52 protein-coding genes (1 of these 52 running past the window's edge) are annotated in these 57,671 nt (G+C 72.3%); 34 read left to right on the top strand and 18 right to left on the bottom strand.

What is annotated here, in order from left to right; all coding sequences use genetic code 11:
• Positions 1-757 carry the final stretch of a sigma-70 family RNA polymerase sigma factor gene (locus HJC40_RS32440; protein ID WP_250007008.1) on the top strand. It extends 1,064 nt beyond the left edge of the window, so the window shows 757 of its 1,821 coding nt (coding positions 1,065-1,821); its start codon lies beyond the left edge, outside the window; its stop codon occupies positions 755-757.
• Positions 758-767: 10 nt separating this feature from the next.
• Entirely contained in the window at positions 768-1,766 is a 999-nt protein-coding gene (fgd, locus tag HJC40_RS32435) for a glucose-6-phosphate dehydrogenase (coenzyme-F420) (protein WP_250007007.1), read from the top strand.
• 6 nt (positions 1,767-1,772) lie between these two features.
• Here the strand turns inward: fgd and HJC40_RS32430 are convergent, their stop codons facing one another.
• The gene (locus HJC40_RS32430; protein ID WP_250007006.1) at positions 1,773-3,050 is read right to left on the bottom strand and encodes a glycosyltransferase; all 1,278 of its coding nucleotides are present in this window, start codon (positions 3,048-3,050) and stop codon (positions 1,773-1,775) included.
• Positions 3,051-3,243: 193 nt separating this feature from the next.
• Here HJC40_RS32430 and HJC40_RS32425 point away from each other — a divergent pair, with 193 nt between their 5' ends.
• The 10 genes from HJC40_RS32425 to HJC40_RS32375 all read left to right on the top strand — a co-directional run bounded on the left by HJC40_RS32425 (position 3,244) and on the right by HJC40_RS32375 (position 15,308).
• Positions 3,244-3,900, top strand: coding sequence for an HAD family phosphatase (locus HJC40_RS32425; protein WP_250007005.1), 657 nt, complete (start codon positions 3,244-3,246; stop codon positions 3,898-3,900).
• Positions 3,901-3,991: 91 nt separating this feature from the next.
• A complete protein-coding gene (locus HJC40_RS32420) occupies positions 3,992-5,662 on the top strand; it encodes a sodium:solute symporter family protein (RefSeq protein ID WP_250007004.1) in 1,671 nt (556 codons plus the stop codon).
• Between the two features lie 12 nt (positions 5,663-5,674).
• A complete protein-coding gene (locus HJC40_RS32415) occupies positions 5,675-5,971 on the top strand; it encodes a hypothetical protein (protein WP_250007003.1) in 297 nt (98 codons plus the stop codon).
• An 89-nt stretch (positions 5,972-6,060) separates the two neighbouring features.
• Positions 6,061-6,306, top strand: coding sequence for a hypothetical protein (locus HJC40_RS32410; protein ID WP_250007002.1), 246 nt, complete (start codon positions 6,061-6,063; stop codon positions 6,304-6,306).
• A gap of 109 nt (positions 6,307-6,415) precedes the next feature.
• Positions 6,416-7,903, top strand: a complete 1,488-nt coding sequence (locus HJC40_RS32405; RefSeq protein ID WP_250007001.1) for an alpha/beta hydrolase — start codon at positions 6,416-6,418, stop codon at positions 7,901-7,903.
• Positions 7,904-7,928: 25 nt separating this feature from the next.
• Positions 7,929-9,134 carry an MFS transporter gene (locus HJC40_RS32400; protein WP_250006999.1) on the top strand — a complete coding sequence of 402 codons (1,206 nt, stop codon included), beginning with the start codon at positions 7,929-7,931 and terminating at the stop codon, positions 9,132-9,134.
• A 22-nt stretch (positions 9,135-9,156) separates the two neighbouring features.
• Positions 9,157-10,962 (top strand): ABC transporter ATP-binding protein, encoded by a 1,806-nt coding sequence (locus tag HJC40_RS32395; RefSeq protein ID WP_250006997.1) that lies wholly within the window; start codon positions 9,157-9,159, stop codon positions 10,960-10,962.
• Positions 10,959-12,878: an ABC transporter ATP-binding protein gene (locus HJC40_RS32390; RefSeq protein WP_284044035.1), complete on the top strand. Its 1,920-nt coding sequence runs from the start codon at positions 10,959-10,961 to the stop codon at positions 12,876-12,878. The genes HJC40_RS32395 and HJC40_RS32390 overlap by 4 nt, the downstream gene beginning before the upstream one ends.
• Positions 12,879-12,948: 70 nt before the next feature.
• Positions 12,949-14,742, top strand: coding sequence for a gamma-glutamyltransferase (ggt, locus tag HJC40_RS32380; protein ID WP_250006995.1), 1,794 nt, complete (start codon positions 12,949-12,951; stop codon positions 14,740-14,742).
• 191 nt (positions 14,743-14,933) lie between these two features.
• Positions 14,934-15,308: a carbon-nitrogen hydrolase family protein gene (locus tag HJC40_RS32375; RefSeq protein ID WP_250006993.1), complete on the top strand. Its 375-nt coding sequence runs from the start codon at positions 14,934-14,936 to the stop codon at positions 15,306-15,308.
• 9 nt (positions 15,309-15,317) lie between these two features.
• Here HJC40_RS32375 and HJC40_RS32370 read toward each other — a convergent pair whose 3' ends face one another.
• Genes HJC40_RS32370 through HJC40_RS32350 form a run of 5 tightly spaced genes read right to left on the bottom strand, consistent with a single transcriptional unit; the run spans position 15,318 to position 17,854 of the window.
• The gene (locus HJC40_RS32370) at positions 15,318-15,770 is read right to left on the bottom strand and encodes a GNAT family N-acetyltransferase (protein WP_374273252.1); all 453 of its coding nucleotides are present in this window, start codon (positions 15,768-15,770) and stop codon (positions 15,318-15,320) included.
• Positions 15,767-16,039, bottom strand: a complete 273-nt coding sequence (locus HJC40_RS32365) for a GrpB family protein (RefSeq protein WP_250006991.1) — start codon at positions 16,037-16,039, stop codon at positions 15,767-15,769. The genes HJC40_RS32370 and HJC40_RS32365 overlap by 4 nt, the downstream gene beginning before the upstream one ends.
• Positions 16,032-16,544, bottom strand: a complete 513-nt coding sequence (locus HJC40_RS32360; RefSeq protein ID WP_250006989.1) for a pyridoxamine 5'-phosphate oxidase family protein — start codon at positions 16,542-16,544, stop codon at positions 16,032-16,034. The genes HJC40_RS32365 and HJC40_RS32360 overlap by 8 nt, the downstream gene beginning before the upstream one ends.
• Entirely contained in the window at positions 16,544-17,095 is a 552-nt protein-coding gene (locus tag HJC40_RS32355) for a uridine kinase (protein WP_250006987.1), read from the bottom strand. The genes HJC40_RS32360 and HJC40_RS32355 overlap by 1 nt, the downstream gene beginning before the upstream one ends.
• Positions 17,096-17,149: 54 nt before the next feature.
• A complete protein-coding gene (locus tag HJC40_RS32350) occupies positions 17,150-17,854 on the bottom strand; it encodes an MOSC domain-containing protein (protein WP_250006985.1) in 705 nt (234 codons plus the stop codon).
• A gap of 349 nt (positions 17,855-18,203) precedes the next feature.
• Here HJC40_RS32350 and HJC40_RS32345 point away from each other — a divergent pair, with 349 nt between their 5' ends.
• From HJC40_RS32345 to HJC40_RS32290, 12 genes are all read left to right on the top strand, one after another.
• Positions 18,204-18,809 (top strand): hypothetical protein, encoded by a 606-nt coding sequence (locus HJC40_RS32345; protein WP_250007274.1) that lies wholly within the window; start codon positions 18,204-18,206, stop codon positions 18,807-18,809.
• Positions 18,810-19,064: 255 nt separating this feature from the next.
• Complete coding sequence (gene aroA, locus HJC40_RS32340; protein WP_250006983.1) at positions 19,065-20,318, top strand: 3-phosphoshikimate 1-carboxyvinyltransferase; 1,254 nt, start codon at positions 19,065-19,067, stop codon at positions 20,316-20,318.
• A 79-nt stretch (positions 20,319-20,397) separates the two neighbouring features.
• Positions 20,398-20,844, top strand: coding sequence for an SRPBCC family protein (locus HJC40_RS32335; protein WP_250006981.1), 447 nt, complete (start codon positions 20,398-20,400; stop codon positions 20,842-20,844).
• On the top strand, positions 20,841-21,185 hold the full coding sequence (locus HJC40_RS32330; RefSeq protein WP_250006979.1) for a metalloregulator ArsR/SmtB family transcription factor: 345 nt from the start codon (positions 20,841-20,843) through the stop codon (positions 21,183-21,185). The genes HJC40_RS32335 and HJC40_RS32330 overlap by 4 nt, the downstream gene beginning before the upstream one ends.
• 229 nt (positions 21,186-21,414) lie before the next feature.
• Positions 21,415-22,464 carry a hypothetical protein gene (locus HJC40_RS32325; protein ID WP_250006978.1) on the top strand — a complete coding sequence of 350 codons (1,050 nt, stop codon included), beginning with the start codon at positions 21,415-21,417 and terminating at the stop codon, positions 22,462-22,464.
• 135 nt (positions 22,465-22,599) lie between these two features.
• Positions 22,600-22,980: a hypothetical protein gene (locus tag HJC40_RS32320; RefSeq protein WP_250006977.1), complete on the top strand. Its 381-nt coding sequence runs from the start codon at positions 22,600-22,602 to the stop codon at positions 22,978-22,980.
• Positions 22,981-23,035: 55 nt separating this feature from the next.
• Positions 23,036-23,740, top strand: coding sequence for a tRNA (guanosine(46)-N7)-methyltransferase TrmB (trmB, locus tag HJC40_RS32315; protein ID WP_250007272.1), 705 nt, complete (start codon positions 23,036-23,038; stop codon positions 23,738-23,740).
• 29 nt (positions 23,741-23,769) lie between these two features.
• Positions 23,770-25,785 carry an ATP-binding protein gene (locus tag HJC40_RS32310; protein ID WP_250006976.1) on the top strand — a complete coding sequence of 672 codons (2,016 nt, stop codon included), beginning with the start codon at positions 23,770-23,772 and terminating at the stop codon, positions 25,783-25,785.
• A gap of 69 nt (positions 25,786-25,854) precedes the next feature.
• Positions 25,855-27,261 carry a selenium-binding family protein gene (locus HJC40_RS32305; protein WP_250006975.1) on the top strand — a complete coding sequence of 469 codons (1,407 nt, stop codon included), beginning with the start codon at positions 25,855-25,857 and terminating at the stop codon, positions 27,259-27,261.
• Complete coding sequence (locus tag HJC40_RS32300) at positions 27,258-27,908, top strand: hypothetical protein (RefSeq protein WP_250006974.1); 651 nt, start codon at positions 27,258-27,260, stop codon at positions 27,906-27,908. The genes HJC40_RS32305 and HJC40_RS32300 overlap by 4 nt, the downstream gene beginning before the upstream one ends.
• Before the next feature lie 108 nt (positions 27,909-28,016).
• Entirely contained in the window at positions 28,017-28,658 is a 642-nt protein-coding gene (locus HJC40_RS32295; protein ID WP_250006973.1) for an alpha/beta fold hydrolase, read from the top strand.
• Positions 28,659-28,679: 21 nt separating this feature from the next.
• Entirely contained in the window at positions 28,680-29,420 is a 741-nt protein-coding gene (locus tag HJC40_RS32290) for an alpha/beta hydrolase family protein (protein ID WP_250006972.1), read from the top strand.
• On the opposite strand, the gene HJC40_RS32285 is transcribed toward HJC40_RS32290, so the two are convergent.
• Both HJC40_RS32285 and HJC40_RS32280 read right to left on the bottom strand, forming a co-directional pair.
• Complete coding sequence (locus tag HJC40_RS32285) at positions 29,417-30,328, bottom strand: PAC2 family protein (protein ID WP_250006971.1); 912 nt, start codon at positions 30,326-30,328, stop codon at positions 29,417-29,419. The two genes, HJC40_RS32290 and HJC40_RS32285, sit on opposite strands and share 4 nt — an antisense overlap.
• A 59-nt stretch (positions 30,329-30,387) precedes the next feature.
• Entirely contained in the window at positions 30,388-32,706 is a 2,319-nt protein-coding gene (locus HJC40_RS32280) for a bifunctional diguanylate cyclase/phosphodiesterase (protein WP_250006969.1), read from the bottom strand.
• Between the two features lie 140 nt (positions 32,707-32,846).
• On the opposite strand from HJC40_RS32280, the gene HJC40_RS32275 reads away from it, so the two are divergent.
• The 3 genes from HJC40_RS32275 to HJC40_RS46340 are packed head-to-tail and all read left to right on the top strand — an operon-like array spanning position 32,847 to position 34,646.
• Complete coding sequence (locus HJC40_RS32275) at positions 32,847-33,566, top strand: EcsC family protein (protein ID WP_374273245.1); 720 nt, start codon at positions 32,847-32,849, stop codon at positions 33,564-33,566.
• Positions 33,567-33,576: 10 nt separating this feature from the next.
• Positions 33,577-34,005, top strand: a complete 429-nt coding sequence (locus HJC40_RS32270) for a TIGR03618 family F420-dependent PPOX class oxidoreductase (RefSeq protein ID WP_250006967.1) — start codon at positions 33,577-33,579, stop codon at positions 34,003-34,005.
• Between the two features lie 59 nt (positions 34,006-34,064).
• The gene (locus tag HJC40_RS46340; RefSeq protein ID WP_250006965.1) at positions 34,065-34,646 is read left to right on the top strand and encodes a fibronectin type III domain-containing protein; all 582 of its coding nucleotides are present in this window, start codon (positions 34,065-34,067) and stop codon (positions 34,644-34,646) included.
• Here HJC40_RS46340 and HJC40_RS32260 read toward each other — a convergent pair.
• The 9 genes from HJC40_RS32260 to HJC40_RS32220 form a co-directional block, all read right to left on the bottom strand.
• Entirely contained in the window at positions 34,633-35,454 is an 822-nt protein-coding gene (locus HJC40_RS32260) for an NAD-dependent epimerase/dehydratase family protein (protein WP_250006963.1), read from the bottom strand. The two genes, HJC40_RS46340 and HJC40_RS32260, sit on opposite strands and share 14 nt — an antisense overlap.
• A gap of 8 nt (positions 35,455-35,462) precedes the next feature.
• The gene (locus HJC40_RS32255; RefSeq protein WP_250006961.1) at positions 35,463-36,581 is read right to left on the bottom strand and encodes a cytochrome P450; all 1,119 of its coding nucleotides are present in this window, start codon (positions 36,579-36,581) and stop codon (positions 35,463-35,465) included.
• Positions 36,578-37,993, bottom strand: coding sequence for a class I adenylate-forming enzyme family protein (locus tag HJC40_RS32250; protein WP_250006959.1), 1,416 nt, complete (start codon positions 37,991-37,993; stop codon positions 36,578-36,580). The genes HJC40_RS32255 and HJC40_RS32250 overlap by 4 nt, the downstream gene beginning before the upstream one ends.
• On the bottom strand, positions 37,993-38,727 hold the full coding sequence (locus tag HJC40_RS32245) for a glycosyltransferase family A protein (RefSeq protein WP_250006957.1): 735 nt from the start codon (positions 38,725-38,727) through the stop codon (positions 37,993-37,995). The genes HJC40_RS32250 and HJC40_RS32245 overlap by 1 nt, the downstream gene beginning before the upstream one ends.
• Entirely contained in the window at positions 38,724-39,713 is a 990-nt protein-coding gene (locus HJC40_RS32240; protein WP_250006955.1) for a 3-oxoacyl-ACP synthase III family protein, read from the bottom strand. Before HJC40_RS32240 ends, HJC40_RS32245 begins: the two co-directional genes overlap by 4 nt.
• Positions 39,714-39,783: 70 nt before the next feature.
• A complete protein-coding gene (locus tag HJC40_RS32235) occupies positions 39,784-41,262 on the bottom strand; it encodes a cation:proton antiporter (RefSeq protein ID WP_250006953.1) in 1,479 nt (492 codons plus the stop codon).
• A 4-nt stretch (positions 41,263-41,266) separates the two neighbouring features.
• Positions 41,267-41,494, bottom strand: a complete 228-nt coding sequence (locus HJC40_RS32230; RefSeq protein ID WP_250006952.1) for a potassium transporter TrkA — start codon at positions 41,492-41,494, stop codon at positions 41,267-41,269.
• An 11-nt stretch (positions 41,495-41,505) separates the two neighbouring features.
• Positions 41,506-42,747 (bottom strand): glycosyltransferase family 4 protein, encoded by a 1,242-nt coding sequence (locus tag HJC40_RS32225; protein WP_250007268.1) that lies wholly within the window; start codon positions 42,745-42,747, stop codon positions 41,506-41,508.
• Positions 42,748-42,765: 18 nt separating this feature from the next.
• Positions 42,766-44,610, bottom strand: a complete 1,845-nt coding sequence (locus HJC40_RS32220; protein ID WP_250006950.1) for an amylo-alpha-1,6-glucosidase — start codon at positions 44,608-44,610, stop codon at positions 42,766-42,768.
• A gap of 281 nt (positions 44,611-44,891) precedes the next feature.
• On the opposite strand from HJC40_RS32220, the gene glgX reads away from it, so the two are divergent.
• From glgX to treZ, 3 genes are read left to right on the top strand one after another with little or no spacing between them, the layout of a single operon-like run.
• On the top strand, positions 44,892-47,003 hold the full coding sequence (glgX, locus tag HJC40_RS32215; RefSeq protein WP_250006948.1) for a glycogen debranching protein GlgX: 2,112 nt from the start codon (positions 44,892-44,894) through the stop codon (positions 47,001-47,003).
• Positions 47,004-49,274, top strand: a complete 2,271-nt coding sequence (gene treY / locus HJC40_RS32210; RefSeq protein ID WP_250006947.1) for a malto-oligosyltrehalose synthase — start codon at positions 47,004-47,006, stop codon at positions 49,272-49,274. It begins immediately after the preceding gene.
• The gene (treZ, locus tag HJC40_RS32205) at positions 49,271-51,004 is read left to right on the top strand and encodes a malto-oligosyltrehalose trehalohydrolase (protein WP_250006945.1); all 1,734 of its coding nucleotides are present in this window, start codon (positions 49,271-49,273) and stop codon (positions 51,002-51,004) included. The genes treY and treZ overlap by 4 nt, the downstream gene beginning before the upstream one ends.
• Positions 51,005-51,508: 504 nt before the next feature.
• Here the strand turns inward: treZ and HJC40_RS32200 are convergent.
• On the bottom strand, positions 51,509-52,207 hold the full coding sequence (locus tag HJC40_RS32200) for a hypothetical protein (protein WP_250006943.1): 699 nt from the start codon (positions 52,205-52,207) through the stop codon (positions 51,509-51,511).
• A gap of 79 nt (positions 52,208-52,286) precedes the next feature.
• On the opposite strand from HJC40_RS32200, the gene HJC40_RS32195 reads away from it, so the two are divergent.
• The 4 genes from HJC40_RS32195 (at position 52,287) to HJC40_RS32180 (ending at position 57,663) form a co-directional block, all read left to right on the top strand.
• Complete coding sequence (locus HJC40_RS32195) at positions 52,287-53,408, top strand: transporter substrate-binding domain-containing protein (RefSeq protein ID WP_250006941.1); 1,122 nt, start codon at positions 52,287-52,289, stop codon at positions 53,406-53,408.
• Positions 53,405-54,430, top strand: a complete 1,026-nt coding sequence (locus HJC40_RS32190) for a hypothetical protein (protein ID WP_250006939.1) — start codon at positions 53,405-53,407, stop codon at positions 54,428-54,430. Before HJC40_RS32195 ends, HJC40_RS32190 begins: the two co-directional genes overlap by 4 nt.
• A gap of 112 nt (positions 54,431-54,542) precedes the next feature.
• A complete protein-coding gene (locus tag HJC40_RS32185) occupies positions 54,543-55,265 on the top strand; it encodes a PP2C family serine/threonine-protein phosphatase (protein ID WP_250006937.1) in 723 nt (240 codons plus the stop codon).
• An 88-nt stretch (positions 55,266-55,353) separates the two neighbouring features.
• The gene (locus tag HJC40_RS32180; RefSeq protein ID WP_250006935.1) at positions 55,354-57,663 is read left to right on the top strand and encodes a bifunctional diguanylate cyclase/phosphodiesterase; all 2,310 of its coding nucleotides are present in this window, start codon (positions 55,354-55,356) and stop codon (positions 57,661-57,663) included.
• Positions 57,664-57,671: the final 8 nt, after the last annotated feature.

Raw genomic sequence — 57,671 nt, 5'->3', positions numbered from 1 at the left:
GCCCGTGGTGGTCACCGCCAAGGCGAGCAAGAAGAAGGGTGTCGGCGTCTGGGAGTTCGCCCAGGCCAAGCCGGCGCTCGACGACGTCGGCGCCGGCTGGTACTACAACTGGTCGTCGAACAACCGGAGCATGCCCGGCCCGTCCGACGTCGAGTTCGTGCCGATGATCTGGGGCCAGAAGGACGTCACCGACGCGACCCTGGCCGACGCGAAGAAGGAAGGCGACGTCCTCCTCGGCTTCAACGAGCCCGACATGGCCGGCCAGGCCAACATGACCGTCGAGCAGGCGCTCGGCGACTGGCCCAAGCTCCAGGCGACCGGCCGGCGTCTGGGCAGCCCGGCGGTGGCCTTCGGCGGCGACACCAAGGGTGGCTGGCTCGACCGGTTCATGACCGGCGCCAAGCAGAAGGGCTACCGCGTCGACTTCATCACCGTTCACTGGTACGGCTCCGACTTCTCGCCCGCCGCGGTGAATCAGTTCCTCGGCTACGTCGACGCCGTGCACAAGCGCTACGGCAAGCCGATCTGGGTCACCGAGTACGGCCTGATGAACTTCAGCGGCTCGCCCAAGTACCCGACCCAGAGTCAGCTGGTCACCTTCATCCAGGGCACCACGAAGGGCCTGCAGAAGCGGTCGTACGTCGAGCGGTACGCCTGGTTCGGCCTGCCCGCCGTGGGCGACAGCGCCGACTTCGGGCTCTACCGCGACGGCGACAGCCCCACCGAGGCCGGGAAGGCGTATCGAGCAGCGGGCTAGGCTCTCCTTCATGATTCGGTTCGGGTACAAGGCTTCGGCGGAGCAGTTCCCGCCGGTGGAATTGCTGAACTACGGCGTGCTCGCCGAGGAGCTCGGCTTCGACTCGGTGTTCGTGAGCGACCACCTCCAGCCGTGGCGGCACGACGGCGGGCACGCCCCGGCCGCGCTGCCGTGGCTGGGGGCGCTGGCCGCCCGGACCGAGCGGGTGCTGATCGGCACCAGCGTGCTCACCCCGACGTTCCGCTACCACCCGGCCGTGGTCGCGCAGGCGTTCGCCACTCTCGGCTGCCTCGCGCCCGGCCGGGTGATCCTGGGCGTCGGCTCGGGCGAGTCGCTCAACGAGGTCCCGCTGGGACTGCAGTGGCCCGACGGCAAGGAGCGCTTCGCCCGTCTCAAGGAGGCCGTCCAGCTGATCCAGAAGCTGTGGTCGGAAGACCGGGTGACGTACGAGGGGCAGTTCTACCGCACCGAGAACGCGACCATCTACGACAAGCCCGAGACCCAGGTGCCGATCTACATCGGCGCGTCCGGTCCCGCGGCGACCCGGCTCGCCGGCCGGATCTCCGACGGCTTCATCACCACCAGCGGCAAGGGCCACGCGCTCTACACCGACACGCTGCTCCCGGCCGTGCGGGAGGGCGCCGAGAAGGCCGGTCGCACGATCGACGACCTCGACCTGATGATCGAGGTGAAGGTCAGCTTCGACGAGGACGACGAGAAGGCCCGCAACGACACCCGGCACTGGGGTGCGCTGGCGCTCTCGCCCGACGAGAAGACCGGCGTCGAGGACCCGATCGAGATGCAGCGGTTGTCCGACGCCCTGCCGGTCGAGCGCACCGCCACCCGCTGGATCTGCTCGTCCGACCCGGACGAGCACCTCGGCAAGGTCACCGAGTATCTCGACATGGGCTTCAAGCACCTGGTGTTCCACGCGCCCGGGCCCGACCAGGAGCGCTTCCTGCGCCTCTACAGCGAGCGCATCCTCCCGCAGTTGCGTTCCCGCGCCTGACGAGCGCTAGATCAGCGGCTTCTTGACCGAGCGGAGGCGGGCACGCCGGCCGGACGGCGTGCCCGAGCCCTCGCCGTTGATCACGCGCAGGTCCGGCTGGGACTGGCGGACACCGGCGATGCGGCGCCGTCGCGAGCCCACCTCCGGGCGGAACGCCGGCTGCGGCGGGCCGGCGACCGGCCAGGGCGCCGGCGCGATCCGCGGCTGCAGGTCGGGCCCGCCGAGCCGCTCGGGGTGACCGTCGCGCCACACCGGCGGCGAGGCGTTCGACAGATGACGGGCGGCCGCCGGCCGGCCGCCCGACGGGGCCCACAGCGGTCCGCCCGAGCGGCGGTCGGCCTGCTCCCAGCCCGACGACCCGGTGAACCGGGGCTCCGGGGTCCGTTCGCGGGCCAGGCGCTCGCCCGCCTGCCGCTCGGCGGCCAGCGCCTCGACCGCGCGCCGGTCGAGAGCCCGCCGCCCCGCGCCCGTCTCGTTGTATCCGCGCGTCCGATGGTCCGGCGCCACGGGGACGTGCGACGACCGCGGATCGGCGGTCGGAGCCGGCGCGGTCGGGACGTTACTGCCTCGGCGGCCCTGGCTCAGCTCGCCCAGGGCTGTCCGCAACCAGTGTAGTGGGCCGGGCCGCTCGGCGCGGGGAGTCCGGCGGATCGGCGGGTGGGCGACGCCGGCGACCTCGGCGACGCGCAGGCCACGCACCGCGGGCCGCAGCGCGAGCAGCGGGCCGATCTCCGGTCCCGCGCCCCAGCCGGCGCCGGCGTCCGGGCCGGGCAGGCCGAGGTCCGGCACGGTGTCGCGCCAGAACGCGGCGTACCCGTAGCCGGGGTCGGTCCGCCGGACGCCCAGCAGGATGTTGAGGGACCAGATGAGCAGCAGGTCGGCCCAGCGGCGGAACCGGCCGCCGGTCAGATCGCGTCCGCCGGCCGAGTAGCGCGAACCCAGCGCCACGTCGGCCCCGGCGACCAGCGCGCCGACGAAGTGGGGGATCTCGGCCGGGTCGGTCGAGCCGTCGCCGTTGAGCGTCACCACCACGTCGCCGCTCGCCGCGCGCACGCCGCAGGCCAGCGCGTGGCCCGGTCCGGGGTGGTCCGGCCGCACCCGGACCGTGCCCGGCAGCGGTGGGAGGCCACCGTCGACGTCCACCACGACGACCTCGTCCACCGGCGGCATCTCGCGCAGCATCAGGTGCAGCGCGGCCGGGTCGCGGACCGGGATGACGACGCTTACGGAGGGTGACGGATTCGAGCGTCGACTCGTCGCTGCGGAAAGCGGCGAAGGAGGCATGGCGGTGCTCCTCAGACTGGTTCCTGACCACGGAAACTACCGGTCGGCAACCGTGCGGCAACTCGTCGGAACGGTGGAGGAAGATCGTCTTGGCGGTTCTTCCGGAGCCGCCCGACGGCTGGCCGTCGTCCGAAAAGGGCAGTTCGTCACTACACTGCGTACGGGAAATGGGGTCGGGGTAGGGTTTGCTCCCATGAGCATCGAGGCGGTGGTGTTCGACCTGGACGGTGTGATCATCGACACCGAGGAGGTCTGGGAGGAAGTCCGGCGCGGCTATGTCGCCGAGTACGGCCGCGAGTTCCTGCCCGACACCCAGGACAGGATGATGGGGATGAGCACCCCCGAGTGGTCCGGGCACCTGGCCACCGACGTGGGCGTCCCGCGGACACCCGAGGAGGTCGCCGCCGACGTGCTGGGCCGGATGGCCGAGCGCTACCGCACGTCGCTGCCGCTGATCCCCGGATCGGTCGAGGCCGTACGCCGCCTGGCCGCCCGCTTTCCGCTCGGACTGGCCAGCTCATCGGCCCGCATCCTGATCGACCAGGTGCTCGAGACAGCCGGCCTGACCGACGCCTTCCAGGTCACGCTCTCGACCGAGGAGGTGCCGCGGGGCAAGCCGGCCCCCGACGTCTACCTCGCCGCGGCCGACAAGCTCGGGGTGAGCCCGGCCGTCTGCGCCGCCGTGGAGGACTCGAGCAACGGGCTGCGCTCGGCGGCCGCCGCGGGCTTCGCCGTCATCGCCGTACCGCACGGGGTCTACCCGCCGGCCGCCGACGCCCTCGCCCGGGCCTCGCTGGTCGTCCGCGATCTCGCCGAGCTGACCCCGGAAGGCATCGAAAGCCTTCGGTGAATCCGCAACCCGGGAAGCGGAGGACACATCCAGGTGTGAAAGATATTCGCCACGGGTAGTGGGCGGGCGACTTTCCCCTTGGAGGTGGCCTGTGGTGAATGCCGCGGAGAGCGGGCTGAGGCTCGATCTCGACATCTTTGACTACCTGATCCTGATCCTCTACTTCGCCACCGTCCTGGGGGTGGGCTTCGCGGCCCGGAGAGCGATCAAGACCAGTGCCGACTTCTTCCTCTCCGGGCGATCACTGCCGGCCTGGGTGACCGGGCTCGCGTTCGTGTCGGCCAACCTGGGGGCCCTCGAGATCCTCGGCATGGCCGCCAACGGCGCCCAGTACGGCCTGCTCACGCTGCACTACTACTGGATCGGCGCGGTGCCGGCCATGGTGTTCCTGGGCATCGTGATGATGCCCTTCTACTACGGCTCCAAGGTGCGAAGCGTCCCCGAGTTCCTGAGGCGCCGCTTCAACCGGCCGACCCACATCTTCAACGCGATCAGCTTCGCCGTCGCGCAGGTGCTCATCGCCGGCGTCAACTTGTTCGCCCTGGCGCTCATCCTCGACGCGCTGCTCGGCTGGCAACTGTGGGTGTCGATCCTGGTCGGCGCCGCGATCGTGCTGACCTACATCACCATCGGCGGCCTGTCCTCGGCCATCTACAACGAGGTGCTGCAGTTCTTCGTGATCCTGGCCGGTCTGATCCCGCTGACGATCATCGGTCTGGTCAAGGTCGGCGGCATCGACGGGCTGTTCGAGAAGGTGCGGCAGGGGCCGCTCGGTGACGCCGCGCTGCACACCTGGTCCAACACGGGCAGCAGCGCCGACAACCCGCTCGGGGCCAACTGGATCGGCATCCTCTTCGGGCTCGGCTTCGTGCTGTCGTTCGGCTACTGGACGACCAACTTCGCCGAGGTGCAGCGTGCGCTCTCGGCCAAAGACATGAACGCCGCCCGCCGTACGCCGATCATCGCCGCCTTCCCGAAGCTGCTGATCCCGGGCGTGACGGTGATCCCCGGCCTGATCGCCGCGGTCACGATCAGCGGCCTGGGCGCCAAGGAGGGCGACCTCCAGTACAACAACGCGATTCCCCTGCTGATGGAGAACCTGCTGCCCAACGGCGTGCTGGGCATCGCGGTCACCGGTCTGCTGGCCTCGTTCATGGCCGGCATGGCGGCCAACGTCAGCGGCTTCAACACCGTCTTCACGTACGACATCTGGCAGGCCTACATCAAGAAGGGCCGCAGCGACGAGTACTACCTGCGGATCGGCCGCTACGCCACGATCGGCGGTGTGATTGTCGGCATCGGCACCGCGTTCATCGCCTCCGGCTACGGCAACATCATGGAGTACATCCAGCAGCTGTTCTCGCTGTTCAACGCGCCGCTGTTCGCCACCTTCATCGTCGGCATGTTCTGGAAGCGGATGACCCCGTGGGCCGGCTTCTGGTCGCTGCTGCTGGGCTTCCTCGCCTCGCTGACGCTCTACGTGCTCTACCTGACCGACGCGGTCGCGTTCAACTCGGCGCTGGAGCAGAGCTTCTGGGGCGCCGGGGTGGCCTTCGTGACGGCGGTCGTGGTCGCCGTGGCGGTCACCTTCTTCACGCCCTCCAAGCCGGAGGAGGAACTGCGCGGTCTCGTCTACGGCCTCGGCGGCACCAGCGGCGGCACCGTGATCGTCTCCGGCGAGAAGGTCTGGTGGCGCAACCCCGTCCTGCTCGGCGTGATCGCCGTCGTGCTCGCCCTGCTCCTGTACATCCCGGTCTGGTAAGGAGGCTCCGACATGGCAGATGAAGACCAGGTCGACCAGAAGAAGCTGTCGGCGGCGGCACGGCTGTTCGACGTACGGCGGGTGATCGGTGGCCTGTTCGTCGTCTACGGCGTGATCGTCACCTTGATCGGCCTCTTCGACTCTCAGGCCGAGATCGACAAGGCGCAGGGCGTCCGGATCAACCTGTGGATGGGCCTGGGCATGCTCGCCCTGGGGCTGCTGTTCCTCCTGTGGCTGCGCCTCAACCCGACCAAGCCGCCCGAGCCGTCGGATCTCGAGGACACGGACGACCGGCCCCCGGCGCACTGATGTCCGAGGCGGTGTGACCCGGTAGCCGTCGGGTTGCACCGCCACCCCAATCCTTGAGATCGGGGGGTCGGGCAACCGATAGACAGGGCATGGAAGCCATCGCCCCCATCAGCAACGCCAGGTCGGGCGGTTACCGTACCGCCGGCTGGCAACAGCAGATCCGTGTCGACTACGTCGTGAACAAGGTCATGCAGACCCATCGGGGCCGCAACGAGGACCAGGTCGCCCAGGCCATTCACGACCAGCTCCGCGCCGTCGGCGTGGTGCCCAACGGCCGTCAGATCGCCCAGTACGCCACGGCGATCTCGTCCCTTCCCCAACTGCCGCCCAACTAGCTCGGCGAGGCCCGGTCCGGACACCCGGACCGGGCCTTTCCGCGTCAAGAGGCCACGGCCCGGCGAACTTCCGTCGTTTGCCGCACTGTGGATCGTCGCGGCCCTCAGGATGAGCCGGGTGCGAGCTTTCACGCGACCCTTCCGGGCCGCGGTCCTCACCGTGGCCGCCCTGCTGCCGTACGGGACCATGCCCGCCCACGCCCGCCCGGCGACCACCGCCGCGATCGCCTGGGCCGCGTGCCCCGAGGACGCCCAGGTGCAGTGCGGCACGCTGGCGGTGCCGGCCGACTGGGCCCACCCGGCCGGCCCGGCGATCAGCCTGACCATGGCCCGGCGCCCGGCCACCGATCCGGCCCGGCGCATCGGCACGCTGCTGGTCAACCCGGGCGGCCCGGGCGGCTCGGCCGTCGACTTCACCTTCGCCGCCACCACGTTCTTCGGCGAGGAGGTGCGCCGCCGGTTCGACATCGTCGGCGTCGACCCGCGGGGGACCGGCCGCAGCGCCCCCGTGCTCTGCTCGCGTGACCTGGTCGACGCCCAGCCGTCCGCGCTGATCGAGTCCGAGGAGCAGTACGCCGCGACGGTCGCCCACAACCGCAAGCTCGCCGCCGACTGCGCGGCCCGCACCGGCCCGGTCTTCGGTCACGTCGACACGGTCAGCGTCACCCGCGACTACGACGCCGTGCGCGCGGCCCTGGGCGAAGAGAAGATCACCCTGTACGGCGCCTCCTACGGCACGCTGATCGGGCTGCAATACGCCGAGAGCTACCCGGACCGGCTGCGTGGCCTGGTCCTCGACAGCGTGATGGACCACAGCGCCGACCTCGACCGTTTCCTCGTGCAGGAGACCGAGGCCGCCCAGAACGCGTTCGCCGAGTTCGTGAAGTGGTGCGGCCGGGACCCGAGCTGCGTGCTGCGTGGGCACGACATCGCCAAGCTGTTCGTCGCCGCGATGGCCCGCGCCCGGGCCGGTCAGCTGATCAACCCGTACGACCCGCCCAACAAGCTCACCGTGGCCCAGCTGACCATGGCCGCGTTCTCCGCGTTCTACGACCCGCAGTGGTACTCGTTCGCCTACTACCTGCGCGACGCGATGCTGACCGGCCGCCGGGCGCCCGCGGCGACCGCGCCCCCGGTCGACCTGGTCGATTTCAGCTTCTCGCCGGTGTTCTGCGAGGACTGGCATCTGCCGGTCACCGGTTTCGCCGACTTCCAGCGGCGGCTGCGGGGGCTGGCCGCGGGGGCGCCGCAGATGCTGATCTCGCCGCTCGCGCTGATCGCCGTCACCGGCTGTCTGGGCTGGCCGTCCCCGCCGGACAACCCGCAGCGCCCGCTGCCCCCGCTGACCGGCCCGACCCCCGTGCTGCTGGTCAACGCGGTGCACGACCCGGCCACCGCGTACGCGTGGGCGCGCGAGGTGACGGCCCGGCTCGGTCCGGCGGCGCGGCTGCTCACCTACGACGGCTGGGGGCACGTCGTCTACAGCAAGAGCCCGTGCGCGGCCGCGGCCGTCGACAACTACCTGCTCACCCTGGTGCCGGTCGCGACCGGAACGCGCTGCCCGGCGGTCGATCCCCCGCCGTTCGGTGTGGGGTGAGGCCCGGCGGGTAGCTTGGGCCGACGTGTCGTCCTCTCTGGTGCTCACCCGTTACCTGGGCGTCGCGGTGTGCGCGCGGCTCGCCGACGAGGGGGCCCGGGTGGCCATCCTCCTGCTCGTCCTCGAGCGCACCGGCAGCGCGTCCCTCGGTGGCGCCCTGATCGCCGCGCTGATGGTGCCGCACGTGCTGGCCGCCCCGGTCGTCGGCTCGGTCGCGGACGCCGCCCGGCAACGCCGGGTGGTCTACGTGTCGGCGTACCTGATCTACGCCGCCTGCCTGGGCGCCGCGGCGGTGCTGATCGGCCGGTCCACGGCGGGCGCGGTGGCCGTGCTGGTCGTCGCCGGCTGTGTCGCCCCGCTGCTGATCGGCGGTCTCAGCAGCCTGCTCGGCGACCTGGTGCCCGGCCGGCTCGAGCGGGCCTTCGGGCTCGACGTGATGTCGTACAGCATGGCCGGGATCGCCGGTCCGGCGTTCGCCGCGGTGCTCGCCGGGCTGGCCGGCCCGGCCTGGGCCACCGCCGGGCTGGCCGCCCTGGTGCTGGTCGCCGCCGTGCTGGTGACCACGCTGCCGCTCCCGCTCGGCACCGGAAGCCGGCGGCTGGCGTCGCCGTTCGCCGCGCTCGGGCTGATGTGGCGCCGCCCGCGGCTGGGCGCGGTGACTGCCGGAACGGTGTTCAGCCTGGCCGGGCTGGGCGCCCTGCCGCTGGTCGGCGCGCTGCTGGCGGCCCAGCAGGAGCGGCCCGAGCTGACCGGCGTCATCCTGTCGGCGGGCGCGGCCGGCGGGCTGATCGGCTCGCTGCTGTGCACCCGCTGGCCGATCCGCCGGTGGCGCCCGGAGTGGGTGGTCGCGGTCTGCCTGGCCGCCACCGCCGTACCGTTCGTGATCCTGGTCTTCCTGCCCGGCGGCTGGCTCGGTCTGCCGCTCTTCGCGCTGGCCGGCGGACTCGGCGCACCCGTGTCGGTCGCGGTCTTCGCGGTGCGCGATCAGGAGTCCCCGCCCGGGGTCCGCACCCAGGTGTTCACCCTCGGCGCCGGGCTGAAGGTCACGGCGGCGGCAGCCGGGGCGGCGGCCGCCGGACTGGCCGCGGGGATCGGCGCGCCGGCCCTGCTCGCCGCGATCGCGGTGTGCCAGGTGCTCGGCGCGGTGGCCGTCGTGCTGGTGGGCCGCGTCACTCCGGCCGCCGATCCAGCGGCCGATCCGGCCCGGGGTATCGTTAGCCAGGCTAACTAGATCCGTATCCCAGGAGGCGCCGTTGAGCCGCCGCGCACCCCGGGCGTCCATCCATCCGGACGTCCGCAAGAGCTGGTTGCGCCGCGCGCTGCCACTGGTCAAGGCCCATCGGGCGCTGCTCGTCACGTCGCTGGTGCTGTCCTTCGCCGGCCTCGTCGTGCAGGTGCAGATCCCCAACCTGGTCCGCATCGGCATCGACCGGGCCGTCGTCGACCGGACCGCACAGCTGAGCACGTACGTGTGGTGGATCGTCGGCCTGGCCCTGCTCCAAGGCCTGATCAACTTCGTCGCGCGGCTCTACCTGCTGCGCACCGCTTACGAGCTCGAGTACGACCTCCGCAACATCGTCTACTCCCATCTCGTCCGCATGCCGTTCGGCTTCTACGACCGGGTGCAGACCGGTGAGCTGATGTCGCGCTCCGGCTCGGACATCCGCGCCGTACAGATGTACCTGTCGTTCGGGCCGTCGATCCTCGTGCAGTGCCTCATCGCGGTCGTCGCGTTCGGGCTGATGCTCTCGATCAACGTGCCGCTGGCCATCGTCGCGATGGTCACCATGCCGGTCATCGGCATCCTCGGGGTCAGCATGCGCAAGGCGATCTTCCCGGTGTCGTGGATGATCCAGGCCCGCCTCGCGCAGCTCGCCACCGTCGTCGACGAGAACATCCAGGGCGTCCGCATCGTCAAGGCGTTCGCCGCCGAGGGCCGGCAACTGCGGTCGCTGGCCGAGAGCGCCGACCGCATCCGGTGGGCGTACCGCCAGGACGCGCGGATCCGCAGCCGCTGGAACCCGCTGCTCGACAACCTGCCCCGCCTCGGGCTGGCGCTGGTGCTGCTGGTGGGCGGCTACATGGTGATCGACGGCAGCACCACGGTCGGCACGATCGTCGCCTTCAACTCGTACGTCCTGATGCTCCAGCCGCCGTTCCGGATGCTCGGCATGATGATCATGATGGGTCAGCGGGCGTCGGCGTCGGCCCGCCGCATCTACGAGATCCTCGATACGCCCAGCGAGGTCGTCGACGGGCCGGACCCGCTGGTCGTGCCCCTGCGCGGCGACCTGGCGTTCGAGGACGTGTCCTTCTCGTACCCCAACGGGACCCCGGCTTTGGACGGCCTCACCCTGCGCGTACGCCCGGGGGAGACGGTCGCCGTGGTCGGCGGCACCGGATCGGGCAAGTCGACCCTCGGCCGGCTGGCGGCGCGGTTCTACGACGTCACGGCCGGGCGGGTCACCATCGACGGGCACGACGTGCGCTCGCTGTCGCTGGCCTCCCTGCGCGAACAGGTGGGCATCGTGCCCGACGAGCCGTTCCTGTTCTCGCTGTCCATCCACGACAACATCGCGTACGGCAAACCGTCCGCGAGCCGGGCCGAGGTCGTCGAGGCGGCCGTCGCGGCGGGCGCCGACGAGTTCATCCGGGAGCTGCCGGAGGGCTACGACACGGTCGTGGGCGAGCGCGGCTACACGCTCAGCGGCGGGCAGCGGCAGCGGGTCGCGATCGCGCGGGCGCTGCTGGTCAACCCGCCCGTGCTGGTGCTCGACGACGCGACCAGCGCCATCGACGTCACCGTGGAACAACGCATCCACTCCTCGCTGCGCGACCAGATGCGCGGGCGGACGACGCTGATCGTCGCGCACCGGCTGTCGACGATCGGGCTGGCCGACCGGGTCGTGCTGATGGAGGCCGGCCGGGTCGTCGCCGACGGCACCCACGCGTCGCTGCTGGCCTCCGAGCCGCGGTACGCCCAGGTGCTGGCGGCCACGGTGCAGACCGGGGAGCCGGACTCCGCGCTCTCGTCCGGGGCGGAGGTGGCGTCGGCATGACCATGTTCGGCGGTGGCTTCGGGGGCTTCAACGTCGGCGGCCGGCCGACGATGGGAGCCGCCGGCCGCAAAGGCAACGGGCTGCCCTTCGCCGGTATCCCCGAGGATCTGCAGGCCGGCGTCGCAAAACTGGAGTCGCGGGAACCGTCGCACGGCGATCCGGGCGTCACGTTCGACCCGGCGGGCGACTCGGGCGGCCCCATCTCGCTCGGCCGCCTGCTGGTCGGGCGTCCCGGCCTGCTGCTCGCGGCGTCGATCGCGGTCCTCGTCGAGACCCTGCTGCTGCAGGCCGGGCCCTACCTCGTCCAGGTCGGCATCGACGACGGCATGGCGGCCGGCAACCTCCGGGTGCTGATCGTCGCGACGATCTGCTTCGTCGCGGCCGTGCTGCTCACCGGCGTGGCCACCGCGATCCGCATGCGCAAGAGCGGCCTGCTCGCCGCGGCGGCCACCCGCGACCTGCGCATCCGGATCTTCGCCCACCTGCAGCGGATGTCCCTCGACTACTACACCCGGGAGAAGGCCGGGGTCACGATGACCCGGATGACCTCCGATGTGGAGTCGTTGCAGAGCCTGCTGCAGGACGGTTTCGCCCAGTTCCTCATCCAGGGTCTGACGATGGTGGTCGTCACCGGGGTGCTGTTCCACTACAACGCCACGCTGGCGCTGATCACGCTCGCGCTGGTCGTGCCGCCGCTGACCGTCGCGTCGCTGTGGTTCCGGCACGCGGCCGACCGGGGTTACAACCGCCAGCGCGACGCGATCGCCGCGATGTTCGCCGACCTGTCCGAGAGCCTCAACGGCGTACGGGTGGTGACCGCCCACAACCGGCAGGACCGCAACGTCGTCGCCCACCGCGAGGTCGTCGGCAGCTACCGCGACGCCAACGACTTCACCGGCCGGATCAACGCGCTCTACGGCCCCGGCACGTCGGTCATCGGCCTGATCGCGATGGCCGTGCTGCTGTTCCTCGGCGGCCGCATGGTGCTCCGCGGGACGCTGACGATCGGCGAGCTGACCGCTTTCGTGCTCTACATCAACTCGTTCTTCCAGCCGGTGCAGCAGCTGGTCCAGCTCTACACCCAGTACCAGCAGGGCAAGGCGGCCATCGGCAAGATCCGCGGGCTGCTGTCGCTGGCCCCCACGGTCGTGGAACGCCCGGACGCGGCCGAGCTCCCACCCGTACGCGGGGAGATCGTCTTCGACGACGTGACATTCGGTTACCGGCCCGACCGTCCCGTGCTCGAAGGCGTGACGCTGCGCATCGAGCCGGGGGAGACGATCGCCTGCGTGGGCCCGACCGGCGCCGGCAAGTCGACGCTGGCCAAGCTGGTGACCCGCTTCTACGACCCGTCCGCCGGGGCGATCACGATCGACGGCCACGACCTGCGATCCGTGACGCTGGCCTCGTTGCGCACGCAGATCGGCGTCGTGCCGCAGGAGCCCTTCCTGTTCGCCGGCACGCTGCGCGACAACATCGCGTTCGCCCGCCCGGCCGCCGGTGACGACGAGGTGTGGGCCGCGGTCGACGCCGTCGGCCTGCGTGACCTGGTCGAACGGTCCCCGGAAGGGCTCGACACCCCGCTGCACGAGCGTGGCCAGTCGGTGTCCTCGGGCGAGCGCCAGCTGCTGGCGCTGGCCCGGGCCTTCCTGGCCGAGCCCCGCGTGGTCGTGCTCGACGAGGCCACGTCCAGTCTCGACCTGCGCTCCGAGCTGCGGGTCGAGGCCGCGCTGGACGCCCTGCTGGAGGGCCGGACGGCGATCCTGGTGGCCCACCGGCTGTCCACCGCGATGCGCGCCGACCGGATCATCGTGGTCGACGACCACCGCATCATCGAGACCGGCTCGCACGCCGAACTGGTCGCCGCGGGTGGCCGATACGCGGACATGTTCGCCACTTGGGCGGCGCATTCCTGACGGATCTGGTAGGCAGGGATAGACCGATCCACATCCCTCAAGATCAACCGCTTTCCCTTTCGGAGGATCAATGCGGATTCTGCCGGTCCTAGGCACATTCTCGCTGTCCGCGGCGCTGCTCGTCGCGCCGTCACCGGCCCTCGCCGGCGGTTCGGCCCCCGCCCTCGGCCCCACGGCCACCGGGTACGGCGGCGCCGTGTCGACGGTCGACCCGACCGCGACCGCCGTCGGCCTCGACGTTCTGCGCCGCGGCGGCAACGCGGTCGACGCGGCGGTCGCGGCGGCGGCCACCCTCGGCGTCACCGAGCCGTTCTCGGCCGGCATCGGCGGCGGCGGCTTCTTCGTCTACTACGACGCCCGCAAACGCAGCGTCCAGACCATCGACGGCCGCGAGACCGGCCCGGCCACGATGAGGGAGACCCACTTCATCGACCCGGCCGACGGTCAGCCGTACGACTTCGCCGAGGCCCGCGTCTCCGGTCTGTCGGTCGGCGCGCCCGGCACCCTGGCCACCTGGGAGTCGGCCACCCGCAAGTGGGGCACCCGCTCGCTGGCCAGCCTGCTGCAGCCGGCCGCCCGGGTCGCCGACCGCGGCTTCCCGGTCGACGCCACCTTCCGCCAGCAGATCGCCGACAACGCCGCCGCCTTCGGCCAGTTCGACTCCACGTCGTCGCTGTATCTACCCGGCGGCGCCCCGCCGGCGGTCGGCTCCACCCAGCGCAACCCCGACCTGGCCGACACCTACCGCCTGATCGCCCGCCAGGGCACCGACGTCCTCTACCGGGGCGCCGTGGCCCGTGACATCGTGCGCACGGTGCAGGACCCGCCGGTCTCCGAGACCCCCGTCGGCACCTGGGCCTACCCCATCCGCCCGGGCACGCTGACCCTGTCCGACCTGGCCCGCTACCGGGTCAACCACCCGGCGCCGACCCGATCGGACTTCCGCAACCTCACCGTCTACGGCATGAGCACGCCGTCCAGCGGCGGCGTGGCCGTGAGCGAGGCCCTCAACATCCTCGAGACCGCCAAGCTGTCCAAGGCCGACGTGGCCAAGGCGCTGCACTACTACCTCGAGGCGTCGGCGCTGTCCTTCGCCGACCGCAACCGGTACGTCGGGGCGTACACGCCGCAGCCGGTCCTCAAGAGGCTCGTCTCGGACAGCTGGGCCCAGCAGCGCGCCTGCCAGATCAGCCCGACCGCGGCGCTGACCAAGCCCGTACCGCCCGGCGACCTCAACGCCACCGGCTGCACCCCGGCGGCCGTCGGCGGCCCCACCGAGCAGGGCCAGAGCACGACGAACCTCACGGTCGCCGACCGCTGGGGCAACATCGTCGAGTACACGTTCACGATCGAGCAGACCGGCGGCAACGCCATGGTCGTCCCCGGTCGCGGCTTCCTGCTCAACAACGAGCTGACCGACTTCAACTTCACGAACACCCAGGCGCCCGCGGCCGACCCCAACCTGCCCGGCCCCGGCAAGCGGCCGCGCAGCTCGATGTCGCCCACGATCGTCCTGCAGGACGGCAAGCCCTTCCTGGCGCTCGGCTCGCCCGGCGGCGCCACGATCATCACCACGGTCCTGCAGATCCTGCTCAACCGGGTCGTGCTGGGCCAGTCCCTGCCGGAGGCCATGGCCGCCCCGCGCGCGTCCCAGCGCAACACCGCGGGCATCCAGGCCGAGCCCGCCTTCCGGACGACCTACGGTCCGGCGCTGATCGCCCGGGGCCACAGCTTTGCGGCTGACGTCCCCGAGCTGGGCGCGGCCACCGCGATCGAGTTCACCCGCAACGGTGGCTTCATCGCCTCCGCGGAGCCCGTCCGCCGAGGTGGCGGAGCGGCCGGGGTCGTGCACCCGGCTCGCTGATCCTCTGACGACTGTGGGGCCCGGCCGCCGAGCGGCCGGGCCCCACAGTCGTTCCGATCCGGTCGATCCGCCGGCGAGCCAGGATGGTGCGGTGCCGACTTCGATCGTGATCGCCCAGGTCCCCGTCGTCTGGAACGTCGAGACCAATCTGACCACCGCGCGAGACGTCCTGCGCGAGTCGCGCCGGGACGATGATCCGCGCCGGCGTGCAACTGTGCCGCGAGATCCGATTCCCGGAACAGTGGCAGTACCTCGCGACGGCCGGAGCCCAGCTCTTCGTCTACCTCACCAACGCGGCCAACACCCGCGAAGTCCCCGGCGTCTGGCGCAGCCATCTGGTGAGCCGAGCCGCCGAGAACCAGCGCTTCCTGGCCTCGGCGAACATCGCCCACCCCGATCAGCACTGCCCCAGCCTGATGGTGTCACCGCGCGGCGAGGTGCTCGGTGAGCTTCCCATCGGGCATACCGACCTGCTCCGGCGGACCGTCGACCTGGAGCAGACGGGGGACTGGTACCTCCGCCAGCGCCGTCGGGATGTGCTCTCCGTGACCTATCACGGGTCTTGATCCTGGCGGTCAGCCTTCGTAGTGGCGGAGCCGGACGGGTTCGCCGTCCGGGCCGGTCCAGTCGGCGGTCGTGGTGTGGGTGTGGCGCCAGCCGGTGGCCTCGTAGAAGGCGATCGCGGCCGAGCGGTGCTCGTCGACGACTTCCAGGGTCAGACCGCAGCCGCGTTCGGCCGCCCAGGCGCGGACCTGGTCGACGAGGGCGCGACCGGTCGAGCCGGGGGAGCGGCGCGCTTCGGGGACGACGAAGAGGCGGCAGAGCTCGGCCGGGCGGCCCTCCCGGACGGCGACGTGCCCGACGATCCGGCCGGCTTCATCCTCGGCGACCCAGGCGGCGTCCGCCCGGGACAGCCAGGCTCGCGGGTCGCGGGGCCACTTCATCGGGTACCTGTCGGCGTGGTGCACGAGACGCAGGGCTTCGACGCAGCGGTCCAGGTCGTCGTCGCGCCGCCGGCGGAGGATCACGACAGTCGTTCGATGAACGGGGCCTTGCCGGCCCGGTAGCGGGGGCGGTCGTGGGCGTCGGCCGCCGCCAGGGTGTGCTTGAGGCGCGCGTACGCGGCGGCGTCGTCGGGATGAGTCCGCAAGTGATCGCGGAACGCCGGCAGGCGGGGCCAGCGGTCCGAGGCGTCCTCGAAGACGTGCAGGTGGTGACGCTGCTGCCCGAAGGCGTCGGGCCGGCGGGGATCGTACAAAAGGATCGTGATCGGGTCCTGTCTCGGCCGGTCAGTCATGGGCCGGCCGCCAGAACTGACGGGCGGCGAAACCGTCACGGCGCAGCCAGTGTTCGGTGTAGACGATGCGGTCGGGGTCGAGGACCACCAGGGTGTCCCGGGGCGGCTCGGTGACCGGGCGGCCCTGCTCGGCGTGTTCGTTCTCCCAGCGGAACGCCGCCCAGTAGCGCGGCCGGTCGGGATGGTCGGGTGGCAGCACCCGGGCCCGGCCGAAGAGCTGCGCGCCGCGACTGCTTGCCAGGCCGACGAGCGGCGCGAAGATCCCGACCGAGGCGCGCGGGTCGGCCCCGAGGTTACGAACCTTGGGAGACCGGGGCGAGGCGGTGAACATGACCGCGAACCCGAGTGAGTAGTAGCGCACCGGAGTGGCCAGCGGCCCGTCGTCGCCCGCGGTGGCCAGCACACACATGTTCTGCGACGAGAGCAGGTTGAGGATGCGCTCCTCGAGCCGTTCCCGGGGCAACCGGCCGGCGGGCATGGGCTCGGCGAGCCAGGGGTTCGTCATCAGCCGTGGCGGGTGGTGTCGACGACCAGGTCGGCGCGCTCGCGGGTGCCGTCGGCGGCGAAGAACGCCTCCTCCTCGACCATCCACGTGCGCCAGAGCTGTTCCTTCTCGTCGATCTGGTTGTCCCGGCGCAGGCCACGGGTCAGGCGCAGCGGCGCCGGCGCCTCGACCCAGATGGCGTACGCGAGCCGGCCCACGGTTTCGCGCCGGGTGCAGGTGACGCCCTCGACGATCACCGTGGGCGCCCAGGGCTGGGTCTTCCACCCGCCGAGCGTGCTGCCGTGCCAGTCGGTCCAGTCCCTGGCCTGATAGACGGCGTCCTCCCCGCGCAACAGCGGCGTGAGCACCTGCGCGTCGAACCGCGGCCACCATCCGGCGAAGTTGTCCCACGACACGAAGTCGTCGATCTCGATGATCGGCGCCCGAAGCCCGTCGGCGAGCTCACGGGCGAGGTGGCTCTTCCCCGAGCCGCTGGGACCGTCCACGCCGACGATCCGGATGCCGTTGACCGGTTCGCGCGCGATGATCCGATCCACGACGTCGAGGGCCATCCGCGAAGCCTAACGTGCCGGCCGGGCAAGCCCCCGGGCTCACTGAGCGGGTCCTCACAGCCACGAGCACGGATCGCCGGCGGTGATCCGGCCCGGCTGCTCGACGGTGGCGAAGACCCCGAAGGTCAGGGCGTGATGCGCGGCGAGGGTCTTGAGGAGATCGTCCCGCTCGCCGATCCGGTCCTGCGCCATATCGATCATCGCGCACCGGGTGAGCGGACGAACAACTCGCAGCACGACATGCGGGCCGATCTTCAGTCGGCGACCGGACCAGTCGTCTTCCGCGAAACCGTCACCGGGAACGTCCATCAGCAGGTTCGCCCGGAACCGCAACGGGTCGATGTCGGCGCCGCCTGGTTCGCCGGCGCTCAGCTCGGTCAGGTGGCGCAACGAGGCCGTGGTGATGAGGCTGACCGGCCCCTCGTCATGATGCGGGACCGCTCCTTCCCGGGTGAGCGTCACCGGACGGGCGAGAAACTGCCCCACCGCGCGATGTCCCTCGGGATCGTCGGCAGCGAAGCGACGGTGGTCGGGCAACTCGATGACCGGAGCCGGCTCGGCCCCGGATGCCCGAAGATCGAACAGGCCCGGCATCCGCCGGAAGCGCCGGGTGTTCTTGCCGCTGCCGAACTTGCCGTCCGGGTCGCGCACCGCCCACAGTCTGTCGCCGGCCAGCCCTCGCTCACCGACGTCAGCGACCGGAACCACCTCGCCGAGCATCGACTTGACCGGGTAACGGCGGATCTCGACGACCTTCACCGCCCGACAGTAGAAGATCGCGACTCACCAGCCGTGCCAGACGGCTCGTCGCCGCCGTCCGACCTGGATCCGCGACCGGTGTTCGGCCCTGCGCAAGATCATCGGCAAGGCGGTCCGGGCCCGCGAGGCTCGCGCGGAAGCGATCGCGGCTGCGGGCCTCCGGCGGCTTGGGAATGTCGTACCCGTCGATTAGAATGTATGTACGAAAAGGGCCCGTGAGCTGCTGATCTTCGGCGTCTTTCCGACGTCCGTGGGTCGGTTGCGGGCCAGTTAGGAGATCGACGTGACCGCGCCCGTTCGGACTGTCCCCTCGACCCATCCCGTGCCCGTCATCCCGCCCTACGCGACCATGCTCGGCTTCACGCGTTACGTGACCCGCACCGGCCCGGCGAAGGCCACGTTCGTCGGCGGGTTGCGCCGGGCGCGTGAGCGGCGGTCCGGTTTCAACCCGCACGGCCAGCTCGTCAAGGCGCTCAAGGCCGACATCGCGTTCCGCACCGGCGGCAGCTATCTGTCCGGCGTGGTCGACCTCGTCAAGGAGAGGTGGAAGCCGCTCTACGAGTCGGTCAGCGCCGGCGCCAAGACCTACCTGGCGTCCCTCGGCGACCCCGAGCAGGTGGGGCTGGCGCAGACCCGCGACGCGCTGGCCTCGGTGGGGCCGCTGGTCGTCAAGGTCAACCCCCACTTCGGACTGCGGTACGAGGACGGTCGCCGCGAGGCCGTGCGGCTGCACTTCGACGAGTTGCCGCCCACGCCCGAGGCCGTCACCGCGACGCTGCACCTGATGGCCCGTCACATGGACCAGATCCTGCCCAACGCCGAGCCGGTCCTGGTCGACCTCCGCCGCGGTGCGGTCCACCGCCTCGACCCGGCGGCCAAGCCCGGCGACATCGAGACCTGGCTGGCCGGCGAGGCAGCCGCCTTCACCGCGATGTGGAGCACCCCCGCCGCCTGACCCCGACCCGCGAGCCGCCCCTGCCCTCCGGCAATGGCGGCTCGCGACGGCCCGTGACCGCCTCGGCCTCGCCGACGGCGGCGCGCAACGGCCTGTGACCGCCCCGGCCTCGCCGACGGCGGCACGCGACGGCCCGTGACCGCCCCGGCCTCCGCCGCCAACGACGGCCGGGGCGGTCGCGTGGCTGCCGGCGGGAGTGTCCATCTGTCGGAAATGGGCGAACTGCCGACGTCGCGGTGCCGGGACAATGGCGCGGTGACCTCACCTCATGCGGTACGACCAGTGGACCGGGAACTCGACGCCGACGTGCGCCCGCCCGGGTCCAAGAGCATCACCAACCGCGCGCTGATCTGCGCCGCCCTCGCGCCCGGCGTCTCCACACTGACCGGGGCGCTGTTCGCCGACGACACCCGCGCCATGATGAGCGCGGTGGCCGCACTGGGCGCGGCCGTCGACGCCGATCCGAGCCGGCAGACCGTCGTCGTCCGCGGTGGCGGCGCACCCGAGCCGGGCGCCGTCATCGACGCGCGGCAGTCGGGCACCACCTCGCGTTTCGTGCTGCCGGCGGCTGCGCTGTTCGGCACCCGTACGGTCGTGGACGGCACGCCGCAGCTGCGCGCCCGCCCGTTCGGGCCGGTGTTCGACGCTCTGCGACAGGCCGGGGCCAAGGTGGAGGAGCTCGGCGAGCCCGGTTTCCTGCCGGCGGCGGTCGGCGGTCCCATGCACGGCGGCGCGGTGCACGTCAGCGGGCACGTCTCCAGCCAGTTCCTCTCCGGTCTGCTGATGGCCGGGCCGCTCCTGCGGGACGGGCTCGACGTGTCGCTCACCTCCGAGCTCGTGTCGGTGCCCTACGTGGAGATGACCAAGGCCGTGATGGCGGCCTTCGGCGTGCCGGTGGACGGTCTCCGGGTGCGGCCGGGCGCCTACGAGGCCCGCGCCTACGACATCGAGCCCGACGCCAGCGCCGCGTCGTACCTTTTGGGCGCGGCGGCGGTCGCGGGCGGGCGGGTCACCGTACGCGGGCTCGGGTCCGCGAGTCTGCAGGGCGACGTCCGGTTCGCCGACGTGCTCGAGCGGATGGGCGCCTCGGTGACGCGGACGGCCGACACGCTGACCGTGGCCTCGACGGGCACCCTGCGCGGCGTCGACGTCGACATGGCCGACATCTCCGACACGGCCCAGACGCTGGCGGCGGTGGCGGTCTTCGCGGACTCGCCGACCCGGGTACGGGGCATCGGCTTCATCCGGGGCAAGGAGACCGACCGGATCGCGGCGGTGGTCACCGAGCTGCGCCGGGCCGGGATCGACGCCGTCGAGGACGAGGACGGCTTCACGATCAACCCGGGGGAGCCCCGGCCGACCGCCTTCCACACGTACGAGGACCACCGGATGGCGATGAGCCTGGCGCTGCTGGGTCTGCGGGTGCCCGGCATCGAGATCCTCGATCCGGGCTGCGTGGCCAAGACCTATCCCGATTTCTTCGCGGACCTCGAGGCGCTCGCCCGCTGAAAGTGCAACCCGGGGGTTGCGCATCTCCTAGAATGTGCAACTCTGGGGTTGCACATTCTTCGGAGCGGAGGGAAGCGACATGGGCAACGACCGGATCGAGCGGGACACGTTCGTTCAGGCGCCGGTGGAACGGGTCTGGGCCGTGATCACCGAGCCCGAGCACGTCGGGGTGTGGTTCGGGGAGGGCGAGCCGGCTCAGATCGACCTGCGGCCGGGCGGCATCATGCGGCTCGACCACGGGCAGTACGGCGTCTTCCCGACCTTGATCGTCGCCGTGGAGCCGCCGCGCTACCTGGCCTACCGCTGGGCCAGTGCCTTTCCGGACGAGGTCGCGCGGGAGGGCAACTCGACGCTGGTCGAGTTCTTCCTGGAGCCCGAGGCCGGGGGCACGCGGCTGCGCGTCGTCGAGACCGGCTTCGCGGCGCTGACCATCCCGGCCGAACGCGTCGCGACGGCCGGCTACGACAGCCACGACGAGGGCTGGCGCAGCATCGTCGAGATCCTCAAGGAGTACGCCGAGAAGTGATCGCCGAACTGGAGGTCTTCGCCGCCCTGGCCGACCCGACCCGCTGGGGACTGCTCGACCAGCTGGCCGACCGGCGCGAGGCGACCGCGACGGTGCTCGCCACCGGCCTGCCGGTCACCCGGCAGGCCGTGGTGAAACACCTGGCCGTCCTCGAACGGGCAGGGCTGGTGACCGCCCGGCGCGAGGGTCGCGAGATGCGCTACGCCGTACGGGCCGAGCGCCTGAACGAAACGGCCCGCTGGATGGCCGCCGCCGCCCGCCGCTGGGACGACCGCCTGGCCACGATCAAGCACCTGGCCGAAAGCGCCCCCACAACCGACAACCAACCACCCGCCCCATGACCGCCCCCGGCCGAGCCGGCCCCGGCCGGTCCTGATCACGAGTTCGCGACGGCGGGGCTGTGGACAGGGCGCGACTGTGGATAACTGCGGACTGGCCGGAAGGGCCCCCGGGACTCACCGGAACGGTGGGAAATCCGGGTTTCGGGGCGGGGAATGCCTTAGGAGCAGAACGGTTGCGACGATCCTCTCGATGTACACGGCAGGTCCGACGCGTCGGGGGGCGTTCGTCATGAAGGTGCTGGTCAGGAATCTGGCGTTGGTGGGGGTCGCGGCAGGGGCGATGCTGCACCCGGTGGCCGCGCACGCCGGCGGCGCGGGAACGACGGCCGGCGCCGGAACGACGGCCGGTGCGGGAACGGCGGCAGGCGGCGGGCGGGGGGCCGGTGCGGCTTCCGTCGCGGTTGCTCCGAGCCTGCCCAGCCTGGTGGCCTATGTGCGCAACGGGGACATCTTCGTGAGCAAGGGCGCCGCGGAGAAGCGGCTCACCAGTGGTGGCACCCATGCGCGACCGCGGTGGTCGCCGGACGGCAAGTCGATCGCCTATCTCCGGAGCGGGCTGCTCTGGGTGATGCGGGCCGACGGCAGCGGGCAGCGCAAGCTTTCGTCGCGCGCGGCGAGCGGGCCGTCGTGGTCGCCGGACGGGAAGTCCCTCGCGTTCGCCTCGCTGTCTTGTTCGGGCGGGCCGGGGGTCTACAGGATCGCCGCAGCCGGTGGGCCGGCCGAGGTGCTGTTCCCGCGGGACTGCCGCGGGGAGGATCTGCCGGCCGAGCCGACGCCGGTCACCGCCCGTACGGGGTCTTTGAGCGAGCGCCTCAGCACGGACGACGCGGTCGCCTGGTCGCCCGACGGGGCCAAGGTGGCGTTCCGGGGCGGCGCCTGCGAGTCGGTCTACGACGCGTGCCTCAGTGTGGGGACGGTCGCGAGCGGCGGGGAGCAGACGGTCGCCGCCTACGGTGGGGGGAGCCTGCAGAACCGAGGCTTCGCCGTCGTGCCGAGCTGGCGGGCCGACGGGGCCAAGCTGGCCTGGACCGCGTACGAGAAGGGCGAGACGAAGGCGGCCGACCGGCCCGTGCACCTGGTCGAGTACGACACGAGGACCCGCGCGAAGCGGACCGTCGGGGGAGCGCTCGACCGCGAGCTCGCCTACCTCGACGCCGGCCGCGGCGTGGCCACCGGCCAGTACGGCAAGGGTTCGTGGGTGATGGTGGTCGGCCTGGCCACCGGCGCCCGCACCCCGTTCCACGAGGGGTCGCAGCCCAGCGTGCAACCGGTGCGCTGACCTGCCCCCCGGGCCGCCGGGACCGCCGTGACCCAAGCCGCCGTCGAGGCTAAGCAAGACCGCTGGGGTTGCCGATAGGGGTGTTGACCGGGGGCAGCGGGGTTGTCGCCGGCCGGCTTTCGATGGAGGAACCCGATGACCGTTTCCGGCCTGGGCACCGCTCGCACGCCCCTCTCGCCGTTCACGCCGGTGCACCGGGCCTCGCGTCCGGAGGCACCGGCCGACCGGACCGAGGACCACCTGACCGGCCGCGACCGGGAGCTGATCTTCCAGGTCACGGGGGTGCGTGACCCGGCGAAGCAGGGGGCCACCGCCTTCGCGGCGATCCTGGCCACCGAGCGCGCCGCGGGGCGGCTGGCTCCGGGGCAGGAGGCCGGCGCGCTGTACCTCAAGGACCTCAACCGGCGTTACGAGCGCACGGGTGGACCCAACCCGGTCGCCGCCGTCCTGCCCAAGGCCCTGGCGTACCTCTCCGAGAACCAGGGCGGCGCGAGCCGGATCGACGTCTCGGCGTAGAAAGACAGGCGTGACCCACCCGCCGATCCGCACCTTCCATCCGCGCCGGGGCCGGATGAGCACCCGCCACGCCGACGCCCACGCCGCCCTGTGGCCGAGCCACGGCCTGACCGTCCTCGACGGCGACCGCACCCCCCTCGACCTCGACGAGCTGTTCCGCGAGAGCAACGACGCCCGCGGAGGCGCCAACGCCGGCGAGAGCAACGACGCCCGCGGAAGCGCCAACGGCCGCGGCGGGGCGCCGAAGGTGCTCGAGATCGGCTTCGGCATGGGGGACACCCTGGCCGCGATGGCCGCCGCCGACCCGGCGCGGGACTATCTCGGCATCGAGGTGCACACGCCCGGCATCGGCAACCTGCTCGCCGAGATCCAGGATCACCGCCTGTCCAACGTACGGGTGGCCCTCGGCGACGCCATGCAGCTGGTGCACCGCCTGGCGCCCGGCAGCCTGGACGCCGTCCACATCTTCTTCCCCGACCCGTGGCCCAAGGCCCGCCACCACAAGCGCCGGCTCGTCCAGCCGGCCAACATCGCCCTGCTGCGGGACCGGCTGCGCCCGGGCGGCCTTCTGCACTGCGCGACCGACTGGCCCGGGTACGCCGAGGCGATGGCGGCCACGCTCGACGCCGACCCGGGACTCGAGTTCGTCGACCGGGAGCGCGCGGGGCGGCCCGAGACCAAGTTCGAGCGGCGCGGCGTCGGGGCGGGCCGGCCGATCACCGACCTGCGCTACCGGCGTCGTACCGCAAACGGGTCTTGATCACAAGGGGGGCCTTATAGGCTGATGGCGTGGAAGTCGCCGGGTTGTCGTCGCGGACCGGGCGCCTCGACGAGGGTCTCCTGCTGGAGGTCGCCGAGCTGCACCCGGCCTCGCTGGACGGCGGGGGCGGCGACGAGCTCGCCGGCCTGCTCGCCCGCGCCGCGAACGCCCCGGTCGGCCTCATCCACCTCGTCCACGAGCGCGCCCTGCGGCGTTACGGCGGTTACGGCCTGACCGACGAGATGCGTCGCGAGGCCCCGCTCGAGGGCACGCTGGCGGCGGTCGTCGTCGAGACCGGCGCCCCGCTGGTGATCGACGACCTGTCGGCCGACGAGCGGGCCCCGGCCGGTCGCACCGGCGCCTACCTCGGCCATCCCATGCGTGACCGGAACGGCTCGGTGCTGGCCGTCTGCTGCGCCGCCGACGTCCGGCCGCGGGTCTGGTCGGCTGACGAGCGGGCGTCGGTCGCCGAGGCCGCGGTGGTCGGCGCTCTGCTGATCACCGAACAGCTCTCCCGGTACGAGATCGACCGCCAGCGCCGTTTCCTCGACGCGGTGCTCGACAGCCTGCACGACGGCGTCACCGCCTGCGACGAGCAGGGCCGCGTCGTCTTCGTGAACGAGCGGATGCGCCGCATCTGGGCCGACCTCGGCTCGTCCGGCGAGGACCTCGGCCTGCTCAGCGCCCTGCGGGGCGAGCATCTGCACGACAGCGACGTGGTGCTTCAGGGGCACAACCGGCGCGCCCGGCACTACCTGGTCGACGCCCACCCGATCGCCGGGCCGGGCGGGCAGACGGTCGGCGCGGTGCAGGCCGTGCAGGACGTCACCCGGCGCAAGCGCGCGGAGCGGTTCCGCACCTGTGAGCTGGCGGTCACCACGGCGCTGGCCGACGCGCCGAGCATCGAGGCGGCCGGCCCGCGGGTGCTCGAGGCCGTGGTCAGCACGCTGGAGTGGGTGCACGCCGAGCTCTGGCTGGTCGACAAGGCGGCCGGGGTGGTGCGGCCGGCGGCCCGGTGGAGCGCGCCCGGGTGGCAGCTCGACATCGAGGTGCCGACCCACCTGGCGTTCGGGGTGGGGCTGGCCGGGCGGGCGTGGCAGGCGGGCAAGCCGTTGTGGATCCGGGACGTGGGCCGGCCGCAGAGCCTGATCTCGCCCGAGACCGCCGCGTCGGGCGAGCTGCACTCGGCGCTCGCGGTGCCCGTACGGGAGGGGTTCGAGACTCTCGGGGTGCTGACGGTGTTCGCCGACACGGTCGAGGACCCCGAGGACGAGTTGCTCGCGCTGATGTCCGGGATAGCCGCGCACATCGGCCAGTTCGTCGAGAAGAGCCTGGTCGAGGATCTGCAACGGCAGCTGATCCGCAGCAAGAACGAGTATCTGGCGCTGGTCGGGCACGAGCTGCGTACGCCGCTGACGTCGATCAGCGCCTACACCGAGCTGCTGCGCGAGGCCGACGAGGTGAGCCTGATCCAGGAGGGGCCGCGGCTCATCGAGGTGATCGAGCGCAACACCAACCAGCTGCGCGACATCATCAACGAGCTGATGGAGCTGTCCGCGCTCGACACCGGGCACGCCGACGTCCAGCTCATGCCCATGGACCTGGCCGAGGTGGTGCGCGACTCGGTGACCAAGGCGCGGGCCGCGGTGGCCGGGGCGCCGCTGGTCATCGAGGACGACCTGCCCGAGCGGCTGGTGCTGCCCGGGGACCGCAAACGGCTGCGCCAGGTGGTGGACAACCTGCTCGGCAACGCGGTCAAGTACAGCCCGGACGGCGGGCACATCGGCATCACGCTCAAGGCGTCGGGCCGGGCGGCCGAGCTGGCCGTGTCCGACACCGGGCTGGGCGTCTCGGCCGACGAGCGCGAGAAGCTGTTCACCGGTCTGTACCGCACGAGCCGGGCCCGCGACTCGGCGATCCCCGGCACCGGGCTGGGCATGACGCTGAGCCGCGCGGTGGTCAGCCGGCACCACGGCAGCATCGAGCTGGTCGACCAGGAGGGCGGCACGACCGTGCTCGTGCGGCTGCCCCTGGACGCTCGATGACGGGTCGTTGACAACCTGTTGACAGTGGTGACTCTGGTCACGCGCTGACCGCCGGACGAGGATGGCGGAATGACCCGGTGGACACCTGACCCGACGTTCTATCCCTCCCCCCGTGACGCGGCGAGCGCCCCGGCCGAGAAGCTGGCCTATGTGGCCGCGTTCGACCGGGCCGCCGAGCAACCCGACGCCATCGCCGTCGTCGACACCGATCCCGGCTCGGAGACCTACGGCCGGGTCGTCGGCTGGACCGATCTGCCGCACACCGGCGACGAGTTGCACCACTTCGGATGGAACGCATGCAGCAGCGCGCTCTGCCCGACCGCGCCGCACCCGCATGTCGAACGGCGCTACCTGATCGTGCCCGGCCTGCGGTCGTCCCGCATCTACGTGATCGACACGAAGGACGACCCCCGGGCGCCGCGCGTCGTCAAGGAGATCCCGGCCCAGGACCTGGCGGCGGCCGGCTACTCGCGACCGCACACGATCCACTGCGGACCGGACGGCATCTATGTGTCCGCGTTGGGCAACGGCACCGACGGCGGCGGTCCGGGCGGCATCGCCGTGCTCGACCACACCACCTTCGAGGTACGCGGCCAGTGGGAGGCCGACCGCGGCGATCAGCACCTCGCGTACGACTTCTGGTGGCACCTGACCCGCGACGTGCTCGTCACCTCCGAGTGGGGCACCCCCGACATGATCGAGGACGGGATCGTGCCGGAGCTGTTGCTGGGCCGCAAGTACGGCCACCGGCTGCACTTCTGGGACCTGGCCAAGCGGACGCTGGTGCAGTCGGTCGACCTCGGTGACCAGTACCAGATGACGCTGGAGCTGAGGCCGGCCCACGAGCCGACCAAGGAGTACGGCTTCGTCGGCGTGGTCGTCAGCGTCGAGGACCTGTCGGCGTCCGTCTGGGTGTGGCACCGTGACGGCGGCGAGTTCCAGGTCACCAAGGTGATCGACATCCCGGCCGAGCCCGCGGCGGCCGAGGACCTGCCGCCCGCGCTGCAGCCCTTCGGGGCCGTGCCGCCGCTGGTCACCGACATCGACCTCTCGGTGGACGACAAGTTCCTGTACGTGTCGTGCTGGGGGACCGGCGAGCTCAAGCAGTACGACGTGAGCGACCCGTTCCACCCCGTCGAGGTGGGTTCGGTGCGGCTCGGCGGGGTCGTCGGGCGGGTCGCGCACCCGTCGTTCCCCGACGAGCGGCTCGCGGGCGGCCCGCAGATGGTCGAGGTGTCGCGCGACGGCAAGCGCGTCTACGTCACCAACTCGCTGTACGGCTCGTGGGACGACCAGTTCTACCCGGACGGCGTCGGCGCCTGGCTCGCCAAGATCGACGTGGCCGGCGGCGGGGGCCTGACCGTCGACCCGGCGTTCTTCCCGCACGGCGACGACTTCCGCGGACGCCGCGTGCACCAGACCCGGCTGCAGGGCGGCGACGCGAGCTCCGACTCGTACTGCTTCCCCTCCGCGTGAGCTGGGGACAGATCGCGGCCCTGGCCGGGCTCGGCGCGTTCCACGGGCTGAACCCGGCGATGGGCTGGCTGTTCTCGGTCGCCCGGGGCATGCAGGAGCGGTCCCGCGGCGTCCTGCTCAGGTCGTTGCCACCGATCGCGCTGGGCCACCTGGCCTCGGTGGCGATCGTCGCCTCGGTGGTCTCGGCGACCGAGTCGGTGGTGGCCGGCAACGTCGTCGGGATCGTGGGCGGGATCGTGCTGGTGGCGTTCGGCCTGTGGCGGCTGCTCTCCGAGCGGCACTTCCGCTGGGCCGGCATGCGCCTGTCGACCTCACAACTGGCCGGCTGGTCGTTCCTGATGTCCTCGGCGCACGGGGCCGGGCTGATGCTGCTGCCCGTGCTGGCGGTGGGCGCGGCCGGCGGCCACGCCGACCATGCGATGCCGGGTACGCGCCTCGACGGCACCCCGGTCGCAGCTCTCGAGGGGCTGGCCGCGGCCGGGGTGCACACGCTGGCCATGTTCGCCGTCATGGCGGCCCTGGCGATCGCCGTCTACCAGTTCGTGGGCGTCGCCATCCTGCGCCGGGCCTGGTTCAACATGGACCGGCTGTGGGCCGGCGTGATGGTCGGCACGGGCGCGCTGACGATCGCGCTGACTGCGAGCTAGCTGGTGCTTCGATAAATGTCGGGTAACGGCCACGGCTTCGAGGCATCCGGTTCCGTTCTCCGGGTATAGCCACCACTCGTCCTGCGCGCAGAGTTAGGACCGACGCCCATGCAGCCTCAGCCGCCGCGCCGCTCCACGCACGCCACCAACAGCCCGCTCAACCGGCTCGTCTACGACCGGTGGGGCGAGTTCGGGCGCCCGGTGCTGCTGCTGCACGGCCTGCTCTTCGACCGCGCCATGTGGTGGCCGGTCGCGGCCGAGCTGGCCGGTGACTGCACGGTGATCGCGCCCGACCTGCCCGGGCACGGTCAGAGCCCGTCACGGGCCGACTACAGCCTCGAGCGGATCGCCGAGGACCTCGCCGGGCTCGTGCTCGGTCTGCAGATGCACCGGGCGCCGATCGTCGTCGGTCACGGGACATCGGCCTGGCTGGCCCTGGCGTTCGCCGACGCGTACGCCACCCAGTGCGTGCTCACGCTCGACGAGCCGGCCGGCTGCCTGCCCGGCACGGTCGACGACCTCGTGGCGGCGGCCGGGCTGGCCGCGGTGCCCGAGCACTACCGGCCGTTCGCCGAGCCCCGGCGCGATCCCGCGCTCCTGGCTGCGTACGCGGGCTGGTCCCAGCCACCCACCCGCCGGCTCGCCGTCGCCGGCGCCCGCCCGGGAGCCCCCGGACCCGCGCCGGAAAGGACTTTCGGCCACCTCACCGATCCGGAAGGCTTCGCCGCCCGCCTGCGCGCGCTGCTGTGAACGGTCGGGCAGACTGGGCCGATGGCCCTGATCCACGTTGACTTCTACGCCGAATCGCTCGACCTCGCGACGTCGATGACCGTCCTGCTGCCGGAGGAGGGGCCGACGCCCCCGCCGGTGCTCTATCTGCTGCACGGCCTCACCGACGACCACACCGCCTGGACCAGGTACACCTCGATCGAGCGGTACGCCGCGGACCACCGGCTGGCCGTCGTCATGCCGCAGGTGCACCGCAGTTTCTACGCCGACGAGGCGCACGGGCTCAAGTTCTGGACGTTCCTGTCCGACGAGCTGCCGCGCGTGGTCGAGCGGTTCTTCAAGGTGTCGGACAGGCGCGAGGAAACGTTCGTCGCCGGTCTGTCCATGGGCGGCTACGGCGCCTTCAAGTGGGCGCTGCGTCAGCCCGAGCGGTTCGCCGCGGCCGCCAGCCTCTCGGGCGCCCTCGACGTGGCCCGGCTGCAGGCCGATGACGACCGCCCGCACATCCGCGAGGTGATGGACCGGGTCTTCGCCGGCCGCGACACCGCCGGCACCGGCGACGATCTCTTCCACCTGCTCGAGGGGGCCGACAAGGCCGCCCTGCCGCGCCTGATGCTGCGCTGCGGCACCGGCGACTATCTGTTCGAGCAGAACGAGCGTTTCGCGCACGCGTGCGCCCGGGCCGGCCTCCCGCTGGACAGCGAGTTCGAGCCGGGCGGCCACGAGTGGTCGTTCTGGGACAGGCACATCCCGCGGGTGCTGGACTTCCTGATGAAGGGCTAGCTCTCGTTGTCGCGGCCCTGCTGCTCGGCCAGGAAGCGCTCGAGCTCGGCGCCCAGCTCCTCGGCCGTGGGCAGCGGGCGGTCGCCGTCGGCGAGCAGGTTGCCCTCGCGGCCGCGCAGGAACGCGTCGTACTGGGCCTCGAGCGAGGTGACCAGGCGACCGGCCTGCTCGTCGTCGGCGACCTGCTTGTCGACGTCCTCACGGACGATCTTGGCCGCCTCGCGCAACTCGCCGGTGGGCAGGGCCAGGCCGGTGGTCGACGACACCGAGTCGAGCAGCAGCTCGGACGCGGCCGGGTAGGTCGTCTGGGCCAGATAGTGCGGCACGTGCGCGGCGAAGCCCATGGCGTCGTGGCCGCTCTCACCCAGGCGGAACTCGAGCAGGTTGCCGACGCTGGCCGGCACCTGCACCTTCTGCAGCCAGGGCTCGCGGTCGCCGAGCAGCGACTTGTCGGTGGCGTGCGCGGTGACGCTGACCGGGCGGGTGTGCGGCACGGCCATCGGGATCGCGTTGAGCCCCACGGTCAGGCGCACCCCGAACTGCTCGACCAGGCCGGTCACGGCCGCGATGAAACGCTCCCACTGCAGGTCGGGCTCGGGCCCGGCGAGCAGCAGGAACTCGGTGCCGAGCTGGTCGCGCACGAGGTGCAGGGCGAGGCTGGGCTCCTCGTAGCTGACCCAGTGATCCTCGTCGAAGATCATCGGAGGGCGCCGGGAGCGGTAGTCGAGGAGCTGGTCGAGGTCGAAGGTGGCGACGACCTGGCTGTCGAGGCGCTCCAGCAGGTTCTCGCGCGCGAGCTGGATGGCGCTGCCCGCGTCGACGAAGCCGGTGAGGGCCTGGATCAGCACCGGCTGGGACAGCTCGGGCAGGTCGTCGACCAGCTCGTAGAGCTCGTTCGGATCGAGCACGTCGAGGCCTCCAGTGTCGGCGGTGGGGGGTAAACCCTGCGAACAACCCGGTCCGGCGATTAATTCCGGACCACGGACGATCTTGCCAACTCGCTCTCGGCGAGGCGCGAGCGCACCTCGGCCGGCGGCAGCGGGCGGGAGAAGTGGTACCCCTGGGCGAAACGGTAGCCCAGCTCGTGAAGCAGGTCGGCCTGGGCCGCGGTCTCCACACCCTCGGCGACGGCCCACAGGTGCAGGCCCTCGGTGATCTGAATCATGGCACTGGCGATGACCGCCTCCTCGGAACGGCCACCGATGTCGGCCACGAAGGACTTGTCGACCTTCAGGGTGTCGGCCGGGACCGTCCGGAGCAGGCCGAGCGACGAATGCCCGGTGCCGAAGTCGTCCAGCGCCACCCGGACGCCCAGGGCCGAGATGGCGACCAGCGTGTCCAGCGCCACACCGCCGTCGAACACCGCGGTCTCGGTGACCTCGACGACGAGCCGGTCCGGACGTACGCCGACGTCCTCCAGCGCGTCGCGCACCTCGTCGGCGAAGCCGGGCTCCCGCAGCTGGCGGGCCGAGACGTTGACTCCCAGGTGGCGGGGAGACCCCTCGCCGAACTCGGTGTCCCAGGCGGCCAGCTGCTCCAGTGCGGTGCGCAGGATCCAGGAGCCGAGCGGCACGATGAGGCCGGTGCGTTCGGCGATCGGGATGAAGGTGTCGGGCCCGATCGGGCCACGCTCGGGATGCGGCCAGCGCACCAGCGTCTCCAGGCCGGTCCACCGGCCGTCGGGCAGCGCGACGATCGGCTGGTAGACCAGGGTGAACTCGCCGGCGTCGAGCGCCCGGCGCAGGTCGGCGCCGAGCTGCTGATCGGCCTCGTGGGTGCGTTCGAGCGCGGCGTCGTAGACGGCGAACCGCCCCTTGCCGCGATCCTTGGCCGAGTACATCGCGACATCGGCGCGGCGCTGCACCTCGGCGGCGGTGGCCCCGGGCCAGGCCTCGGCCACGCCGATGCTGGCCCGGGCCAGCAACTCGTGCCCGCCGGCGGGCAACGGCCGGCTCATCGTCTCGTCCAGACGGCTCAGCAGGGCGAGCGCCTCGGCGCTGGTCAGTCCGGGCAGCAGCAGCCCGAACTCGTCGCCGCCGAGGCGGGCGGCGAGGTCGCCCTCGCGCAGCGACCCCCGCAGGCGCTCGGCGATCGCGACCAGGAAGGCGTCACCGACCGCGTGCCCCAACCGGTCGTTGATCGCCTTGAAGTCGTCCAGGTCGACCAGGGCCACGCACAGCGGGGCGCCGGCGGCCAGCAGCTTCTGGGCGGACTCCTCGAACAGGTAGCGGTTGGCCAGTCCGGTGAGCACGTCGTGGGTGGCGCGGTGGGTGAGCTCGTCCTGATAGCGGTTGAGCTGGGTGAGCTGCTGGTCGACGCGGTTCAGCAGGCGCCCGTTGTCGCGCAGGGCGCCGAACTGCCGCACGGCGACCAGCGCGGTGAGCAGTGAGGCGGCCGTGGCCACGACGAGCACGACGCGCCCGGAGTCACTGCTGACCCAGAGCAGCAGGCCGTCGGTGGCGGCCACGGCGGCGTACGGCACCACGCTGAACAGCCGCCGCCGGGACGGGCCGGGCCGCACGCCGGCGGCCCGCCGCTGCCGGTCGGCGCCCAGCACGACGCAGAGCATGGTCGCCGGGACGAACATCTGGGAGCCGCTGAGGCCGACCGGCGCCTGGACGACGAGCGGGAACAGGCCGCCGCCGACGGTGCCCACGATGGCCGCCGCGGCGAACCAGCGCAGGGTGCCGTGTTCGAGCCCGCCCATGCCGGTCATGGCGACCTTCACCATGGCCAGGGCCACGATCAGCCCGAGGACGGCGAGCATCAGCATCGGCACGGTGGTGCGCTGGGCGTCGCCGCCGTCGATCGCCCGTACCGTGAAGTACCAGGCGAAGATGCTGACGGTGACCCCGATGGTGAGCGCGTCGAGCATGAAGCGGGTCGTGGTGCTGCGGTTCCCGCCCAGCGGCAGCCGCAGCAGCGCCCACACGACGATGCCGACGGCGAGCACGTAGCAGATGGTCGTGGGCAGGTCGTGCTGTTGCTGCGTGACCCGTTCCGGGTCGATCAGGGACTGCCGGGCGTCGCCGGCGTTGCCCAGCGCGACCAGCGCGGCGCACCAGCTGATCGAGCGCCAGAGCCGGGCGGCGACCCGGTCGAGGCCGGGCGTGCCGGCGGTCTGCCAGCATGCGACGGCCGTCACACCGGTCAGGGCGATACCCGGCACCCAGCCCCAGACCGGGCTGAACCGAGGCTCGGACGCGTTGACGGCGTACAGCACCATGGCAGTGACCTGCAAAAACGCGCCGAGGGCGAGCAGGGGCGTCAGGTGCAGCCGAGCCACCGGGCGATCGTTCGTCACGCTCTGAGATATCGGCCGGACAGGTCTCTGGTTGAACACAACGATCACGAACGCTCGCGTGCACGTGCATGTGCACGGCACAATGGCAAAGGAACGTTCCCTTCCCCCCTCGGAGCGATCTGGTGACCAAGCCCTTGAACTCTTCCACCGAGCTCACCGAACCAGCGACGATCACCGAAACCGACGCGCCTCCCGGCACCCTCTGGTCGCGGATGAAGGCCGATCCGCAGTACGCGCCGGAGCACCTCGCCCTCGAAGCGGTCCGCCGGCTCGGCCCCGAGGCCGCCGCCTGGGCCGAACGCGCCCGGGCCGAACACCCCGACCGCACTCCCGAGCAGCTGGCCGCCCAGGCCGTCAAGCGGTTCACGACACTGGCCCGCATCTCCGGCGCGGTGTCCGGCGCCACCGGCCTGCCCGGGGCGGTGCTGGACGTCGGCGTTCTGGCCTGGAACCAGGCCCGCATGGTGCTGCACATCGCCGCCGCCCACGGCCACGACCCGGCCGCCCCCGAACGGGCGACCGAGCTGCTGGTCCTCCAGCGCGTGCACAAGCTGGCCCAGTCGGCCCGCCTGGCCCTGGGCGTCGCCGCCGGGCGTGAGCGCGCCGTCAAGATGTTCGCCGGGGCGGGCACCCGCCCGCTGAGCGGCGTGATGCTGCGGCTCGGCGTCAAACTGGCCCAGATGGCGGGAGTCCACGCCGCCCGGCGTGTGTTCGCCAAGATGATCCCCGGCGCGGCGATCGTGCTCGGCACCTGGGTCAACTCGGCCGCCACCCGAGAACTGGCCGAGCGCGCCCGCGATCTGTACAGCCACACCCGCCAACCCGACCCGCAACCACGCTAGCGTGCCCCGCATGGGGATCACACTGACCGAGGCCTGGGAACTCAGCCGGGCCGACTCGGGTCTGGCGCTGGTGTCGACGCTGCGCGCCGACCAGAGCATCCAGACCTCGCTGGTCAACACCGGCATCGTCACCCGCGGCGAGCCGTTCCTGGCCTTCGTCACGTACGGGCCGGTCAAGCTGGCCAACCTGCGGGCCCGGCCCCAGGTGACCGTGGGTTTCCGGCAGGGGTGGAAATGGGCCGCGGTCGAGGGCCGGGCGCAACTGGCCGGCCCGGACGACCCGTGGCCCGGTCTCGACGCCGAAGGGCTGCGCCTGTTGCTGCGGGAGATCTTCGCCGCGGCCGGCGGCAGCCACGACGACTGGGACGAGTACGACCGGGTGATGCGTGAGCAGCGCCGCACGGCCGTCCTGATCAGCCCCACGCGCGTCTACAGCTAAGCCCGCCGCCGCGCCGGACGATCGGATCTGCTGAACGGATCCGATCTCAAGGAGGCTGCGTGCGTCGTCGTTGGCTGGGACTGGGGCTCGTTGTCGCGCCGCTCGTGCTGGGCGGCTGCGGCAGTGGCGACACGCCGGGCGCCACTCCGAGCGAGAACGGCGCGACGCCGTGGGTCGTCGTGGCCACCGGTCAGGCCACCCCCTCGCCGGTCGCGAGCCGGGCGACCGGTACGCCGAGCCCGGTCCCCAGCGGTTTCCTGCCGCTGCCGTCGGACGCGGCGGCCGCGAAGCCCACCGGCAGCCCGTCCTGCCCGCCGGTCAAGGGCAACGTGATCAACGGCGCCGACGCCACCACGGGCGCCACCAGCGGCACCGTGACCTGGTACGACCCGGCCACCTCGAACATCGTGGAGTACCGGGTCACCGCGATCACCCAGGACTCGATGCTCGGCCCGCAGCGGGAGGTCGGCTGGACCGTCGTCACGCCCGGCACCACGTGCGGCTACCGGACGGCCACGGTGACCGGTCTGGATCGCAGAACCCGCTACGTCTTCTCGGTCGACATGGTGACCACCCGCCACGACAGCGACGGCACGCTCGCCGCGACGGTCGCGCGCTCCCGAGTCGTCAGGACGTCGTGAGCCGCGCCTTCGGGGTCCAGCCCCGCGCCCGGGCCCGCCCGATGTCGAGCACCAGGCCGTCGGTGATCTGATCCAGCGCGTACGGGGTCAGGGCCGGCAGCAGGCCGGTCGCCGCGACCATCCGGACCGGCCGGGCCGGCACCCGCCGCACCGGCACGCCCAGGACGGCCGCCACCGCCGCGTCCCGTGAGTAGGGCGTCGCGTCGGCGATGTTGTAGGCGCCGGGCGGCCACCGGTGGGCCGTCAGGCAGGCCGAGGCCAGGTTCTCCACCGCGGTCAGGCTCAGCGTGACGTCCGGACCGGGCAGCCAGGCGCGACCGGCCCGGACGGTCCGCCGCAGCCGGGGAAGCAGGTGCGGGTCGCCCCGGCCGTAGACGGCCCGCGGCCGCAGCACGACCGCCCCGGCCGCCAGCGCCAGGCGTTCGCCGGCCGCCTTCGTTCTTCCGTACGCCGTCCGCTGCCCGTCGGTCGGCCGGTCCTCGCGCACCGCCGCCGGGTAGGGGCCGGGCCGGTAGACACTCGCGCTGCTCACCCACACGACGGGCGTCGTCCCGGCCGCCTCCAGAAGCCGCCGGGTGCCGTCGACGTTGACCGCCGCGAACTCCCGTTCCGGGCCCGAGTCACCGACCGCGGCGGCCAGGTGCAGCACCACGTCGGCCCCGCGCAGATCGGGCGTCCCGGTCGTGGCGTCCCAGAAGACGTGCTCGCCGACCGGCCCCGGCCGCCGGCCCACGCAGACCACGTCGGCGCCCGATCCGGCCGCCGCCCGCGCCACCACGGCGCCGCAGAAACCGCTGGCACCGGTCACCGCCACCCTCACGGCGTGCCCTGTTGGAGCGGTGCCGCCTGGTCGAGCGGGATGCGTGCGCCGGGTGCCGTGCCGCGGATGGTCAGCGAGCGCCAGCCCGGCAGCGCGGCCCGCCGGTCGGCCCGCGCCCGGGCCACGACCGGTCGGTACGGTGCGAGCGCCGCCAGCAGGTCGGCGAGCTGCGCGCGGGCCAGACCGGCGCCCGGGCAGAAGTGCGAGCCGGCCCCGAAGACCAGCTGGGCCGTGCGGGCCGGCTGCGGATGGTCCGGCTCCGGGCCGGCGCGGTGGGCCTCGGCGGCGTGCCGGGCGATCAGCAGCAGCCGGTCGCCGGACCGCACCGGGCAGCCGCCGACGGTCGCGTCCCCGGCCGCGACCCGGGGCAGCAGCGGTGTCGGCGCGGTGACCCGCATCAGCTCGTCCGCCAGAGCCCGGCCGGCGTTTTCCCACAGGTCGTCGTCGCAGGCCCAGGCCACGGCTCGGGGCAGCGCGGCCACCGTGGTGTTGACGGCCGCCACGGCCAGCATCACGTTGCGGCCCGCGTCGGCCGGCCGGCCGGGGGCCACCAGGCCGATGAGCCGGTCCGCGGCCGCCGCGGCCGAGCGCCCGGCCCGCCACCGGCCCACCCCGGGCAGGTGGGCACGGGCCGCCGCGGCCGCCGCCACGCGGGCCGCCGTCGCGAGCTCGACCGGGTCGACGTCGAGCTCGAGCAGCTCGGCCGCGGTGGCTCCGGCGATCTCGGCGGCCAGCGGCACGAGGTCGACGGCGCCACCGGTCGCGAGCACCGGCAGCCGGTCGTCGAGCAGCCTGGTCCAGGTCGGGCGCAGTTTCGCGACCCCGGCCGCGCCGAGCAGCGTGGCGGTGGCCCGGCGGCTGTCGCGGTGCTCGGCGCCCTGCTGGTCGAAGAGCGCGCCCGCCCCGGCCAGCTCACCGGCCGCCCCACCGGTGGTGCCGGCGGCCGTCCGGTCGAGCGGCACGCGGGTCAGCGCCGTGCGGAACGCTTCCTGGTCGTGCACCAGCACCGTGCTTCCCAGCCGCAGCGCCGGCCGCCGCCGGGTGGCCGCCAGCAGCGCGAACAGCACCGGGTGGCTGCTCAGATAGACCCGCCTGTCCCGGGACCGGGCCGTCACGCGCCGGCCACCAGGCGGGCGGCGGCGGCCCGGTCGGGCTTGCGGGAGCGGCCGGCCAGCGGGATGCGGGCGAAGACCACGGCGTCGGGCCGGGCCGAGCCCATCCGGGCCAGCGGTTCGCGCAGCGCCAGCCGGACGTCGCGTTCGGCGGCGCCCGCGGCGGCCTGCACGACCGCGACCACGCGCTCGTCGCCGTCGCCGGCCGGGACGCCGACCAGCAGGGCCAGCTCGACCCCGGGCACGTGCAACGCCGGCTCGTACAGGCCCGGGTAGATGTTCTCGGCCCGGCGCAGGATCATGTCCTTCGCGCGGCCGCCGAGCACCACCGTGCGGCCCTCGACCCGGCCGACGTCGCCGGTGACGACCCACGAGAACGGCTCCTCGCCGAGGTAGCGGTCGGCCGCGGTCGGCCCGGCCAGCTGCACCTGACCGTCGGGGCCGACCCGGGCGTCCACGCCGGGCAGCAGCTCGCCGACCAGGTCGCCGTCGCCGTCGTAGGCGCTCTTGGTGGCCGACTCGACGGCGGCGGCCGGGAAGACCTCGGTGAGCGCGTAGACCCCCCAGGCCTCGCGGGCGCCCGCGCGGCGCACCGCGGCCAGCAACGAGGCGCTGACCGGGGCCGAGCCGCTGTAGACCCGCCCGTCGAACTGGCAACCGGCGGCCAGCGCGGCCCGCAACTGCGGCGGGGTCAGATAGACGGCCTGCGGCCGGAGCGAGCGGAGCTGGCGTCGCAGCCCGCGGCGGGCCGGCAGGGCCACCGGCGCCCCACTGGCCAGCGACGGCAGCAGCACGAAGAACGTGCCGCCCAGCACCGGCGCTCCCGGCACCGGCCGCACCAGGTCGCGCACCGCCGCCATGCCGGCCGAGACCGAGGCCCGGGTGTGCACGACCGCGCGCGGCCGGCTGGTCGTCCCCGAGGTGAACACGACCACGGCGTCGCCCTCACCGGCGTACGCCCGGGGGAACCGGCCCGGCCGCGGACGCAGGGCCGGCGGCGAACCGGGGAGCCGGCGCCCCACCGTCCGGACGGGCGCGATGGCGCTCAGATCGGGCAGGGCGAGATGGGCGCGGCGGGCCAGCGGCGCCGCCCACCCGGCCACGGCCTGAGCGGCCGCGTCGGCCAGCACCAGGCGGGGCCCGGCCAGCGCGAGGCGGGCCCGCACCACCTCGGGACCGGCCGACGGGTCGACCACGGCCAGGCGCAACCCGAGGTGGTAGGCCGCCAGCAGGACGGCCAGCGAACGGGGGCCGGGCCGCACGGCCAGCGCGACCGTTTCCCCGGCGGTCAGCCCCTCGGCGGCGAGCGCCACGGCGTAGCCGCCCACCAGCCGGGCCAGGTCGCCGCGGCTCGTGCCGGGCAGCGCCGGGCGGGCGTCGTCCTCGCGCAGCCCGGCGATCAGCTCGGTCAGCATCAGCGCGGGTCCGCCGTGTGCGCCCCGCTGCCCTGGTCCAGATACCACTTCGCGGTGCCGACGACCCCGTACGCCCGGAGGCGCCGGGTCGAGTTGGCGACCACCATGTGGCGGCTGTGCACGATCGCCGGCGTGGTGCGGCGTACCCGGTTGAGGAACGTGCGGTCGGTGGGGGAGGGCCGCCTCGGCATGCCGCCGCACGCCTCGTACAGCGCCGCGGTGATGGCCATGTTGTTGCCGGCGTGCATGCGGTACGGCGCCTTGAATTCGGGCCCGGAGTGGGCCGGGCGCAGCCGGCCGAAGCTCGCCGCGAGCACCACCAGCAGCCGGAAGAAGGCGCGCCCGCCCGGACCGTGCTCGTCGGCCCGGGCGGTGATGCGGCCGCAGGCCAGTCCCCGCGAGGAGACCAGCGCCGCGCGGGCCGCCGCCACCCAGCCGGGGGCGGGCAGGCAATCGGCGTCCGTCCGGGCCAGGTGCACCGCGCCGGCCGCGATGGCGTGCCGGAAACCGGTGTCGACCGCGCAGCCCACGCCCTTCTCGGGCTCGACGAGCAGGTGGGTCGGGAACGGCCCGCGGAACGCGCGTACCACGTCGGCGGTGGCATCGGTCGAGCCGTTGTCGACCACGAGCAGCGTGAAATCCGGGTCGGTCTGCGCCGCGAGGGCCTTCAGGGTCGCACCGATCCGGGCCGCCTCGTTGTAGGCCGGGACGATCACCCACAGCGGGGCGGTCACGAGACCTCCCACACCATGGTCATCAGGCTGACGCCGCCGCCCAGACCGACCAGGAGCACCCGGTCGCCGGCGTTCAGGCCCGGGCGTACGCGGCCCAGCTGGACGCCGATCGAGGCGGAGGCCATGTTGCCCAGCTCGCCGACGGTCACCTCCAGCTTGTCCCGCGGGACGCCGGTGACCGCGACGAAGCGTTCCAGGTAGGGCCGGGTCACCTGGTGCACGAGCACCTTGGCGTAGTCGTCCCAGCCCAGCCCGGTGCGGGCGGCGACCCGCTCGATCAGGCCGGCGCCGATCTGCTCGAACACGTCGCGCAGCCGGCGGCCGTCGCCGGTGAAGTACGTGTGCTCGTCGCCGCGGGGATGCCGGGAGCCGCCGCCGAAGATGCCACCCACCGCCCAGTGCTCGGAGTGCGTCTCGGTGTCGATGTCGAGGATGCCGCCGCTCGCGACCGGCTCGACCAGCACGGCCGCGCCCGCGTCGCCGAAGGTGTAGCCCGCGAACGCGGCCCGCGCCTCGGCCAGGGTGCGCAACCGGGGACGCCGGGCCCGGGTCGGCGTCTCGCCGGTCACGACCAGCGCCCTGCTCGCGCGCCCGGCCAGGATCATCGAGCGAGCCAGGTCGATGCCGTTGAGGAAGCTGTTGCAGGCGTTGGTGACGTCGAGCGCGTGGGCCCGGCTGCCCAGGGCGGCCTGCACCACGTGCGCGGTGGCCGGCTCGGTCATGTCGCGGGTGGCGCTGGCGAACAGCAGCAGGTCGAGGTCGTGCGGGTCGGTGCCGGTGTCGGCCAGCACCTTGGTGGCGGCGTCGACGGCCAGGTCCGAGGCGTACTCGTCGTCGGCCGCCACGTGCCGCTGCCGGATGCCGGTCGTCCGGCGGAACAGCCCGGCCGGCACCGGCAGCCCGCCGGCGACCCGCTGCTGCAGATCGTCGGTCAGCTCGGTCCGGGCCGGCAGGGCGTACGCGATCCCGGTGATCCCCACAGTCATGGGCGTCAGCCTTCCGTGCCGGACGGCTCCGGCACGTGAGTAGAAGTGTTCACTTCGGCGGGGAAATTGCTCAGGACCGCGCCGAACCGGCCGGCTCGCGCACCAGCGACTGGTCCTCGTAGCAGTACTGCCAGCCGTCGCCCTCCTGCAGCGAGCGGATCAACGGGTGCCGGCTGTCCTCGTAGTGGGCCGTCGAATGCTTGTTCTTGGAGTCGTCACAGCAGGCGACCAGGCCGCAGGTCAGACACATGCGCAGCTGCACCCAGGTGTCGCCCGTCTCGACGCACTCCGCGCACTCCTCCTCGTCGGTCTCGGTGATCTGGATCCGATCGAGGTGGGTGCACGCAGTGCTGATCGTCTCCTCCCGCACGTACCGCCAGCGGTCGTGCAGCAGCCGGTCGGGGATGATCCGGGCCAGGTACTTGGAGTTCGCGGCCAGGATCGGCGCGAGCACCGCGAGGATCAGCACGTAGAGCGCGATGAACGGGCCGATCCGCTCGTCGAGCCCGGCGCCGATGGCCAGCGTGGCCAGGATCAGCGAGAACTCGCCCCGGCCGAGCACGGTCAGGCCCACGTTGGCCGCGCCGCGCTGGTTGAGCCCGAAGAGCCGGGCCGTGATCAGGCCGGCCGAGACGTTGGTGACGACCGTGATGCCCACGGCGATCAGCACCGGCACGACGACCGAGCCGATCTCGCCGACGTCGATGCTGGTGCCGAACGCGACGAAGAAGATCGCGGCGAACACGTCGCGCAACGGCACGATGATGCGTTCCGCGCGCTCGCGGATCGACGTGCGGGCCACCACCAGACCGATCATCAGCGCGCCGATCGCGTCGGAGACGCCGATCTCGGCCGAGATGCCGGCGATCAGCACGACCAGGCCGACCATGATGATCGCGACCAGCTCGTCCTCGCGGGTGTCGAGCGCCCGGCCGATCCACTTGGCGCCCCAGCGGGCCACCGCGAACAGCACGGCCAGATAGCCGAAGCTGATGCCGATGCGCAGGATCAGCTCGCCGGCCGAGGTGGCGCCGGACAGGATCGGGCTGAGCAGGGCCAGGTAGAACGCCAGGAACAGGTCCTCGATGACGATGATGCCCAGGATGACCGGCGTCTCGGCGTTGGCCAGCCGGCGCATCTCGATGAGTAGCTTGGTGGCGATGGCCGACGACGAGATGCCGACCGCGCCGGCGATGACGAAGGCCTCCTTGGCCCCCCAGCCCAGGGCGAAGCCGAAGCCGAGCCCGGCGCCGATGTTGATGCCGATGTAGGCCCCGGCCGCCCAGAACAGGCGTTTGCCGCTGCCCAGCACCTGCTCGACCGGGAACTCCAGGCCCAGGTGGAACAGGAGCACGACCAGGCCGAACAGGGCCAGGATGTCGAGGTCCTCGGGGTGTTCGAAGGCGACCGGACCGGCCGTGCTGGGACCGAGCAGGATGCCGGCCAGCATGAAGAACGGGACGGTGGGCAGGCCCATCCGGCGCCCGAGACGGGCGAGCAGGCCGGCCACCAGGATCAGGGCGCCGAGCCCGATGAGGTTCGCGTGCACGCGGTCAGTCCACGAAGAACGTGCCGGCGAGCACGGCACCGATTTTGCGGGCTTGCTCCTCGGTGAGCTCGATCACCGCCGTCGGCTCGTCCCCGGCCGTGGTGAACACGTAGAGGTGCCGCTTGCCGTCCCGGCCGACCACGATCGACACGCGGTCGCTGCCGGAGTGCAGGTCGACGTCGTACCGGGTGCCGAGGCCGGGAAGTTCCTGGATGCGAACGCCTTTGCCCATAGCCGGAGATCCTAGGGGCAGCCCCCGGTGGCTGACCAGGCGCGACCGGGGGTGGTCGCCAGCACACTCTCGGCCTCCCGGCTGACCCGGTGGGCGTCCTCCTCGCAGGCTCGTTCGTAGGCGGCGAGGGTGGCGGCGGCGATGCCCGGCCAGGCAAAGTCGTCGTGCACCCGGCGGCGGGCCCGGCGGGCCACCGCGCGGGCGTGCTCGCGGTCGGCCAGCACGGCCCCGACCGCGGCGGCCAGGGCGTCCGGGTCGCCGGGCGGGAACTTCACCCCGGTGACGCCGTGGTCGACGATCTCGGCCAGCCCGCCGGTGTCCGCCACCGCCACCGGCGTCCCGGCGGCCGCCGCCTCCAGCGCCACCATGCCGAACGGCTCGTAGATGCTCGGCACGACGTAACAGTCGGAGGCGCCCATCAGGGCGGTCAGGTGATGGCCGGTCAGGAAGCCGGCGAAGGTCACCCCGTCGGTGGCCAGAGCTTCCAGATCCTTGCGGTACGGGCCGTCGCCGGCGATGACGACCCGGAGCCCGGGGTGCCGCTCGCGCAGGGCCGGCACGGCCGCGAGCAGGTGCTGGACGCCCTTCTCGTAGACGAGCCGGCCGGCGAAGCTGACCAGCGGGCCGTCCGCCCCGGCGTACCGGCGGCGGGCGGCGGCCACCGCGCGCGGCCGGGGGCTCCAGACGAGCGCGTCCACCCCGTTGGGCACCACGTCGATGCCGGCCGCGGGCACGTCGAACAGCCGGCGCACCTCGTCGCTCATGTAGTCGGAGCAGACGATCGTGCGGGACGCCTCGCCGGCCAGCCACCGCTCGATGTCGTCGATCGACCGGTTGTGCGGGTGCGGCAGCCAGCCCTGGTGCCGGCCCGACTCGGTGGCGTGGATGGTGGCGACCAGCGGCACGTCGAGGTGGTCGCGCACGGTCACCGCGGCGTGGGCCACCAGCCAGTCGTGCGCGTGGATCACGTCGTAGCGGCCGGTGCGGGCGGCGCGCAGGGCGGTCCGGGTCAGCGTGTGGTTGAACGCCATCGCCCAGGCCAGCATGTCGCCGTCGCGTACCTCGAAGCGGGCCGGGTCGTCGGGCGCGCGGAGGATGCGGACGCCCTCGGCGTACTCCTCGCGCAGCGCGCCCGGCGCCTGCCGGGTGACCACCGTGACGTCGTGCCCGGCGGCGGCCAGCGTGGTGGCGAGCGCGTGCACGTGCCGGCCGAGGCCGCCCACCAGCAGCGGCGGGTACTCCCAGGACAGCATCAGGATGCGGGTCACGGCTCAGGCCTTTCGGAGGACACGGAGGAGCTCGGCGACGGAGCGCGCCGAGAAGGGGCTGCCGCCGGCCCGGTGCGGCGGGTCGCCGTCGGCGGTCTCGCTCACCGACCCGGCGCCCCACTCGCGCAGGTGCGCCTCGAGACCGTCGAGCAGGTCGTCGGTGGGCCGGCCGAGGGCGGCGCACGCGTCGGCGTACGGGCCGATCAGCCACGGCCAGACCGTGCCCTGGTGGTAGGCGATGTCGCGTTCGTCCCGGTCGCCGCGGTGCTCGCCCTGGTAGCCGTACTCGGTCGGGGCGAGGGTGCGCAGGCCGAGCGGGGTCAGCAGGGCGTCGCCGATCCGGTGCAGGGCGGCCACCCCCTCGTCGAGCGGCGCGTGCGGCAGCGACCAGGCGAGCAGTTGGTTGGGCCGCAGCGACGGGTCGTCGTGGCGGCTGCCGGCCCCGAGTGGATAGGTCGCGGCCGGGCCGTCGATCACGTCGTACAGCCAGCCCTCGGGCGCCGGGAAGCGGGCCCGGAACGAGGCCCGCGCGCGGTCGTGCCCGGCCCGCGGACCGGCGTCGTCCCGCCCGGCCTCGGCGGTCAGCCCGGCCAGGACGGCCAGGGCGTTCACCCAGAGCGCGTTGATCTCGACCGGTTTGCCGATCCGCGGGGTGACCAGGCCGTCCTCGGTGTAGCCGTTCATCCAGGTGGCCGCGGTGCCCAGGCGCACCAGCCCGTCGGCCGGGTCGACGTCGAGGTGACGCCGCAGCAGCCGGCCCAGCGGGTCGACCAGCTCGGCGGCCAGGTCGGTGTCGCCGGTGCGGCGCACGTGCCGGTCGATCGCGTGGGCCAGCCAGAGCGGCGCGTCCGGCGAGCTCCGAGGCGCCCACGGGCCACCCGGCTCGGCGATCTGCTCGGCGGCGCTCACGGTGTGGGCCAGCAGCAGCTCGCGGCCCTCCTCGACCCGGCCGGTGTCCAGGAACAAGCCCTCGTACGAGGTCATCGTGTCGCCCAGGTAGCTGCCGAACCACGGGTAGCCGGCGACGACGTCCGGGCCGTCGGCGCCGTGCACCACGAACGCGTCGGCCGCCAGTACCAGCGTCTCGACGGATCCCTCGGCCTTGGCCGCGGCCACCAGCTCGCGCGACCGGGCCCGAGCCGCGGTGATCACCGACGTGGCCGGGACCGGTCGCTCGGTCAGCTCGCCGGCCCAGGCCGAGATCTCCATCACGCCGCCGGGGCTCACCTGCTCGAAGTACGTGCCCGCGTGCCAGAGATCCTCCACGGCGGGCAACCCGCGGGCGGCCTCCTCCCGGGCGTACGCGCCGAGGTGCCACTCGCCGCCGGCCTGCCAGCCGGGTCCGGCGATCCGGTACGCGTCCTCCACGATCACGCCGCCGGCGACCTGCTCCACGCGCAGCGGCCCGCTGCCGGCCCGGCGCAGGTCGTGCGCGTCACGCCAGGTGCACATGGCCGCGACGGCCAGCCCGACCGGCTCGGCGGCCGACACCACCCGGTGGGTGACGGCTACGCCCGGGTGCCCGTGCCGCATGGCGAGCTCGCGTTCGATCACCACCCCGCCGATCCGCCAGCGCCACCGCGGGACGCCGTCGATCAGGGCGAAGGTCTCCAGATGGCGATCCCCGCGGGGGACGAGCGCGCGCGACTCCCACTCATGGGTGAACAGCGGGACCTTGGCCCCCGTGGGGAGCGTCACGGTGAGGTCGAGCGCGGCCAGGGCCAGGCGCCGCTCGCCGGTGGCGTCCCCGGAGCCGGGCACCGCGGCCAGCGTCAGCAGCGAGTGGTAGCGCCGGGTCCGCAGACCCGGGACAGTGCCGGTGGCGAAGCCGCCCAGACCGTCCGTCACCAGCCATTCGCGGTCCGGGGAACCACACTCGTGCGGTCCGAAAGTGATCGGCACGCCCGCCTTATGCTCAATTTGCGGAAAGTCAAACCCCGAAGTGTGGCAGTCCACCTGAGTTGGGTATCGGGTCCGTAGCGCGAAAACTTGTCCGCCCCATCGGTGAGAATGGCCCACGACACGGCCGCACAGGGTTACACCCGCGGATGGGTGGGCAATTGCCTCCCGCCGCGGTGCCGAAGCTGTGCGGTCGCAGCGCACCGAAGGTCGAGGGGTGGGAGCACGATATGCAGGTTTGGCCTGGTCACCGGTACCCGTTGGGTGCCACGTACGACGGCACGGGCACGAACTTCGCGATCTTCTCCGAGGGGGCCGAAGCGGTCGAACTGTGCCTGTTCGACCCGTCCGGCAACGAGCGCAAGGTCCAGCTTCACGAGCAGGACGCGTTCGTCTGGCACGCCTACCTCCCCGGGGTCGAACCGGGGCAGCGCTACGGCTACCGGATGTACGGGCCGTACGACCCGTCGCGCGGACTGCGGTACAACCCGCACAAGCTGCTGCTCGACCCGTACGCCCGGGCGGTCGACGCCGACATCGACTGGCACCCGTCGCTGTACGCGTACGACTTCGAGAACCCCGACCAGATGTCGGATCTCGACTCGGCCGCCTACATGGCCAAGGGCGTCGTGGTGAACCCGTACTTCGACTGGGGCAACGACCGCCGGCCGGACATCCCGTACCACCACTCGGTGATCTACGAGACCCATGTGAAGGGGCTGACCGAGCGGCACCCCGAGGTCCCCAAGGACATGCGGGGCAGCTACTCGGCGATCGGCCACCCGGCGATCATCGAGCACCTCAAGAGCCTCGGCGTGACCGCGGTCGAGCTGATGCCGGTGCACCAGTTCGTGCACGACAACCGCCTGCACGACCTCGGCCTGCACAACTACTGGGGCTACAACACGCTCGGCTTCTTCGCGCCGTACCAGGGCTATTCGTCGACCGGCACGCTGGGCCAGCAGACCCAGGAGTTCCGCGGCATGGTCAAGGCGCTGCACAAGGCCGGGATGGAGGTGATCCTCGACGTCGTCTACAACCACACGGCCGAGGGCAACCACCTGGGCCCCACGCTCAGCCTCAAGGGCATCGACAACCGGACGTACTACCGTCTGGTGGACGATCAGCCGCAGTTCTACATGGATTACACCGGCACGGGTAACAGCCTCAACGTGCGCAGCCCGCAGAGTCTCCAGCTCATCATGGACTCGCTGCGGTACTGGGTCACCGAGATGCACGTCGACGGCTTCCGCTTCGACCTCGCCTCGACGCTGGCCCGCGAGTTCTACGACGTCGACCGGCTCTCCACGTTCTTCGAGGTCGTCCAGCAGGACCCGGTGGTCGGCCAGGTCAAGCTGATCGCCGAGCCGTGGGACGTCGGCCCCGGCGGTTACCAGGTGGGCAACTTCCCGCCCAACTGGACCGAGTGGAACGGCAAATACCGCGACACCGTACGCGACTTCTGGCGCGGCGAACCGGCCACGCTGGCCGAGTTCGCGTCCCGGATCACCGGCTCGGCCGACCTCTATCAGGACGACGGCCGCAAGCCCTTCCACTCGATCAACTTCGTGACCGCGCACGACGGGTTCACGCTCAACGACCTGGTGTCGTACAACGACAAGCACAACGACGCCAACGGCGAGGAGAACCGGGACGGCGAGAGCCACAACCGGTCGTGGAACTGCGGCATCGAGGGTCCCACCGACGATGCCAAGGTGCTCGAGCTGCGGGCCAAGCAGCGGCGCAACTTCCTGGCCACGCTGATGCTGTCGCAGGGCGTGCCGATGATCTCGCACGGCGACGAGCTGGGCCGCACCCAGCAGGGCAACAACAACGCCTACTGCCAGGACAACGAGCTCTCCTGGATCGACTGGGGCGACGCCGACGAGCACCTGCTCGAGTTCACCCGCAAGCTCACCGCCTTCCGCCACCGCCACCAGGTGTTCCAGCGGCGGCGGTTCTTCACCGGTCTGCCGGTGACCGCCCGCGGCGGCGGCGACCCGCTGCCCGACCTGGAATGGTTCACCCCCGACGGCCGCCAGATGGCCGGCGACGACTGGGGCAACGACTTCGGCCGCGCGGTCGCGCTCTTCGTCAACGGCGAGGGCATCCGCGAGCGCGGCCAGTACGGCCAGCGGCACGTCGACAGCTCGTTCCTGCTGTTCTTCAACGCGCACGACGCGCCCATCGAGTTCGCCACGCCCCCCGCCGAGTACGGGGAGAAGTGGGAGAAGGTCATCGAGACGGCCGAGCCGTCCCCGGATCGCCCGTCGGTCGTCGAGGCCGGCAACAGGCTCTGGGTGCCGGACAGGTCGCTCATCGTGCTCGACAGGACGGTCTGAATGCCCCCTTCCGGAACCTACCGAGTCCAGGTCCGCCCCGAGTTCCCTCTCAAGACGACGGCCGAGCTGGCCGACTACCTCGCCGACCTCGGCGTGAGTCACCTCTACACGGCGCCGCTGCTCACCGCGACTCCCGGTTCCGAGCACGGGTACGACGTCGTCGACCACTCCCAGGTCAGCCCGGCCCTGGGCGGGGCCGACGGGCTGCGCGACCTCTCCGCCGCCCTGCAGAACGCGGGGCTGGGCCTGGTCGTCGACATCGTGCCCAACCACGCCGGGGTCGCCGTGCCGTCGGCCAACCCGACCTGGTGGGACGTGCTCCGGCGCGGCCAGGAATCGGAATTCGCCGACTTCTACGACATCGACTGGTCGCGCGGCCGGCTGCTGATCCCGACGCTGGCCGACTCGCCCGACGCGCTCGACGACCTGCGGGTCGAGGACGGCGAGCTGCGCTACTACGACAAGCGGTTCCCGATCGCCGACGGCACCGGCGAGGGCACCGCGCGCGAGGTGCACGACCGGCAGCACTACGAGCTGGTCAACTGGACCCGGGGCGACTCCGAGCTCAACTACCGCCGGTTCTTCGCGATCGTCGACCTGGCCGGTCTGCGCGTCGAGGACCCCAAGGTCTTCGACGCCACCCACGCCGAGATCCTGCGCTGGTACAACGAGGGCCTCGTCCAGGGCATCCGGGTCGACCACCCGGACGGCCTGCGGGACCCCGGCGCCTACCTGGAGCGGCTCAGCCAGGCCGCCCCCGACGCCTGGCTCGTGATCGAGAAGATCCTCGAGCCCGGCGAGGAGATGCCGCGCTGGCCGGTCGCCGGCACCACCGGCTACGACGCGCTGGCCGAGGTCGGCGGGGTCTTCGTCGACCCCGGCACCGAGGCGTTCTTCGACACCCTCCAGCACCACCTGACCGGCGGCGAGAAATCCTGGCAGGACCTGGTCCACGAGACCAAGTTCACGGCCGCGACGACGCTGCTGGCCGCCGAGCTGGCCCGGATGGCCCGCCTGGCGCCCGAGATCGAGGACGCGCCGCGCGCCCTCGCCGAGCTGGCCGCCTGCTTCCCGGTCTACCGGTCCTACCTGCCGTTCGGCTCACGCCACCTGGCCAAGGCCCGCTCCGAGGCCGGCCGCCGGCGCCCCCAGCTCATCTCCGTGCTCGACCAGCTCTGCGCCCGGCTGCGCAACCCCGACGACGAGCTGGCCGCCCGCTTCCAGCAGTTCACCGGCGCCGTCATGGCCAAGGGCGTCGAGGACACGGCCTTCTACCGCTGGACCAGGTTCACCGCCCGCAACGAGGTGGGCAACGACCCGGTCGACTTCGGCGTCGGCCCCGACGACTTCCACGACTCCAACGAGGAACGCCACCGCACCTGGCCCGACTCGATGACCTCGCTGTCCACGCACGACACCAAACGCAGCGAGGACGTGCGGGCCCGGCTCGCGGTGCTCTCCGAGGTGCCGGGCGACTGGACCGAGGTGGTCCGCCGCTGGGTGCGGGTCGCCCCGCTCGGCGATCCCGCGCTGGCCCATCTGGTGTGGCAGGCCGCCGTGGGCGCCTGGCCCCTCTCGCGTGAGCGACTGCAGGCGTACGCCCTGAAGGCGGCCAAGGAGGCGGCCAACAGCACCTCCTGGCAGCACCCCGACGAGCAGTTCGAGACGGCGCTGCGCGCGATGGTCGACAGGATCTACGACGACCCGGCCCTGCACCGCGAGGTGTCCGACTTCGCCGCGTCGATCACCCCGCCCGGCTGGTCCAACGCGCTCGGCCAGAAACTGGTGCAGCTGACCATGCCCGGTGTGCCCGACGTCTACCAGGGCACCGAGCTGTGGGACTACTCCCTGGTCGACCCGGACAACCGCCGCCCGGTCGACTTCGCCGCCCGCCGCGAGATGCTGGCCCGCCTCGACGACGGCTGGCTGCCCCCGGTCGACGAGACCGGCGCGGCCAAGCTGCTCGTCACCAGCCGCGCCCTGCGGCTGCGGCGGGAACGCCCCGAGCTGTTCGGCGGCTACCGCCCGGTGTTCGCCGAGGGCCACGTCGGCTCGCACGTGCTCGGCTTCGACCGCGGCGGCGCCGTGACGATCGCCACCCGCCTGCCGGTCGGATTGTCACGTCACGGCGGCTGGCGCGACACCGTGGTGTCACTCGACGGCCACAGCTGGACGGAAGTGTTCACCAACACCAGCTATGGCGGGAACCGTCTCTCGGTGGCCGAGCTTCTGCGTACCTATCCCGTCGCACTCCTGGTGAAAGAAAAATGACGCTGTTCGAGGTGTGGGCCCCGGAGAAGACCGTGCGTCTGTCTCTCGGAGGCGAGGAGCTGGAGATGGAACGCGGCGCGGACGGGTGGTGGCGCGTCGACGTGCCGTCGGCCGGCCCCGGCGCCGACTACGCGTACGTGCTGCCGGACGCCGCGCAGCCGCTGCCCGACCCGAGATCCCCGTGGCTGCCGCAAGGCGTGCACGGTCCCAGCCGCGTCTACGACCACGGCGCCTACGCGTGGACCGACACGGCCTGGACCGGCCGCCAGCTGCCCGGCTCGGTCCTGTACGAGATGCACATCGGAACGTTCACCGCCGAGGGCACCTTCGACGCCGCGATCGACCGACTCGACCACCTCGTCGAGCTCGGCGTCGACCTGGTCGAACTGCTGCCGGTCAACTCGTTCAACGGCGAATACAACTGGGGCTACGACGGCGTGGCCTGGTTCGCGCCGCACGAGGCCTACGGCGGCCCCGACGGCCTCAAGCGCTTCGTCGACGCCGCCCACAACAAGGGGCTGGGCGTGGTCCTGGACGTCGTCTACAACCACTTCGGCCCCAGCGGCGCGTACGCCCCGATGTTCGCCCCCTACCTGAGCGAAGCCGGCTCCAACCCGTGGGGCGCCGCGGTCAACCTCGACGGCCCCGGCGCCGAAGAGGTACGCCGCTACATCGTCGACAACATCCTGATGTGGCTGCGCGACTATCACATCGACGGCCTGCGCCTCGACGCCGTGCACGCGCTGGCCGACCACTCGGCCGTCCACCTGCTCGAACAGATGGCCGTCGAGGTCGAGTCGCTCTCCGCCCACGTCAACCGCCCGCTGTCGCTGATCGCCGAGTCCGACCTCAACGACCCCCGGCTGATCACCCCTCGCGAGGCCGGTGGCTACGGCCTCAACGCCCAGTGGGACGACGACATCCACCACGCGCTGCACGCCACCCTCACCGGCGAACGGCAGGGCTACTACGGCGACTTCGGCTCCCTGGAATGCCTCGAAACGGTGCTGACCAGCGCCTACTTCCACGCCAACACGTGGTCGAGCTTCCGCGGCCGCCGCCACGGCCGGCCCGTCGACCGCACCCGCACCCCCGGCCACCGCTTCGTCGCGTTCCTGCAGGACCACGACCAGATCGGCAACCGCGCCATCGGCGACCGCATCTCCGCGACGCTGTCGCCCGGGCTCCTCAAGGTCGGCGCCACGCTCCTGCTGACGTCCCCGTTCACGCCGATGTTGTTCATGGGCGAGGAGTGGGCGGCCAGCAGCCCCTGGCAGTTCTTCACCAGCCACCCCGAACCCGAACTGGCCGCCGCCGTCAAGAACGGCCGCCGGCGCGAGTTCGCCGCCCACGGCTGGGACGAGGCCGAAGTGCCGGATCCCCAGGACCCGGAGACGTTCCTGAGGTCGAAACTGGACTGGGACGAGCGCGCCAAGCCCGAACACGCCGAGATCCTCGACCTCTACAAGCGGCTGATCGCCCTGCGGCGCAGCCGGCCCGAGCTGACCGACCCCTGGCTCGACAAGGTCGAGGTATGGCACGGAGATCAGCATCTGGTCATGCGGCGCGGCAACACGGCGGTGGCGGTCAACTTCGCGGGGGCGCCGCAGACGGTCTCGTTGCGGGATGTGCCGTCGAAGGTCTTGCTGGCTACGTCCGAGGGTGTGGTGTTGCAGCGGGATCGGGTGGAGCTGCCGGCTGAGAGCGCGGTTGTCGTCGCTTATCGGTGACCCGGTCTCGGCTGGGCTTTGTGGGGTTTGTTGCGGTGGGACGGCCGGGAGTCAACCGGCGGGCAGGTGGTGGGTCACTCGCTGCTGAGTGCGGGGTTGCGGAGGCGGTCCCCTGACGGGTCTGTGGTCTGGCTGCCGCGTTGGGGTCGAAGCCAGGCGGTCATCTCGGGCAGGCTGGGCTAGGTGGTGGGTCAAGCGGACGCACCGCGCCGGTTGCGTCCGCCTTCGGCTCCGTCGTAAACGGCTGGGGTTGGTCTTTTCTAAGCCGGGGTCTTGGCTTGGGGGCTCTCCGGGCGACGGCAGTCGCCGCTCATCGTGAGCAAGGGCAGGACGCAAGCGGGGTGTGCTTGCGTTCTGCCCTTGCTTGCGATTCGCTTGCGCCTGTCGTTGCCCGGAGAGCCCCCAAGCCCCTCACCGCAACCATCGCCAGAGAGCTCTCCAGCGATGGCCGGGGTCTGGGGCAGAGCCCCAGGGTTTACCAGCAGCACCGACGCCCGGACAGGGTCAGCGGTGCAGCCCCGTCCTCTCCACCGCCTCGGGAGCCGGCGCTGCAGGCCGCACCCCGCGCCATCGCTGACTGACCCGATAAGCCAACGCCCGCGTGAAGTGGATCGTCCCGGTCGGGTGCAGGTCGGGAGTCGTGTTTCGGACCGGGTCGAACGCGAGCTCCTCATCCGTACGGGAGGGAAGTTGCTTTCCGAACGTGACCCTGCCGAAGGCGCGGTCGTCGGCGTAGAGGACGAGCGCCCCGCCGGAGAGCCCCGCCAAATCGCGCCCCAGGGGCGTCTCCTCGTCGGCGCGCGCCCCGAGGTAGATCTTGCGCTCGGACCCCGTCCGGTACGCCACGATCGAGCCGTAGAACGTGTCGAAGGTGCGCCGGGGCGCCGGCAGGTGCCGGGTGAAACGGCCTTCTCCGGAGGTCGACATCAGCAGGTCGAGCGGCCTCTCACCCGCGACTCGCACGGCGACTCCGCGGATGTCCGCCCGCTCACCTCTCGTTCCCACCCCCTTGGAGATCCGGACGACGGCCGGGTGCCGGCCCGGCCGGTCGAGCAGGTCGGCGCCTTCCTTCCGGCCGGAACCCCAGACGATCAGCTCACCGGTGAAGGAACGGCCGTCCGGGTGCAGGAAGCGCTGGTGGCGGGAGTGGACGACCCGGACAACCAGGGCGACGGCGACGGCGGCGAGCAGGGGGCGTTTCATGCCTTCGGTCTACCCGGAACGGGCGGGTGAACTCGCGCGGGTACGCAGACGTGACGTTCGTGCGGCACGATAGGCGCCCATGGGGTCCGATCGCAGCGGGGTGACCGGCCGCTTCACGTGGCCGGTGCGACGCCGTACGCCACCGGGGCCGGAGGGCACCGCCGAGGACATCGCGGTGCAGGATCTGGCCGAGCGCGAGGCCGCCGAGCAGCGGTTGCCGCCGCCCGAGCCCGAGCCGCTGATCGAGCCGCCGCGGTTCAACCTGGCGGCGTTCCGGCTGGCCGCGCTGGGGCTCGCGCTGGTGCTGGCGCTGGGGCTGGCCATGGTGCGGCTGTTCGTGGGCGGGCCGCCGTCCGTGGCTGACTTGCGGGCGCAGGCCGGGGTGGAGTCGTGGACCGAGTTGCCGATCGGGGTCAAGGACGATCAGCCGGGTACGGCTTTCCGGGACCGGAACGGGCGGTGGAGCGGCTTCGACGTCGACATCGCGTACATGATCGCCGAGGATCTCGGGTTCCGGCGGGACGAGGTGAAGTTCTTCGCGATCGAGAGCGAGGACCGGCCGCGGATGCAGGCCACCGACGCGAACGGTGGAAGGGTCCCGGTGAAGCTGGTGATCGCCAGCTTCAGCATCAATGCCGCTCGAAAGGCCACGGCCGGGGTCCGGTTCTCGGAGCCGTACCTCTACACCGAGCAGTCGGTTCTCACACTGCGCAGCGCCAAGCATCCGCGCGTCTCGACGTTGAAGGATCTGGACGGCGAGCGTGTGTGCTCCATCTCGGCGTCGACGAGCGTGATCGCACCCGGCGCCGCGGGCGCGATCGTCATTCCCCGAAACCGGATCAGCCAGTGCATCGAGGATTTGCGCGCGGGCCGCGTGAGCGCGGTGACGACGGATGCCGCGATCCTGGCCGGCTTCAAATCACGCTCTCGGAACGAGTTCGACCATTGGGACGTCGGTGAGCCGGCGAACGAGACGTGGGGCGTCAACGTGGGGGACAACCCGGCGTTGCAGCGGCTGGTCGACCTGACGCTCTACCGGTCGTACGCGGATCCGAAGGACGCCCGGTGGGAGGAGGCGTACGACCGGAACTTCCGCTCCGAGATGGACGCGAACAAGGGCGCTCCGATCGCGGTCGGCGAGCAGCCCCGGGTCGTGCGGCCGGACATCCGGGAGCAGCCGTGGGAGGACGTCTTCGGATGAGCGACAGCATCTACGTCAAGGGCGGCCCGATCCCGGCCCGGCGTCGTCGAGCGCAGCTCAACTACCTGCTCACCATCCTGCCCGCGTTCCCGCTCGTGCTGCTGGTGCTGCGGCTCTGGTATCTCAGCCGGCAGGACCTGCCCACGATGCTGCTGCTGGTGCAGTACATCTCGCCGCTCGGCATGATCAGCGCGCTGTTCATCACGCTGATCTGGAGCGTGCCCGCCGTCGTGCTCGTGCTGCGGCTGCTCGGCAGTGTCCTGCTGGTCAGCGCGCCCGAGGACGCGGGCCGGTCCCTGGTCGCGGTGACCGCGCTGCGCATGCCCGACTGGGTGGTGCTGCTCGCCGCCATGCTGGCCGCGTTCACCTGGCAGCTGCGCCTGCTGCCGCTGCTGGGCATGCTGATCGTCGCGATCCTCGGGCTCACCGCCGTGCAGCGCTTCCACACCGAGCGGTGGCTGATGGTCTGGATCACGATCGGCGTACCGGTGCTGGCCGGTGTGCTCGTGCTGATCTTCGTGTGGCCGGGCATCGTCCAGGCGCTGCGCCTCGGCGAGACGTCCACGGCTCTGCTGCTGGGAGTGCCGCCCCTGCTGGGTCCGCTGCTGACCGGCCCGGTGCCGGCCCGGGCCGCGCGCCTGGTCACGCACTGGCCGGCGGTCGCCGCGGCGCTGGTCGCGCCGCTGGCGATCGGGGTGGTCTTCCTGCGAGCCCCGGTGCTGCCGAGCAGCGCGGTCGAGGTCGGCGAGCCGGGCGAATCGGCCAAGGTATTACGCGGACAGCTGATCGCTGTGGACGACACCTCGACGACGGTCCTCGAAGATGGTGGACTGGTGAAGTTCATCCCCAATGAACAGGTGGTTTCCAAGACGCTCTGCCCGGAACCGGCCCGGCCGCCCGACAGCGCCGCCTCGGTGCGCGGGTGGGCGGTGACCGACTCCGCTCTGTCTTGGATAGCGCCGACACGCCGTGTGACGGAGGTCGATCCACGATGCCTAGGGCGACCGCTGACGCCCCGCTGACCCGTTCCGCCGAGCTGCCCACCACCGCAAACGGGACGCGGGACGTGCTTTCGCGCGAAACGCCGCGGACCGCGTGCAGACAGGGTTGCGATGATCTGGGAAGCTGCACGCCATGACCTTGCACCTGCGGTGGGCCGCCGGCACCGATCAAGGACATGTCCGGAGCAACAACGAGGACTGTTACTACGCCGGTGACCGACTCCTCGTCGTGGCCGACGGCATGGGCGGGATGGCCGCCGGTGACCTGGCGAGCCGTCTCGCCATCGAGGCGATGACACCGCTCGACGTCCCGATCGACAACGAGCACCAGATGGACGCGCTGCACAAGGCGCTCGAGATGGCCAACGGCCGGATCGCCGAGCAGGTCGAGGCCGACAACTCCCTGCAGGGCATGGGCACCACCCTCACCGCGGTGCTGTTCTCGGGCACCCGGGCGGCCATGGCCCACGTCGGCGACTCCCGGGCCTACCTGCTGCGCGGCGGCCGGCTCAACCAGCTGACCAAGGACGACACGTACGTCCAGATGCTCGTCGACCAGGGGCTGATCCGTCCCGACGAGGCCGCCGGGCACCCGCGCCGTTCGGTGGTCACCCGGGTGCTGCAGGGTGAGCCGGTCAGCCCGGCCTACGTGATCGTCGAGCCCGAGCCGGGCGACCGGTGGCTGCTGTGCAGCGACGGCCTGACCGCGGTGGTCACCAACGAGACCATCGAGCAGGAGATGCTCGCCGCGGCCGACCCCAAGTCGTGCTGCGAGCGGTTGATCGATCTCGCGCTGCGCGGCGGCGGTCCCGACAACGTCACGGTGCTGGTCGCCGATCTGACCGAGGTCGACTGACCCTTCGAGCCACTTGCACCTGCTCAGGGCTGCGGTAGGTTACAGCGGTCGCGGATCAGGGGGCCCGCGGCTCGACTGGGTGGTGATGATGACGGCGCGTCTGTTCGTCACGCTGGCGGTCGTCCTGGGGGTCACGGCGCTCGGTGAGCTGATCGAGCCGCAGGGCTGGCGTCTCTACACCGACGCCGCTCAACTGGTCGTGGGCGCGGCCGCGGCGTCGATCTGCCTCGCGGCGGCGCGCGGGCGGTCGGGGCTGCAACGGCGGTGGCGGGTGCTCATGGGCCTCGGGCTGGCCGCGTGGGCGCTGATCCGGCTGTGGTGGCTCGTCCAGGACGTCATGCTTCCCGATCGGCCGGTCACGATGCTGTCCGACCTCGGGTTCTTCGTGCTGCCCGCGTGCTTCCTGCTGGCGCTGCTCCACGCCCCGTACACCCGCCCGCGGCCGGTGCCCACCTCGGCCCGGCGTGACCAGATCGCCCTGCTGATCGACAGTGTGCTGATCGCCGGGTCGCTGCTCGCGCTGATCTGGTCGGTCGTCCCGCGCGACTGGTTCCACTGGTCCGGGCAGCCGACCGGTCTGATCGTGGCCGCGGCCGCCTATGCCGTTGCCGATCTCGTGCTGGTCACCATGGTCGGGCTGTTGCTGCTCATCCGGCCCGACTCGCGCGCCGGCCGCCGGCCGCTGGCGCTGGGCGGGCTGGCCCTGCTGGCCTTCGGCGTGTCCGACACCCTGCGGCTGATCCACCTGGCCGACGGTCCACTCGCGCCCTGGCAGTCGGCCGGGCACCTGCTCGGCCCCGCCTTGCTCGCCCTGGCCGCGGTGTCCCGCCCGTCGGCCGGGCGGCCGGCGCCCGTCGACGAGGGCGAGCGCGAGTGGCTTCACCTGCTTCTCCCGTACGTGCCGGTGACCGCGACCGGCATGATGATCGCGATCAACAGCGGGGCCGGCAAGCCGCTGTCGCCGTTCGAGGCATACCTCGGCTGGCTCGGGCTGGGTCTGGTCGTGGCCCGCCAGATGTTCACGATCGTCGACAACACGGTGCTGCTCGAACGGGTCTCGGAGGGGCAGCGGCGACTGCACCACCAGGCCTACCACGATCCGCTGACCGGCCTGGCCAACCGGGCCCTGTTCCGCGAGCGGCTGACCGGGGCGCTCGGCGCCAAGCCGGTCGCGGTGCTCTTCGCCGACCTCGACGACTTCAAGCTGATCAACGACAGCTTCGGCCACGCCATGGGCGACCGCGTGCTGCGCGCGATCGCCGAACGCCTCCAGCGCTGCGTATCGCCCGACGACCTGGTGGCCCGGCTCGGCGGCGACGAGTTCGCCGTGCTGCTCGACCACACGCCGGCCGGCGCCGAGGACACCGGCCGGCGCATCCTGGCGGCGCTGCGCGAGCCGTTCGTGATCGACGGCCGCACCCTCGGGGTGGGCGCGAGCATCGGGCTGGTGGCCTCCGACCGCGAGGAACCCCTGACCGCGGATGCCCTGCTGCGCCGCGCGGACGCCGCGATGTATTCGAGCAAGCGCCGGGGCAAGGGCGCGATGGCCCGGTACGCCGGCGCGAACGACGGCGGCGCGAACGCGGACCTGCCGCACCTGCTGGCCCAGGCACTGGAGTCCGGCCGCCCCGCCGCGTCCGGTTTCGAGGTCTTCTACCAGCCCATCGTCCGCTTCACCGACGGGGCGACGGTGGCCGTCGAGGCCCTGGCCCGGTGGACGTCGCCGGTGGCCGGCCCGGTCCACCCCGACGTCTTCGTGTCGGTGGCCGAGCGCACCGGCCTGGTCGCCGCCATCGACGACTTCGTGCTCAACCAGGCCTGCGTGGACGCGGCCGCCCTGGCCATCGTCTACGGCCGCCCCATCGACATGCACGTGAACGTGTCGGCGGCCCGCCTGAGCCAGACCGGCCTGGAGGAGTCGGTGGCCGGCGCCCTGGCCCGCACCGGCCTGCCGGCGTCGCGGCTGGTCCTGGAGATCACCGAGACCCGCCGCATCCAGGACCTGCCGTCGGCCGCCACGGTCGTGGAGCGGCTGCGCTCGTACGGCATTCGGATCGCACTGGACGACTTCGGCAGCGGCTTCAATGCGCTGGCCCAGCTCCACTCGCTCCCCGTCGACATCGTCAAGCTCGACGCGACGCTGACCGACGTGGACGTGGCCCCGGAACGGGCCGGCGCCCTGTGCCGGTCGGTGCTGACCATCTGCACCGACCTGGGCATCGTCGTGGTGGCCGAGGGCATCGAGACCCCCGCGCGAGCACACGCCCTGGCCGAGCTGGGCTGCCCGGTCGGCCAGGGCTACCTGTTCGGCCAGCCCGCCCCACTCCACCGCCAGCAGCCCCCCATGATCCCGTCCCAGCACATCCCGCCGTCGTCAGCCGCCCACCTGGCCACCTGAGCCCGCCG

The organism is Actinoplanes sp. M2I2 (genome assembly GCF_023544445.1).
Taxonomy (GTDB): Bacteria; Actinomycetota; Actinomycetes; order Mycobacteriales; family Micromonosporaceae; genus Actinoplanes.
This window is presented reverse-complemented; position numbering and strand designations above follow the sequence as displayed.

Excerpts from the sequence above, each read along its gene's own strand:
- fgd (WP_250007007.1), top strand. The coding sequence starts at position 768 with ATGATTCGGTTCGGGTACAAGGCTTCGGCGGAGCAGTTCCCGCCGGTG.
- HJC40_RS32430 (WP_250007006.1), bottom strand. The coding sequence starts at position 3,050 with ATGCCTCCTTCGCCGCTTTCCGCAGCGACGAGTCGACGCTCGAATCCG.
- HJC40_RS32425 (WP_250007005.1), top strand. The coding sequence starts at position 3,244 with ATGAGCATCGAGGCGGTGGTGTTCGACCTGGACGGTGTGATCATCGAC.
- HJC40_RS32415 (WP_250007003.1), top strand. The coding sequence starts at position 5,675 with ATGGCAGATGAAGACCAGGTCGACCAGAAGAAGCTGTCGGCGGCGGCA.
- HJC40_RS32410 (WP_250007002.1), top strand. The coding sequence starts at position 6,061 with ATGGAAGCCATCGCCCCCATCAGCAACGCCAGGTCGGGCGGTTACCGT.
- HJC40_RS32405 (WP_250007001.1), top strand. The coding sequence starts at position 6,416 with ATGAGCCGGGTGCGAGCTTTCACGCGACCCTTCCGGGCCGCGGTCCTC.
- HJC40_RS32390 (WP_284044035.1), top strand. The coding sequence starts at position 10,959 with ATGACCATGTTCGGCGGTGGCTTCGGGGGCTTCAACGTCGGCGGCCGG.
- ggt (WP_250006995.1), top strand. The coding sequence starts at position 12,949 with ATGCGGATTCTGCCGGTCCTAGGCACATTCTCGCTGTCCGCGGCGCTG.
- HJC40_RS32375 (WP_250006993.1), top strand. The coding sequence starts at position 14,934 with ATGATCCGCGCCGGCGTGCAACTGTGCCGCGAGATCCGATTCCCGGAA.
- HJC40_RS32365 (WP_250006991.1), bottom strand. The coding sequence starts at position 16,039 with ATGACTGACCGGCCGAGACAGGACCCGATCACGATCCTTTTGTACGAT.
- HJC40_RS32360 (WP_250006989.1), bottom strand. The coding sequence starts at position 16,544 with ATGACGAACCCCTGGCTCGCCGAGCCCATGCCCGCCGGCCGGTTGCCC.
- HJC40_RS32355 (WP_250006987.1), bottom strand. The coding sequence starts at position 17,095 with ATGGCCCTCGACGTCGTGGATCGGATCATCGCGCGCGAACCGGTCAAC.
- HJC40_RS32345 (WP_250007274.1), top strand. The coding sequence starts at position 18,204 with ATGCTCGGCTTCACGCGTTACGTGACCCGCACCGGCCCGGCGAAGGCC.
- HJC40_RS32335 (WP_250006981.1), top strand. The coding sequence starts at position 20,398 with ATGGGCAACGACCGGATCGAGCGGGACACGTTCGTTCAGGCGCCGGTG.
- HJC40_RS32325 (WP_250006978.1), top strand. The coding sequence starts at position 21,415 with ATGAAGGTGCTGGTCAGGAATCTGGCGTTGGTGGGGGTCGCGGCAGGG.
- HJC40_RS32320 (WP_250006977.1), top strand. The coding sequence starts at position 22,600 with ATGACCGTTTCCGGCCTGGGCACCGCTCGCACGCCCCTCTCGCCGTTC.
- trmB (WP_250007272.1), top strand. The coding sequence starts at position 23,036 with ATGAGCACCCGCCACGCCGACGCCCACGCCGCCCTGTGGCCGAGCCAC.
- HJC40_RS32305 (WP_250006975.1), top strand. The coding sequence starts at position 25,855 with ATGACCCGGTGGACACCTGACCCGACGTTCTATCCCTCCCCCCGTGAC.
- HJC40_RS32295 (WP_250006973.1), top strand. The coding sequence starts at position 28,017 with ATGCAGCCTCAGCCGCCGCGCCGCTCCACGCACGCCACCAACAGCCCG.
- HJC40_RS32290 (WP_250006972.1), top strand. The coding sequence starts at position 28,680 with ATGGCCCTGATCCACGTTGACTTCTACGCCGAATCGCTCGACCTCGCG.
- HJC40_RS32270 (WP_250006967.1), top strand. The coding sequence starts at position 33,577 with ATGGGGATCACACTGACCGAGGCCTGGGAACTCAGCCGGGCCGACTCG.
- HJC40_RS32250 (WP_250006959.1), bottom strand. The coding sequence starts at position 37,993 with ATGCTGACCGAGCTGATCGCCGGGCTGCGCGAGGACGACGCCCGCCCG.
- HJC40_RS32240 (WP_250006955.1), bottom strand. The coding sequence starts at position 39,713 with ATGACTGTGGGGATCACCGGGATCGCGTACGCCCTGCCGGCCCGGACC.
- HJC40_RS32230 (WP_250006952.1), bottom strand. The coding sequence starts at position 41,494 with ATGGGCAAAGGCGTTCGCATCCAGGAACTTCCCGGCCTCGGCACCCGG.
- HJC40_RS32225 (WP_250007268.1), bottom strand. The coding sequence starts at position 42,747 with ATGCTGTCCTGGGAGTACCCGCCGCTGCTGGTGGGCGGCCTCGGCCGG.
- glgX (WP_250006948.1), top strand. The coding sequence starts at position 44,892 with ATGCAGGTTTGGCCTGGTCACCGGTACCCGTTGGGTGCCACGTACGAC.
- treY (WP_250006947.1), top strand. The coding sequence starts at position 47,004 with ATGCCCCCTTCCGGAACCTACCGAGTCCAGGTCCGCCCCGAGTTCCCT.
- treZ (WP_250006945.1), top strand. The coding sequence starts at position 49,271 with ATGACGCTGTTCGAGGTGTGGGCCCCGGAGAAGACCGTGCGTCTGTCT.
- HJC40_RS32200 (WP_250006943.1), bottom strand. The coding sequence starts at position 52,207 with ATGAAACGCCCCCTGCTCGCCGCCGTCGCCGTCGCCCTGGTTGTCCGG.
- HJC40_RS32195 (WP_250006941.1), top strand. The coding sequence starts at position 52,287 with ATGGGGTCCGATCGCAGCGGGGTGACCGGCCGCTTCACGTGGCCGGTG.
- HJC40_RS32190 (WP_250006939.1), top strand. The coding sequence starts at position 53,405 with ATGAGCGACAGCATCTACGTCAAGGGCGGCCCGATCCCGGCCCGGCGT.
- HJC40_RS32185 (WP_250006937.1), top strand. The coding sequence starts at position 54,543 with ATGACCTTGCACCTGCGGTGGGCCGCCGGCACCGATCAAGGACATGTC.
- HJC40_RS32180 (WP_250006935.1), top strand. The coding sequence starts at position 55,354 with ATGACGGCGCGTCTGTTCGTCACGCTGGCGGTCGTCCTGGGGGTCACG.